This window comes from Aeromonas sp. Y318-1 (assembly GCF_027706125.1).
Taxonomy (GTDB): Bacteria; Pseudomonadota; Gammaproteobacteria; order Enterobacterales; family Aeromonadaceae; genus Aeromonas; species Aeromonas hydrophila.
In genome coordinates this window covers 167,129-223,419 of record NZ_JAPDCM010000008.1, presented here as the reverse complement: position 1 = coordinate 223,419, position 56,291 = coordinate 167,129, and the positions used below count along the sequence as shown (strand labels likewise).

Sequence of the window (56,291 nt, the reverse complement as noted above, 5' to 3'; positions counted from 1 at the left end):
GCTGGTGACCTTGACCGTGATCGCCAGCTGGACCCGGAATTCGCGGCGCTGGCGCGGCAGGAAGAAGAACAGGAACTTCTCCACCCGGACCGACTCTTCGGCCTTGAGCACCTGCACCTCGAGCGGCTCGATGCGCAGCATCACCCGCGGGTTGTCCTTGAGCAGCGTTGGCTGCACCTGGCTGAGGGCGGCGGCGAACGCCTGCTGGCGAGTCGGTCCCTTGCCGTTGACCATGACCTGGGTGGTGAAGTCCTCTTTCATCAGGCGCGTCCGTGTTTCTTGGCGAAGGCTTCGATCAGCTTCTGACCCAGCTCTTCCTTGTCCATGAAGCCGAAGCCCAGCACCACGCAGCCTTCGTTGATGGCGGTCACGCCCTCTTCGATGGAGCGCATGCCGTAGCGGCACTTGTAGCCGTACTTGGTCTGCGCCGTGATGGCACCGGCGCCGCCGCTGCCGCAGAAGGAGATGCCGAGATCCGCCTGCTCCTTGTTCATCACGTCACCGAGCTTCATGTCGGCGGCCATGCCGGGGATGATGGTCACGCTGGCACCGGCGGTTTCCGCGCCTGCCCCCACTTTCTGGCCCTTGCCGAGTCGATCACCGATCACGAGTTTGATGGCTGTCATTTAGCTTTCTCCTTTCACTGAGCTGAGTTCGTTTTCTTTGGCAACTTCGAAATGGACGGACAGCAGATGGGCCTCTTCATAGGCCAGCTTGTCCAGCCAGGCGATGACCTGTTCGGCCAGGCGCAGGGAGAGGGGGGAGATCTCCTCGAACAGGCTGAGATCCACCTCCGGCAGCGATTCACCGCTGTAGGAGCGCCACACCATGGCTTTGACATGGGAGGCCAGCATCTGCCGCTGTACCTCGTTGGGGCGGATGCCCTGCTCGCCGAGCAGGGTGTGGATGCGCGCCAGCGTGTGGTCGGTCTGGCGCAGCAACGCCGGGCTGTCCGGGGTCAGGTTCTGGTCATGGGTCTCTGTATGCAAGGTCTGCTCTCCAAGGCTGGCAGAAGGGATAGCGCTACCCTAAGCCGGCAGTAGAGGAGAGAGGAGGCACTGTTTTTCCGATTCGAAGCGGAAATTCCCGCACGCCTGGGCTGAAAACGGTGATTTTTGTGGGGTGGAGGGGCAAAGGGCTGCTATCGGGGCCGACTTTGTGTGATCGAGGACGCACTTGGTCCGTCGAGCCGGGCCGACAAGGCTTGCTGGAAACTGTGAGTCGCCTCACGGATGGGGGCGTGCGGGGGAAGCAAACAGGGGCGGTTGACCGCCCCCGTCGAAGAGAATTGGCGGGATATCAGCTGGCGGTGGCGGCACTTGCGCTGGCCCGGTTCTGGTAGCGAAGATCCTCTTCGATGGTGACCTCCACCTCCAGCGGCTTGCCGTCACGGATCACCGAGATGGTGAGCTTGGTGCCCGGCCGGCTCTCGACGATCTTGTCCATGGCGGTACGCACGCCGCTGATGGCTTCGCCGTTGATCTTGAGCAGCACGTCGCCCCGTTTCAGCCCGCCTCTGGTGGCCGGGCCGTTGGGATCCAGGCTCTCCACCACCAGGCCGCGCAGATCGCCCAGGTTCATCATGCGGGCGACGATGGGGTTGATCTCGACGCTGGAGATGCCGAGGTAGCCGCGGATCACCCGGCCGTTGGCGATCAGCTCATCCATGATGCGCTTGGCCAGCTTGTAGGGGATGGCGAAGCTGATGCCGTAGCTCTCCTGATTGCCGTTGAGGTGGTAGGCGGCGGTGTTGATGCCTACCAGATCGCCGCGGGCATTGACCAGGGCGCCCCCCGAGTTGCCCTCGTTGATGGCGGCGTCGGTCTGCAGCAGATCCTGCCGGCCGTTGCTGTCCGGGCCCATGCTGGAGAGGCCGATGCGGCCGGTAGCGCTGATGATACCCTGAGTGATGGTCTGGCCGACGTTGTAGGGGTTGCCGATGGCGAGCACCACGTCGCCCACGTCGGGCAGGCGCTCCGGATCCTGCGGGATCACCGGCAGATTGTCCGACTCGATGTAGAGCACCGCCAGATCGGTCAGCTGATCGGAGCCGACCAGCTCGGCGCTGAATACCCGCCCATCCTGCAGCGCGACGATGATCTGGTCCGCATCGGCGATGACGTGATAGTTGGTCAGCACGTGGCCACGCTGGCTCATGATGACGCCGGAGCCGAGCCCTTGCGGCCTGAGTTCGGCCTGATTGCCCTGGTTGCGGGCGAAGCTGCGGGTATAGATGTTGACGACCGCCGGCCCGGCGCGGTGGGCGGCGTAGGAAAAACTCAGTTCACGGGCATTGGTGATGAGGCCGGGCAGCTGGGCCCCGCCACGGAAATTGGGAAACAGCAGCAACAGAAGAGCCGCCACGGTGAGACCGAAGCCGACAGACTTGCCCAAGTAACTGACTAGAGGGGGGATTTTCATGTCATTCTCATCCGTACATACAGCGCGCAGAGAATAACACTATCGGTGGATAAAAATCACCCGCGGCGAGGGCCGCGGGTGAGAGGCAGTTAACGGATCACCAGATAGAGGGAGGATTCCCCGCGCTGGATGTTCAGCGCCAGCACATCCGGCTTGTTCTTCAACGCCTTGCTCAGCTCTTCCAGCGAGTTGATGCGCAGGCGGTTGACCCCGATGATGATGTCACCCTTCTGCAGGCCGGAGGCGGCGGCAGGTGAGCGCGGATCGATGTCGGCCACGGCCACGCCGGTCACCGGTTCGGCGGTGGTGCTCAGCTTGGCCCCTTCCAGGGCCGGGTGCAGGGCACTGGCCAGGATCTCGCTGTCATCCGCCTTCTTCAGCGTGACCTTGACGGTCTGCTCCTTGCCATCACGGATGAGGCCAAGGGCGACCTGCTTGTCAGCCCCCATGGTGGCGATCTTGGCGCGCAGTTCACCAAACGAGCGGATGGCCTTGCCATCGATGCTGATGATGATGTCGCCTGCCTTGATGCCCGCCTTGGCGGCGGCGGAGTCAGGCATCACCTGGTTGACGAAGGCGCCATCCTTCTTGTTGTAGCCGAAGGTCTTGGCGATTTCGGAGGTGAGCTCGGTGCCGGTGATGCCCAGCTGGCCGCGGCGCACTTCCCCGTATTTCACGATCTGTTCGGACAGGTCGCGCACCATGTTGGACGGAATGGCGAAGCCGATGCCGATGTTGCCGCCGTTCGGGCCCAGGATGGCGGTGTTGATGCCGATCAGCTCGCCGCGCAGGTTGAGCAGGGCGCCACCTGAGTTGCCGGAGTTGATGGCGGCATCGGTCTGGATGAAGTTTTCCAGATTTTCGATGTTGAGGCCGCTGCGGCCGAGCGCACTGACGATGCCGGAGGTGACGGTCTGGCCGAGGCCGAACGGGTTGCCGATGGCCAGCGCATAGTCACCGACCCGCAGTTCGTCGGAGTCGGCAAACTTGATCTGCACCAGATCCTCGGCCTTGATTTGCAGCAGCGCGATGTCGGACTGCTTGTCCTCGCCGATCTTCTTGGCGGCGTATTCACGGCCATCCTTCAGGTTGACCTTGATCTCGTCCGCCTCGTGCACCACGTGGGCGTTGGTGATCACGTAGCCCTTCTTGGCATCGATGATGACCCCGGAGCCCAGCGCCTGGAAGGGCTGCTCGCTCACCTGTTCGTCGGGCATGTTGGGACCGAAGAAGAAACGGAACTGTTCCGGCAGACGCTGGCGGGTGATCTTCTTGCCGGAGACTGAAATGTTGACCACGGCAGGGGTGACCTGCTCGAGCACCGGCGCCAGGCTCGGCATCTCCTGATTGTTCGCCAGCAGAGAGGGCAGTGCAGCCTGTACAGGGGCCGCAGACATGGCGATACCGACACTGAGGGCTAACACACTGAGCACAGAAAGAGGTTTACGCATATGAAAAACAGCTCCCAGAAAAAGTTGCAATGCAATCGTCAAGGTCTGACCACGCTACCGCGCAATTAGTTCCGCAGGGAACTAACTGGACTGCTTGAGCAGACCGGAGGCCCCTGCATAGTCACGGGGTGGTACGCCCGGTTCTTCATTGGCCGGGACATCGCTGCTCTCGTCGAGCAGGGTTTCACGGAACAGCGGCTCCTGAGCCTTGGCCAGGAACTTGCTCTGCTCCGCCATATGGCGATAAAGGGTCTGGTACTGCTCGGCCAGCTGCTCCATCAGGGCGGCGCTGTCGGCGAAGTGGGTATTGATCTGGCCCTGGTAGCTTTCCAGTTCCTTGTGAGCCTTCTTCAGTTCTTGTTCCAGACGGCCAGCATCCCGGCTGCGCACTGTGAAGCGGCCGATGATGACACCGATAATCAAGGCGGCGACAGCCAGCAGGATCCCGTTTAACAGACTCATAGATGCTCCTTGTTACAGCTAAATCAATGTGGGTTGATGCGGCCAAAGCGGCCGCTACGCCTTGATGGCACTATACCGTGCACCCCGAGAGCGTGATACCATTTTGTCCTTCATTCAGGGACTTGAAGGCAATCGACAGGATGACCCCGCAGCAAAAGTATCAGCAGGATTTGCAGCGCCCCGGCTTCGTGGCCGACCCCGCCCAGGCGATGGCAGTGGCCCGTCTGGAGCGACTCTATCAGGATTTGTGCCAAACCCCGACTCCGACCAGATCCCGCGGCCTGCTGGGCTGGCTGCAAAAGCCGAAACCCCGCACGCCCATCCTGGGTCTATATATGTGGGGCGGAGTGGGCAGAGGCAAGACCTGGCTGATGGATACTTTTTTCGACAGCCTGCCGGGAGAGCGCAAGCTGCGCATTCACTTCCACCGTTTCATGCACCGGGTGCACGATGAGCTCAAGGGGCTGACCGGTCAGGCCGATCCGCTCAAGCTGATCGCCAGCAAGCTGGCCGGCGAGACCGACGTCATCTGCTTCGACGAGTTTTTCGTCTCCGACATCACCGACGCCATGCTGTTGGGGACTCTGTTCCAGGAGTTGTTCGGCCATGGAGTGGTACTGGTGGCGACCTCGAACATACCACCGCAGGATTTGTATCGAAATGGTCTGCAGCGGGCCCGTTTTCTACCGGCGATCGCGCTCATCGAGCGCCATTGCGAGATACTTAACGTGGACGGCGGCACCGACTATCGCTTGCGCACGCTGGAGCAGGCGGAGATTTATCACTTCCCGCTGGATCAGCAGGCAAAATCCAATCTGGATCGTTATTTTCGGCAGTTAACCGGGCTGGAAGAGGCCCGGGCGGGCAGTGTCGAGATCAATCACCGTCAACTGGCGTCGTTGGGGATGGGAGAAGGTGTGCTCTATATGGAGTTTGAGCAACTTTGCTGTACTCCCCGCTCACAGGGCGATTACATCGAACTGGCCCGGCTGTTTCACACCGTCCTGCTGGCCAATGTGCAGCCAATGGGGGCGGGCACGGATGACGCGGCGCGGCGCTTCATCGCCATGGTGGATGAGTTCTATGAGCGGCACGTCAAGCTGATCATATCGGCGGCGGGACCCATGCAGGAACTCTATGGCAACGGGCTGCTGAATTTCGAGTTCAAACGTTGTCTTTCACGGCTTCAGGAAATGCAATCGCACGAATACCTTGCCAGAGTGCACCTTCCTTAGTCACAATACCGCGCCTGCCAGTCGGATGGGCATCTGCGGCAGGTAGGGCCGGGCGACATTTGCTAGCTTCATGGCAGTGAAATTAGCAGGTGATATTTAAGGCAACTTCACTTATAATCGCCCGGCCCACGTTACAGCTGTCGATAAGACAGCAACACTTTAAGCTTTACTTGTATTCGAAGGGGTACAGGTAGGCCATCGTTTGTTGTTTGTGGGAGAGCCCCCATAAGCAATTGGGTCTGTAACAGGTAATTGGGTTTAACTTAATGAAAACTTTCGTTGCCAAGCCAGAAACCGTAAAACGTGACTGGTACATTGTGGACGCAGAAGGTAAAACTCTGGGTCGTATCGCAACCGAGATCGCTGCTCGTCTGCGTGGTAAGCACAAAGCTGAGTACACTCCGCACGTTGACACCGGTGATTACATCATCGTTGTAAACGCTGAGAAGGTACACGTAACCGGTAAGAAATTTACCGACAAAATGTACCATGCTCACTCCGGTTTCCCGGGTGGTATCAAGTCCATCAGCTTCGACAAGCTGATTCAGCGTAAACCGGAAATGGTAATCGAAGCTGCCGTCAAAGGCATGCTGCCGAAGGGTCCGCTGGGCCGTGCCATGTTCCGTAAGCTGAAAGTTTACGCAGGCGCCGAGCACGCTCATGCTGCTCAGCAACCTCAAGTACTGGATATCTAACGGGAACTGGCAACAATGGCAGAAAATCAATACTACGGTACCGGCCGTCGCAAAAGCTCCACTGCTCGCGTATTTATCAAAGCGGGTAGCGGTAAAATCGTAATCAACCAGCGCTCCCTGGAGCAGTACTTCGGCCGTCCGACTGCCCGCATGGTAGTTCGTCAGCCGCTGGAACTGGTTGAGATGACCGAGAAACTGGACCTGTACATCACCGTTAACGGTGGTGGCATCTCCGGTCAAGCTGGTGCGATCCGCCACGGTATCACTCGTGCTCTGATGCAGTACGATGAAACCCTGCGTTCCGAACTGCGTAAAGCAGGCTTTGTTACTCGCGATGCCCGTAAGGTTGAGCGTAAGAAAGTCGGTCTGCACAAAGCTCGTAAGCGTCCGCAGTACTCCAAGCGTTAATTCGCTTTTGGTACGCACTCTCGCGAGTGTCAAAAAAGCCTGGCCATGTGCCAGGCTTTTTTTATTGGTAATATTACCAACGGCATTGCTAACACCACGTCACAAAAGACAAAAAATTGTGTATTTATTGTTTTTGACCTTCGCTTCTCTTTCTTGTCAAGTTGTTATCTTTTCTTTAAAATTCCCTCGGTTTTTCTGTGACAATTGTAACTCCGCTTCCGCCGCTGTTGTCACGGAAGAAAGGGGAACAGGGACACAATAAGAATGTGCGGAGTCCACATGGGAGAGTTTTTGGATGAGCAATGCGCCAGTTGATACCGGTCGCCGCAGATTTCTTACCTGGTCAACGGTCGCCGTTGGTGGGGTAGGAGCTGCTTTTACCGCAGTGCCGTTTATTAAGTCATGGAACCCGAGTGCCAAAGCCAAAGCGGCGGGTGCTCCGGTAGAAGTGGATATCAGTAAGTTGGAACCAGGCCAGCTCATCCGTGTTGAGTGGCGAGGCAAGCCGGTCTGGGTGGTGAAACGCACCAAGCAGACGCTGGATGCCCTGGCCGCGCACGACGACAAGTTGCGCGATCCGGCTTCCGACGAGCCCCAGCAACCCGACTATGCCCATAACGGTTACAGATCCATCAAGCCGGAGATCTTCGTGGCCGTCGGTATCTGCACTCATCTGGGCTGCTCCCCCTCCTATCTGCCGGACAGCTTTGGCGAGCAGGTGCAGGGCGTGACCTCAGGCTTCTTCTGCCCCTGTCATGGCTCCAAGTTCGACATGGCTGGTCGAGTGTTCCAGGGGGTGCCAGCACCCTTGAACCTGGTCATTCCGCCGTACAAATATCTTAGCGACACCACCATCCTGGTTGGTGCCGATGGCAAGGAGGCCTGACCATGTTTGCCAAACTGATGGGCTGGATTGACTACCGCTTTCCGCTCACTGCCATGTACAACGACCACATGGCCAAGTACCCGGCGCCCAAGAACCTGAACTTCTGGTACTTCTTTGGCTCGCTCGCCATGCTGGTGCTGGTCAACCAGATCATCACGGGTATCTGGCTGACCATGAACTACAACCCCTCCGCCGAAGGTGCATTCGCCTCCGTGGAGTACATCATGCGGGATGTGGACTACGGCTGGTTGCTGCGCTACATGCACTCCACCGGTGCATCCGCCTTCTTCATCGTGGTCTATCTGCACATGTTCCGCGGCATGATCTACGGCTCCTACCAGAAGCCGCGCGAGCTGCTGTGGATCTTCGGCATGCTGATCTTCCTCTGCCTGATGGCGGAAGCCTTCATGGGCTATCTGCTGCCGTGGGGTCAGATGTCGTTCTGGGGTGCCCAGGTCATCATCTCGCTGTTTGGCGCCATTCCGGTCATCGGTGACGATCTGACCCTGTGGATCCGCGGTGACTACGTCATCTCAGGCGCTACCCTGAACCGCTTCTTTGCACTGCACGTCATCGCCCTGCCGCTGGTACTGGTGATGCTGGTGGCCATGCACATTTTGGCGTTGCACGAAGTGGGCTCCAACAACCCGGACGGCATTGACATCAAGAAGCACAAGGACGAGAACGGCTGGCCGCTGGATGCGGTGGCATTCCACCCCTACTTCACCGTCAAGGACATGATCGGGGTCGCAGGCTTCCTGTTCCTGTTCTGCGCCATCATCTTCTTCAAGCCGGACATGTGGGGTTATTTCCTCGAGAAGCCGAACTTTGAAGTAGCCAATGGTCTGAAGACCCCGGCCCACATTGCGCCTGTCTGGTACTTCACTCCCTTTTACGCCATCTTGCGGGCGGTGCCTGACAAGCTGCTGGGCGTCATCATGATGGGGCTCTCCATCGTGGTGCTGTTCCTGCTGCCCTGGCTGGATCGCTGCAAGGTACGTTCGGTGCGCTATCGCAGTACCCTGCACAAGCTGAACATCGCCCAGTTCGTGGTCTGCTTCATCATTCTCGGGGTGCTCGGCGTCTTGCCATCGACTCCGACCCTGACGCTGATCGCCCAGATCTGTACCCTGGGTTATTTCGGGTTCTTCGTCCTGTTGTTCTTCTACAGCAAGAATGAAAGCACCAAGCCGCTGCCGGAGAGGGTGACATTTAAATGAAAAGAATAATTTTTGCAGTGCTGACCCTGCTGCCGTCGCTGGTGTTTGCCAACACCGGGGCAGTGCACCTGGACAAGGCCAACTATGACCTGAACGACAAGGCGTCGTTGCAGCGTGGTGCGGCCACCTTCATGAACTACTGCTTTGGCTGTCACAGCACCCAGTACCAGCGTTACAACCGGGTGGCGGCAGACATCGGTATTCCGGAAGATCTGATGGCGGCCAATCTGATCGTCAATGGTGCCAAGATCGGCGATCTGATGGAAAACTCGGTGCCGGACAAGGATGCGGCCAAATGGTTTGGCGCCCCGCCCCCCGATCTGACGCTGGTTGCCCGGGTACGTGGTGCCGACTGGATTTACACCTACCTGCGTTCTTTCTACGTGGATGAGACCCGTCCGTTTGGCGTGAACAACGTGGTGTTCCCGTCCGTGGGCATGCCGCACGTGCTGGAACCGCTGCAGGGCACTCCGCGTGCCGAGTTCGCGACCCACACAGTCGACGGAGTGGAAGTTCAGCAGGTTGTCAGTGTCAAATCTGACGGCAACGGTGAAATGAATAACGAAGAGTATGATCAGACGGTACTGGATCTGGTAAACTTCTTGGTCTACTCGGCTGAACCGGTACAACAGGAGCGCGAACGCATGGGCTTCTGGGTACTTGGCTTCATCGTGATCTTCTTCATCTTCACTGTGCTGTTGAAGAAGGAATTCTGGCGCGACGTTCACTAAGCGACCAGATCCGGGTAATATAATGCACGGCAATGAAGACCAAGAGGCTTCATTGCCGTTTCTGCTTTTTAATGACGGGAGGGTTCAATGGCTGTAGCTGCCAATAAGCGTTCGGTAATGACGCTGTTTTCCGGTGCCAACGATATGTTCAGCCATCAGGTGCGCATTGTCCTGGCGGAGAAGGGTGTTAGCGTAGATATCTGCCAGGTTGACCCAAGCAACCTGCCGGATGAGCTGGCCGAGCTGAACCCCTACAACACCGTACCGACTCTGGTCGATCGCGAGCTGGCGTTGTACACCTCACGCATCATCATGGAATATCTGGACGAGCGCTTCCCGCACCCGCCCCTGATGCCGGTCTACCCTGTGGCCCGCGGCAACAGCCGTCTGATGATGCATCGTATCGAGCTGGACTGGTATTCTCTGGCCGACAAGATCATGGCGGGTACCGACGTGGATGCGGCACGTGCCGAACTGCGGGACAACCTGCTGGCCATCGCGCCGATTTTCGGTGAAATGCCCTATTTCATGAGCGAAGAGTTTGGCCTGGTCGACTGCTACATGGCCCCGCTGCTGTGGCGTCTGCCGAGTCTCGGCATCGACTTCACCGGTCGTGGCGCCAAAGAGCTGAAGGCCTACATGGTTCGCCTGTTCGAGCGCGAGTCTTTCCAGGCTTCCCTGACTGAAGCCGAGCGCGAGATCCGTGCCGGCGTATGAGCATGGAACCGACAATGACACCCAGTCGCCCGTACCTGCTGCGGGCGTTCTTCGACTGGTTGCTGGACAATGACCTGACCCCGCATCTGGTGGTCAACGTCAACATCCCTCATGTGATGGTGCCGATGCAGTTTGTCCAGGATGGACAGATAGTGCTGAATATCGCACCCCGTGCGGTAGGGCAGTTCCACATGGACAATGAAGCCATCAGCTTCAGCGCCCGTTTTGGTGGTGTCTCCCAGCAGGTTTACATCCCGATGGCGGCCGTATTGGCCATCCATGCCCGGGAAAATGGCGTGGGTACCCTGTTCCCGCCCGAGCCGGGTTATGACCTCTGGCTGGAGCAGGCCGAGGCGCCAGTGGAACCCGAGCCGGAACCGCCGCGCCCGAGCGGTCGTCCGATCCTGAAGGTCATCAAATAAAAAACGCAGCCAGCTGGCTGCGTTTTTTTATGCCGAGAGTCGGCGGATAGACTAGTTCTGGGCGAACTCGAAGGCCTTGATCACGCGCTTGACGCCGCTGACGTGGCGGGCGATCTCGACGGCGTGATCCCCTTCCTGGCGGGTCACCAGGCCAATCAGGAATACTTCGCCATTCTCGGTGACCACCTTGACCTTGGCACTGTCAAAATTCTTGGCGCCCAGCATGTCTGCCCGCACCTTGGAGGTGATCCAGGAGTCGTTGCTGCGAACTCCTATGCTGACCGGCTGGCCGAGGCGCAATTCGTTGTAGACGTGGCGCACACCCTCGATGCGGGCCACTATCTTGCCAGCTTCGAGCTTGTAAGCGTCAGAAGGTGTCTGGCCGACCAGCAGCACGCGGCCGTTGTTGCTGTAGACGCTGATCTTGCTGGCCGCGCTCAGCGGCTTGTTGTCAGCCAGCAGGTTGGCCGCTTTCAGCTCGATAGCCTGATCATCCCACTGGGCGCCCAAGGTGCGGCGATCGCCGGAGGCTTTGGCGGTGCCAGCGGCACCGCCTACCACTACGGCTGCGCAGCCTTGCAGCAGCAGGGTGCCGGCCAGCAGGCCGAGCAGGAGCATTTGCTTGTTCATGGTTTCAATCTTCCTGTTGCGGGAAAAGAGTCTGGTCGATGAGATCACACAGGCAGTGCAGGGTCAACAGGTTCACTTCCAGAATGCGGGGTCGACGAGCCGACGGCACCCGGATCTCCACGTCGTTGGGGCCGAGCAGACCGGCGATCTCGCCGCCGTCACCGCCACCCAGCACCACTATGGTCATGTCGCGGGAGAGGGCTGCCTCGGCGGCCTTGATCAGGCTGCGGCTATTGCCCGTGGTGGTGATGACTACCAGGATATCGCCGGGCTGACCGAGCGCCCGGATCTGCTTGGCATACACCTCTTCAAAACCGTGATCGGTGGCGATGGCGCTGATGGTGGCCATGTCAGGGGTCAGCGCCATGCCGGGCAGGGAAGGGCGCTCGGTTTCGTAGCAGTTGACCAATTCCGAGATGAACAGCTGGGCCAGCGCTGCGGAAGGACCGTTGCCGCATGCCATCACCTTGTGGCCATTGAGCAGGCAGATGGTCAGCATCTGGGCTGCGGTATGGATGGCATCCGGCAGCGCCTCGGCGGCGGCTATCTTGGTCTGGATGCTCTCGGTGTAGTTTTCTTTGATGCGGTCAGTCATGGGGTCCTCTTAAAATGCGTTCTGGATCCAGTCTGGCTGGTCGCCCTCGAACGCGATCACATCGAATCGGCAGGCCTGGCTGGCCTCGTTGATGGCATGTTGCTTGAAATAGTGGCGCGCTGCCAGCACGATCTTGTGCTGCTTGCGACGGGTGACTGAAGCGGCGGCGCCGCCATGGCTGGTCTGGGCGCGGTAGCGGACCTCAACAAACACCAGGGTCTCCCCCTGGCGCATGATGAGATCGATCTCGCCGCCCCGGCAGCGGTAGTTGCGGCTCACGGGTTGCAGGCCGCGGGCCTGCAACCAATGTTCCGCTAGCTGTTCAAAGTGCTGTCCCTTGCTCGGTGCTGACGGGAACAGGTTCTGCCACTGCTGGTGCATCCGTGCCAATAGACCCTTCATGGGGGGCTCCCTCGAGCTGAGGCATGGCACTGTCGCTGACCAGCTTGCCGTTCTGGTAGGTGGCCCAGTCTAGTACCCGCACTATGTTGCCGCTGGCATCCACGCTCAGCTGGCCGCTCATGCCCGGCTGCTGCATGGCATTGACCTTGCGCATCTGCTGCAGGTTTTCTGCCAGCGCCACGGCATCGTAGCCCAGCGCGAACAGACGCAGCAGGTCACCCTGGGTTTGCGGCCAGAGCAGGGCGATCTGTTCGCGCTGCTTCTCGTAACCGCCCAGCAGCAGCGGCATATCGGAGATATGCATGCCGTTGAGCTCGGAAGCCACTTCGGTGGTGGCGCTGTCATAGCTGCGCGAGCTGCTGTAGATCGGCAGGCTGCCCATCGGATTGACCGAGATGTCCACATACGGCTTGATCATCCGGGTCTCGAGGCTGTTGGCGACCACATAGACCACGTCGATGCTGCGCGGCGCCGTGTCAGCAAGCTGCACCACTTCGCCGGCCCGGGCGGTGGAGCGACCGCTCAGGGCGTTCTTGACCATGCCCTGCACTTCGTTGCGAGCGCCGAAGGTGGCGACGACCGGCTTGTCCTGGCTCACGGTGACCCAGGCCTGTTCGAACGCCTTGATGCTGCCATAACCGATCCGGCCCTGGGCTGCGATCAGCAGCGGCTTGCGATAGCCCTGACCATAGAGGTACTGGGCGGCCTGCGCTGCATCGGCGGCGGCGGAGAGGGAGAAGTAGAAGGTGTTGTCATTGACGATCGGCTTGTCCAGCTCGTTGAGAGCCAGCACCGGCACGGTCGGATTTGACTTGAGCAGCTCCTCGACCCGGTCTTTGAGCAGCGGGCCGATGATCATGTTGGCCCCTTCCTGAATCGCCTGTTTGTAGAGCTCGCCCATCGACTTGGTCTGGGTGTCGTAGAAGTTCAGGGTGAACTGGCCCTGATTCTCCTTGTAAGACATCAGCATGCCGTTGCGGATGGCGGCGCCCTGCGGTTCCAGATTGCCGGAGAGCGGCAGGAACACTGCGATCTGCTGCAGGGTATTGATGTTGCTGGCCGCCAGATCGCCCAGACCCGCCGGCATGTCTTTCTGGGCCGGGTGGTTCGGGAAGGCCTGCTTCCAGCCAGCGAGCTGGCGCGCCAGCTGATTGGGCTGGGCGCCGAACTCGTTCACCAGCGCCGCCAGTCGCAACCAGCCGGTAGTCACGTCGGGGGCTGGCGCCTCTTCCAGTGCCTGCAGGGTGGAGGGGGTCATGCTTTTGAGCAGTGACCAGATTTGCTGGTGATTGGTCGCCAGCTCATTCTGCGCCAGATAGGGCTCCAGCAGGATCAGCGACTTGGCGGCACCGAACTTGTTGTTGATGTCCAGTTGCAGCACCACCCGCTGGCGATACCAGTCCTTCTGGGTATCGGCATCCAGCACCACCTCGGGCTTGCCCTCCAGCAGGATCAGCGCTTGGTTGGCGTTGCCCTGGGTGAGCAGCAGGTGAGCCTGCAACAGTTGCAGCTGGGCCTTTTGCTCGGCGCTCTGGCCCTGCTTCTGCAGTTGCTGGAACAGGGCCGCGGCCGGCTTGGCCTGGCCGAGCGCCAGATAGCTGCGCGCCGCCATCACCTGCCAGGTGAAGGCTTCGGCTGGTTTGGCCGGATCTACCTGTGCCAGATACCACTGGGCATTCTTGGTCAGATCCGAGAAGGCCGACGGCATGCCGGATTGTCCGGTTGATTGATTGGGCTCCGACGCACAGGCGGCAAGAAGTACTGCCGCGAGTAGGATGCCGAAGAGTCGTGATACACTTAGCTGCTTTGTAACCCGGTTCAAGTTCATTCCCCGACCAGTGTTGAAATTCTCCATAGTGTAAACGGGCCAATATGGCGACACAATTGTCGGGACACTCGGAGCTCCCATGAGTGACATCCCAACCCTGTACATAGTCCCCACCCCGATCGGCAATCTGGCTGACATTACCCAGCGTGCATTGGACATTTTACGCAGTGTCGATCTGGTGGCTGCCGAGGATACCCGCCATACCGGCATCCTGCTCAGCCACTATCAAATCTCGGTGCCCACCTTCGCCCTGCACGATCACAACGAACAGCAGAAGGCTGACGTGCTGATCGGCCGGATAAAAGAGGGCAAGAGCGTGGCCCTTGTCTCCGATGCCGGTACGCCACTCATCAGCGACCCCGGTTATCACCTGGTCACCCGTTGTCGCGAAGCCGGGGTCAAGGTAGTGCCGCTGCCCGGCCCCTGTGCTGCCATCACGGCGCTGTCAGCGGCCGGGTTGCCCACCGACCGGTTTGCCTTCGAAGGATTTCTGCCGGCAAAAGCCAAGGGCCGTGACGACCGTTTGCAGGCAGTGATCGAAGACACTCGCTCACTGGTGTTCTACGAATCCCCGCGTCGGGTGCAGGACACGGTGGAAGCGATCGCCCGCATTCTCGGCGAACGCCAGGTGGTGGTGTGCCGCGAGCTGACCAAGACCTTCGAGTCGATCCACGGTCTGCCCGCCTCCGAGATGCTGGTCTGGCTGGGTGAGGACGAAAATCGCTGCCGCGGCGAGATCGTGCTGGTGGTTGCGGGCGCCAATAAAACGGAAGAGGAACTGCCGGCCGAGGCGATCCGCACCCTGGGACTGCTGGTGGCCGAACTGCCGCTCAAGAAAGCAGCGGCGCTCACCGCCGAGATCCACGGGGTGAAGAAGAACGCGCTCTACAAGTACGGCCTTGAACATTACTGAGACAGGCAAATGCAGGCCGGAGGCCAGCCTTGGCGTTGTCTGGCCTGGCCCCGAGTGCGATTAACTCGGTCAAAACTCAATTGCAGGTTTACCCGAGGTGCCGGACAAGGCTATAATCCGCGCCCGGAGTTGGCTGGGCAATCGCTGCTTCGTCGTTGTGTCCCTCGGGACAGACGGGCGGAGGGGAGGAAAGTCCGGGCTTCATAGGGCAGGGTGCCAGGTAACGCCTGGGGGGCGTGAGCCTACGACCAGTGCAACAGAGAGCAAACCGCCGATGGCCCGCAAGGGATCAGGTAAGGGTGAAAGGGTGCGGTAAGAGCGCACCGCGCGACTGGCAACAGTTCGTGGCACGGTAAACTCCACCCGAAGCAAGACCAAATAGGCCCCTATTGGCGCGGCCCGCGTTGGGGGCGGGTAGGTTGCTTGAGCCAGCGAGCGATTGCTGGCCTAGAGGAATGATTGCTACCCGGGGCAACCCGGTACAGAACCCGGCTTACAGGCCGACTCCGACCTATTCCTGAAGAGCCTTGCGATTTATCGCGAGGCTCTTTTTTATTGGCGAGAAAAATAGCGGCTTGTATCGAAAGATATATGCGTTGACGGATAGTGAGATGGTCGGCTCTATGCATATAGATCAGTTGGTTATGGTTTTTTCATACACAATGCCTGAGCTATGTGGGGGCCTGTGAATCTGAGCGGATCATTCCGCTGCTTATTCGTTCACCCTGCTGAGCTTTTAATTCTTCGCAATTAATCGGATTGCCGTAAACACAAATAACTTGTGGAAAATCAACTCATTTAATCCTCGCTGCTGAAACGCTGCGTCAATATGTTCCCCATGCCCGAGATCCTCGCTTGAAAAGCCCTCAGCACGTCCTTAAACTTCAAGGTGGGGAAAAGTGGATCAAAGTGGTTTTTATCGGGCGGTTTGCCCCCTTTAACTCATTTTCAGGGACTGCAATTTGTTGCGTGGTGCGCATGCCATCAGCCTCGACAGCAAGGGGCGATTGGCGATTCCGACCAAGTACCGTGATTGGCTGCGCGACGAAAGCGAGGGCCAGCTGGTCTGCACCATCGATATTGCCCATCCCTGCCTGCTGCTTTACCCCCTGAACGAATGGGAAGAGATCGAGCGCAAGCTCAAGACGCTCTCCAGTATGAATCCCCTTGAGCGCCGCCTGCAGCGGCTGTTGCTCGGGCATGCGACCGAATGCGAGCTGGACGGCAATGGCCGTCTGCTGCTCAGCCAGCCACTGCGCAGCCACGCCGGGCTGGACAAGAAGATCATGCTGGTGGGCCAGCTCAACAAGTTTGAGCTGTGGGATGAAGCCCGCTGGCAACAACAGGTCAATGACGACATTCAGGGCCTGCCCGAAGACGACTGGGCAAGCTCGCCACGACTACAGGATTTCTCTTTATAAATGACCCAAGCCGCTGAACACATCACAGTGCTGCTGCACGAAGCCGTTGAAGGGCTGGCCATCAAGCCGGACGGCATCTACGTCGACGGTACGTTTGGCCGGGGTGGTCACTCTCGTCTCATTCTCCAGCAGCTTGGCCCCAACGGCCGGCTGATCGCCATCGATCGGGATCCCCAGGCCATTGCCGAAGCGGCCAAGATCCAGGATCCCCGTTTCGAAATCGTGCACGGCCCCTTCTCCGGCATTGCCTCCTATCTGGATGAACGCGGCCTGCTGGGCAAGGTAGACGGTTTCCTGCTGGATCTGGGGGTCTCTTCTCCCCAGCTGGACGATGCCGAGCGCGGTTTCAGCTTCATGAAGGACGGTCCGCTCGACATGCGGATGGACCCCACCTCCGGTCAGAGCGCCGCCGAATGGCTGGCTCGCGCCGATGTGGACGACATTGCCTGGGTGCTGAAGACCTTCGGCGAGGAGCGTTTCGCCAAGAAGATCGCCCGCGCCATCGTGCACGATCGGGTGACCGAGCCCTATGTCCGCACCCGTCAACTGGCGGAGATGATTGCCCGGGTCAATCCGAGCAAGGAGAAGGGCAAGCACGCCGCTACCCGCAGCTTCCAGGCCATCCGCATCTACATCAACAGCGAGCTGGACGAGATCGAGACCGCGCTCAACGGCGCCCTGCAAGTGCTGGCTCCGGAAGGTCGTCTCTCCGTCATCAGCTTCCATTCGCTGGAAGATCGGCTGGTGAAGCATTTCATCCGTAAGCACGAGAAAGGCCCGGAAGTGCCGCACGGCATTCCGTTGACCGAGGCCCAGCTGGCCGGCGGTCGAAAATTGAAATCGGTCGGCAAGGCGCTCAAGCCTTCCGAACACGAAGTCAGCGAAAACAGCCGATCCCGCAGCTCGGTGCTGCGGGTCGCCCAGCGGTTGGCGGAGTAAGCCATGAGCGAGGTGCGCGTTCATCTGGCCAGGGAGATCCTCGGTGATCTCTGGCGGCACAAGCTACAGGTGGTGCTGGCCATCGCCGTGCTGATCACCGCCTTTGCGGTGATCCTGGTGACCAACATGACCCGCGGTCTGACGGCCAAGCAGAACGACCTGATGGCGGAGGAGGATCGCCTCAACATCGAATGGCGGCACCTGTTGCTGGAGCAGGGCACGCTGGCCGAGCACTCCCGGGTGGCGAGTCTGGCCATGGACAAGTTGCAGATGGCTCGCCCGCTGGTGACCACCGAGAAGGTAATTACACAACCATGAAACGCAAGGCTTCCGCCAAGGCCCAACCCAAGGTCAAAGCTCCGTCACTCTATCCGTGGCGCTTTCGCACGCTGGTGTTCTTCATCGGCATTGCGTTTGCCGGCTTGATCCTGCGACTGGCCTGGATCCAGGTGATCGACCCGGATCGGCTGCGTCAGGAAGGGGACATGCGTTCGCTGCGTACCACCGCCACTCAGGCGGTGCGCGGCATGATCACCGATCGCAACGGCGAACAGCTGGCGGTGTCGGTGCCTGTTGAGGCCGTCTGGGCCGATCCCAAGACGGTGCACGAATCCGGCGCCATCCATAACGAGCGGGCCTGGCTGGCCCTGTCCGCCGTGCTCAAGCTCGACATCAATACCCTCAAGCACCGCATCTCCAACCCGAGCAAGCGCTTCGTCTACCTGCAGCGTCAGGTGACGCCGGCGGTGGCGGAATACATCAAGGGCCTCAAGCTGGGTGGCATCTATCTGCGCCCCGAGGCGCGCCGTTTCTACCCGACCGGCGAGATCAGCGCCCACCTGGTGGGGGTAACCAATATCGACGGCAGCGGCATCGAGGGGATCGAGCGCAGCTACAACGAGTGGCTGACGGCAACCCCTGGCGAGATGCGGGTGCGCAAGGACAGGCAGGGCCGGGTCATCGAGCGGCTTGGTCTGGTCAAAGAGGGCAAGAACGCCAACGACCTGCAGCTGAGCATCGATCAACGGGTGCAGGCGCTGGCCTACCGGGCGCTCAAGCGTGCCACCGACGAGAACAAGGCGACCTCCGGCTCCATGGTGATGCTGGACGTCAAGACCGGCGAAGTGCTCGCCATGGTCAACACCCCCTCCTACAACCCCAACAACCGCGGTCAGTACCAGAGTTTCCGGGTGCGCAACCGGGTGGTGACCGATACCTATGAGCCGGGTTCCACCGTCAAGCCGCTGATCCTGCTCAGCGCCCTGCAAGCCGGCGTTACCAGCTGGAAGGACACCATTCCGGGTGGCCCTTTGTTCATTGGGGCCAAGCAGATCCGCGACGTGAGTATCCACAAGGCGACCAACCTGTACGACATCCTGCGCTACTCCTCCAACATCGGCATGTCGCGCATCGCGCTGCGGATGCCGGCGCAGGAGATGATCAACACCCTCAGCATGGTGGGCTTCGGGATGGACACCGGCAGCGGCCTGATGGGTGAGAGCAGCGGCATGCTGCCCCAGCGCCGGCGCTGGTCTGATATCGAGCGGGCCACCCTGTCGTTCGGCTATGGCCTGCGGGTCACCCCGCTGCAGCTGGCCTCCGCTTATGCCACCCTGGCCAACAAGGGCAAGCGGGTGCCGCTCTCCATCGTCAAGGTGACCGAGCCACCCAAGGGGGAGCAGGTCATCGATCACAACAACGCCACCGCCATGCTGCAGGCGCTGGAGTACGTGGTCAGCAACGCCATTCCGAAAGCGCAGATCCCCGGTTACCGGGTTGGTGGCAAGAGTGGTACCGCCAAGGTCGCGGTCGCGGGTGGCTACGGCAAGGACTACATGGCCTGGTTCGCCGGCTTCGCCCCGGCCAGCAATCCCCGTTTCGTCATGGTAGTGGTGATCAACGAGCCCAAGGGCGACGCCTACTACGGTGGCGCCGTGGCGACGCCGCCGTTTGCCGAGGCCATGGGCGGGGTGCTGCAGCTCTTCAATATTCGTCCTGACGCGGTGCCGCCTGCGGTGCCCACCAAACTTGCCCGTAGGGAGGCTTCCAATGTTGTCCCGCGCACTTGATAAACTGATGCGCCCCTTTGGCATTACTGCCCCGGCGCTCGCGCTTACCGACATCCAGCTGGACAGTCGGCGGGTCGGGCCCGGTTGTCTCTTCGTGGCGATTCGCGGGCATCAGGTGGATGGCAGACGGTTTATCGAACAGGCGGTGGCTCAGGGAGCGACCGCCGTACTGTTTGAAGAGGACGGTGAATTCGTGGCACCGGCGCTGAGCGTGCCTTGTCTCGGGATCCCGAGTCTGCCAGCCAGGCTCTCCGAGCTGGCTGGCTATTTCTACGACCAGCCGGCCAGCAAGCTGGATCTGGTGGGCATCACCGGCACCAACGGCAAGAGCACCACGGCGCTGCTGGTGGCCAACTGGCGTACCCTGCTGGGTGGCAAGGCCGGGGTGATGGGCACCATCGGCAACGGTCTGTTCGGCGAGCTGGTGGAAGCGGAAAACACCACTGGCAGCGCGGTGCAGGTGCAGGCCAATCTGGCCGCTCTGCAAGCGCAGGGGGCGGATCTGGTGGCGATGGAGGTTTCCAGCCACGGCCTGGTACAGCATCGCGTCGCGGCCCTGCCGTTTGCTGCCGCCGTGTTCACCAACCTGAGCCGGGATCATCTGGACTATCACGGCACCATGGAGGCCTACGGCGCCGCCAAGGAAGAGCTGCTGAAACTGGTGGACGAACCCTGCGCCGTGCTCAATGCCGACGACCGGTTGGGCCGCCAGTGGCTGGCTGCCTATCCGGCCGCCGTGGCGTTCAGCGTGCACGGCCCGGTGGCCGGTCACCCGGGGCGACAGCTGACGGCGCAGGATCCCCATTTCCACCAGCAAGGTTTTCGCACGCAGATTAACTCCAGCTGGGGGAATGGTGTATTATCCGCCCCCTTGCTCGGGCGCTTCAACGTCAGCAATGTGCTGGCCGCGATGGGCGCCATGCTGGTGCTCGGTTATGACTTCGACGAGTTGCTGGCCAGCGCGCCGCAACTGCAGCCGGTAACCGGCCGCATGGAGTGCTTCGGTGGCGGCAAGGCGCCGCTCGCCGTGGTCGATTATGCCCACACGCCGGATGCGCTGGAGAAGGCCTTGCAGGCCCTGCGGGTGCACTGTGAAGGACGGCTCTGGTGCCTGGTGGGTTGTGGTGGCGATAGGGATCGCGGCAAGCGTCCCATGATGGCGGCCATGGCAGAGCTGCATGCGGATCGCGTGATCCTGACCGATGACAATCCCCGTACCGAGGAGCCGGCCCGGATCATGGCCGACATGGTGGCGGGTCTTCGCGATCCCGGCGCCGTGCAGATCGAGCACGACAGGACCAAGGCAATCCAGCTGGCACTGAGCCAGGCGAGCAAACAGGACATCATCCTGGTGGCCGGTAAGGGTCATGAGGATTATCAGATCATTGGAACCGACAAGCGGCACTACAGCGACCGGGAAACCGTTGCGGCCGCCTTGCACACATTATTGGAGTCATTCGCATGATGACCCTCAGGCTTGCCGAGCTGGCGCAGGTACTCGATGCCCGTCTGATTGGTGAAGATGGAGCGATCACGGCTGTGAGCACCGACACCCGTACCCTGGGCGCAGGCGCGCTGTTTGTTGCGCTGCGCGGCGAGCGTTTCGATGCCCACGATTTCTGCGAGCAGGCCGTGGCCGCCGGGGCATCGGCCCTGCTGGTCGAGTGTGAACTGCCGTTGGCGATCCCCCAGCTGGTGGTGACCGACAGTCTCAAGGGACTGGGTCGCCTCGGTCGGCTGGTGCGCGAGCGGATCAACCCGAAAGTGCTGGCCATCACCGGCAGTTGCGGCAAGACCACGGTGAAGGAGATGGCGACCGCCATCCTGCGTCAGGAAGGGGGCGTGCTGGCCACCGCCGGCAACTTCAACAACGAGGTGGGGGTGCCGCTGACCCTGCTGCGCCTCGAGCCGCAACACAGGTTTGCGGTGATGGAGCTGGGGGCCAACCACCCGGGCGAGATCGCCTGGACGACCTCGTTGGCCAAACCCGATGCCGCCATCATCAACAACGTGGCGGCCGCGCATCTGGAGGGCTTCGGCTCGCTGGAAGGGGTATTCCACGCCAAGAGCGAAATCTTCGAGGGGCTGGGCGAGGGCGGTACTGCCATCGTCAATGCCGACAACGAATTCTGGCCGAAGTGGCAGGCGCGCGGGATCCACTGTGCCTTCTCCATCGAGGATCAGCGTCAGCCGTTCCACGCCAGCAACGTGGTGATCAACCAGCAGGGTTGTGCCGAGTTCGTCATGGTGACCCCGCAGGGTGAAGTGAGCCTGACCCTGGCCATCCCGGGCCGTCACAACGTGGCGAACGCCCTGGCCGCCGCCGCCGGCACGCTGGCGCTCGGCGCTTCGCTCGCCTCGGTCAAGGCCGGGCTCGAGCAGATGGCACCGGTCAAGGGCCGTTTCTGCGTTCAGCGCTGGGGTGGTCTCACCCTGGTGGACGACACCTACAACGCCAGCGTGGAGTCCGTGCTGGCGGGCATCGATGCCCTGACCGCCATGGGCGGCTACAAGGTGCTGGTGTTCGGTGACATGAAGGAGTTGGGTGAGGAGTCCGCCGAGCAGCACGCCCGGGTCGGACGCCACGCCAGCGAGCGCGGCCTCGATGCCGTGCTGACCGTAGGGGAACAGAGTCGCCACACCGCAGATGCCGCGGCTGGCCGACATTTCGATAACAAGGCGTCGTTGTTTGAAGTGCTTGCGCAAATGATAAATACACATCAAGAAATCGCGATCCTGGTCAAGGGGGCCCGCGGCTCCCGCATGGAAGATATCGTCGAGATGGTCAAAGACCGTCAGGAGTCAGCCACATGCTAGTCTGGCTGGCGGAACTGCTCACCCCGCACTTCACCTTCTTCAACGTCTTCTCCTACCTGACGTTTCGCGCCATCCTGTCGATCATCACCGGCCTGGTGGTGGCGCTCTGGATGGGGCCGCGCCTCATCCGCCGATTGCAGATCCTCAAATTCGGCCAGGTGATCCGCAATGACGGACCCGAGTCGCACCTGAGCAAGAAAGGCACCCCGACCATGGGCGGCCTGATGATCATCGCCGCCATCTTCATCTCGGTGCTGCTCTGGTGTCGCCTCGACAACCCCTACGTCTGGCTGGTGCTGTTTGTGCTGGGTGCCTATGGCGCCATCGGCTTCGCCGATGACTACCTCAAGGTGGTGCGCAAGAACACCGACGGCCTGATCGCCCGCTGGAAGTACTTCTGGCAATCCGCCGTTGCGCTGGGGGTGGCCGTGTTCCTTTATGCCACCGCCACTCACGACGGTCAGACCCAGCTGGTGGTGCCCTTCCTCAAGGATGTGATGCCGCAACTCGGGCTGATGTTCATCGTATTGACCTACTTCGTCATCGTCGGCACCTCCAACGCGGTCAATCTCACGGATGGCCTGGATGGTCTGGCCATCATGCCGACCGTGATGGTGGCGGGGGGCTTCGCCTTCATCGCCTGGGCCACCGGCAACGTCAATTTCGCCAACTACCTGCATATTCCCTATGTGCCCTATACCTCCGAGCTGGTGATCGTCTGTACCGCCATCGTCGGGGCGGGTCTGGGTTTCCTCTGGTTCAACACCTACCCGGCCCAGGTGTTCATGGGAGACGTGGGCTCCCTGGCGCTGGGCGGCGCACTCGGCACCATCGCCGTGCTGGTGCGTCAGGAGTTTCTGCTGGTGATCATGGGCGGCGTCTTCGTGATGGAGACCGTCTCGGTGATCCTGCAGGTGGGGTCCTACAAGCTGCGCGGCGTGCGCATCTTCCGCATGGCACCGATCCATCACCACTATGAGAAGAAGGGCTGGCCGGAGCCGCGCGTCATCGTGCGCTTCTGGATCATCACTCTCATGCTGGTGCTGCTGGGTCTCGCCACCCTGAAGGTGAGGTAAGCCATGGTCATCATCATCGGACTCGGCAAAACCGGACTCTCCTGCGTCGACTATTTCCTCGGCCGTGGCGTGACGCCGCTGGTGATGGACACCCGCGCCAACCCGCCCGGCAGGGATCAACTGCCTGCCGAGGTGGAACTCATCCACGGGCTGGATGGCGAGCTGCTCAAGCAGGCGCACATGATAGTGGCGAGCCCGGGCATTGCCCTGGCAACGCCCGAACTGCAAGCGGCCGCCGAGTTCGGGGTGCGCATCGTCGGCGACATCGAGCTGTTCGTGCGCGAGACCCAGGTGCCGGTGATCGCCATCACCGGCTCCAACGGCAAAAGCACGGTCACCACCCTGGTGGGCGAGATGATCGCCGAGGCCGGCCTCAAGGTCGGGGTGGGTGGCAACATCGGCACGCCGGCGCTGGAACTGCTCAAGCAGCCGATGGATCTCTGCGTGCTGGAGCTCTCCAGCTTCCAGCTGGAGACCACCCACAGCCTGCGCGCCGCCGCCTCCGTGGTATTGAACCTTAGTGAGGATCATATGGATCGCTATCAGGGCATGGCCGACTATCGCGCCGCCAAGATGGAGATCCATCAACATTCCCAGCACATCCTGATCAATCGCGACGATGCCCAGACCCTGCCCGACGTGGGCCAGGTGTGGCAGAGCTTCGGCCTTGACTGCAACGGCTATGGTCGCTGCGAGCTGGATGGCCGTCACTGGCTGACCCTGCACGGCGAGCCGTTGCTGGCGGTGGACGAGATGAAGATCGTCGGCGCCCACAACCAGGCCAACGCGCTGGCCGCCATGGCCCTGTGCGATGCGGTCGGCATCCCGCGCGAGCCTCAGTTGCGAGTGCTGCGCCGTTTCGAGGGCCTGCCCCACCGTGCCCGCTTCGTGCGGGAGGTGAACGGGGTGCGCTGGATCAACGACTCCAAGGCCACCAACGTGGGGGCGACCCTGGCTGCCGTGGCCGGGGTGCGCGAGTCGGTGAAGGGCCGTCTGCTGCTGCTGGCCGGTGGCCAGGGCAAGGGCCAGGATTTCGGCCCGGTGCAGGCGCTGCTCGGCAGCCAGATCGATCACATGTACTGTTTCGGCCAGGATGCCGAGGTGCTGCTGGCGCTGGGTGAGCAGACCGAGCGGGTGGTGGATCTGGATGCCGCGGTCGCCAAGGCGGCTGCCGATGCCAGACCCGGCGACTGGGTGCTGCTGGCGCCGGCCTGCGCCAGCCTGGACCAATTCAAGTCTTTCGAAGCGCGCGGTGATCGTTTCACCGAGCTGGTACAGAAGTTATGAACGCCCTTCGCGCAGTCGCAGGCTTCTTGCAGCGCTGGCTGTTGCCGGCGCGCCCTGCCGGTCTCTATGACCGGCAGCTGGTCGTGCTGGCACTGGCGCTGATGGCGGTGGGTCTGGTGATCGTGGCCTCCGCCTCGATCCCGGAGGGGATCGCCATCAACAACGATCCCTTCATGTTCGTGAAGCGTCACGGCCTGTTTCTGCTGATGGCGCTCGGCATCTCCTGGTTTGTGCTGCAGGTGCCGATGGCGCGCTGGCAGCACTACAACGGCCCCATGCTGCTGCTGGCCATCGTCATGCTGGTGCTGGTGCTGCTGGTGGGCCGCAGCGTCAACGGCTCGGTGCGCTGGTTGCCGCTTGGCCCGTTCAACCTGCAGCCGGCCGAGTTCGGCAAGCTGGCACTGTTCGTCTATCTGGCGGGCTACCTGGTGCGCCGCCAGAGCGAGGTGCGCGAGCGTTTCATCGGTTTCATGAAGCCGATGGCGGTGCTGTTCGTGGTGGCCATCCTGCTGCTGGCCCAGCCCGATCTGGGCTCGGTGGTGGTGATGTTCGTCACCTCGCTCGGCATGCTGTTCTTGGCCGGTGCCCGCTTGGTGCAGTTCATCGGTCTCATCCTGGTGGGGGTGAGCGCCGTGGTGACCCTGATCATCGCCGAACCGTACCGGATGCGGCGGGTGACTTCTTTCCTCGATCCCTGGGCCGATCCGTTCGGTAGCGGCTACCAGCTGACCCAGTCGCTGATGGCCTTCGGCCGTGGCAGCTGGTTTGGCGAGGGGCTTGGCAACTCCATCCAGAAGATGGAGTACCTGCCGGAGGCGCACACCGACTTCGTGTTCGCCATCCTGGGTGAAGAGCTGGGCTATGTGGGCGTGCTGGGCGCGCTGTTTCTCATCTTTGCGCTGGCAATCAAGGCGCTCAAGCTGGGGCACCAGGCGCTGGTGGCCGAGCGACTGTATGAAGGCTATCTGGCCATCGGCATCGGCATCTGGTTCAGCTTCCAGACCTTCGTCAACGTGGGGGCAGCCAGCGGCATGATGCCGACCAAGGGGCTGACCCTGCCGTTGGTCAGTTATGGTGGTTCGAGCCTCATCATCATGATGGTGGCGGTGAGCATGTTGATTCGTATCGATTTCGAGTTGCGCCAGGCCAGTGCCCAGGCGCGCGTGCGGGAGGTTTAGTGAGCAAGACGCTGTTGGTGATGGCAGGCGGTACCGGGGGCCATGTGTTCCCTGGTTTGGCCGTGGCTGATCGCCTCAAGGCCCAGGGCTGGACCATTCACTGGCTCGGCACCGCCGACCGGATGGAGGCCGAGCTGGTGCCTGCCCATGGTTACCCCATCTCCTTCATCGATATTCAGGGGGTGCGTGGCAACGGCATCAAGCGTCTGCTGGTGGCGCCCTATCGCATCGTCAAATCCGTGCTGCAGGCGCGCCGGGTGCTCAAGACCATTCGCCCTGACGTGGTGCTCGGCATGGGCGGCTTTGCCTCCGGCCCGGGTGGCGTGGCGGCCTGGCTGTCCGGTATCCCGCTGCTGCTGCACGAGCAGAATGCTGCCGCAGGCCTGACCAACAAGTTGCTGGCTCGCCTCGCCAAGCGGGTGCTGATGGCATTTCCGGGCGCCTTTGCGCCGAGCCGTCGCACCGCCGTGGTGGGCAACCCGGTACGCCCCGAAGTGGTGGCGCTGCCGGATCCCCAGTTGCGCAGCGGGGCCGAGCCACTGCGGCTGCTGATCGTCGGTGGCAGCCTGGGGGCCCGGGTGCTCAACGAGCAGGTGCCGCCAGCGGTGGCGGCGGCCGGTGTGCCCATCGAGGTGCGTCACCAGTGTGGCAAGGGCAATCGCGATGCGGTGGCCGAAGCCTACGCCAAGCAGGGCGTTGCGGCTGAAGTGAGCGAATTTATCAAGGACATGGCCGGTGCCTACGCCTGGGCCGATCTGGTGGTGTGCCGGGCGGGGGCGCTGACCGTCTCCGAAGTGGCTGCCGCCGGGGTCGCCGCCATTTTTGTACCGCTGCCCCACGCGGTGGATGATCACCAGACCCGCAACGCCCTGACCCTGGTCGACGGCGGTGCGGCTGAATTCCTGCCCCAATCCGAGCTGACGACGGCCTCCCTGGCCGCCCGTCTCTCCTGGCTTGCCGGGCGCAGGGAAACCCTATTGAACATGGCCCAGGCCGCCCGTCGCGTGGCCATTACCGATGCCGCCGAGCGGGTTGCCGACGAGTGCAAACGCCTGGCGACCGGGCAGATTGAGAGAGAACTATGACCAAGGTTGAACTGGCAAAACTGCGTACCGTTATCCCTGAAATGCGCCGCGTGCGTCGCATCCACTTCATCGGCATCGGTGGTGCCGGGATGGGCGGTATCGCCGAAGTGCTTGCCAATGAAGGGTATCAGGTAACCGGCTCGGATCTGGCCCGCAATGCGGTGACCGAGCGACTCGAGTCCCTTGGCGCCCATATCTTCGTCGGCCACAGTGCCGAGCACGTGAACGAGGCGAGCGTGGTGGTGGTCTCCACCGCCATCAAGCAGGACAACCCCGAGCTGCTGGCCGCCCGCGAGCTGCGCATCCCCGTGGTGCGCCGCGCCGAGATGCTGGCCGAGCTGATGCGCTTCCGCCACGGCATCGCCATCGCCGGCACCCATGGCAAGACCACCACCACCAGTCTGGTGGCGAGCATCTATGCCGAAGCGGACCGGGATCCGACCTTCGTCATCGGCGGTTTGCTCAACAGCGCCGGCACCAATGCCCGCCTGGGCAGCAGCCGCTATCTGATTGCCGAGGCGGACGAGAGCGATGCCTCCTTCCTGCATCTGCAGCCGATGGTCTCCATCGTGACCAACATCGAAGCGGATCACATGGATACCTATGGTGGCGACTTCTCCAGGCTGAAGGCCACCTTCATCGACTTCCTGCACAACCTGCCGTTCTACGGGCTGGCCGTGGTGTGCGTGGATGATCCGGTGATCCGCGGCATGCTGCCGGAGATCGCCCGTCCCACCATCACCTACGGCCTGAGTGATGATGCCGACGTGCAGGTGCTGGACTTCGTGCAGACCAGCAACCGCAGTCGCTTCCGGGTGCGCCGCAAAGATGCCGGCGAGCTGGAGGTGACCCTCAATCTGCCCGGCATCCACAATGCGCTCAATGCCGCCGCGGCGATTGCGGTCGCCACCGAGGACGGGATCGGCGATGATGCCATCATCCGGGCGCTGGCCAAGTTTGAAGGGGTGGGTCGCCGCTTCCAGCAATATGGCGAGTTCGAGACCGGTCGCGGCAAGGCCATGCTGGTGGACGACTACGGTCACCACCCGAGCGAGGTCAAGGTCACCATCAATGCAGCTCGCGCCGGCTGGCCCGAGAAGCGGTTGGTGATGGTGTTCCAGCCGCACCGCTACACCCGCACCCGCGATCTCTACGAAGACTTCGCGGATGTGCTCTCCAAGGTGGACGTGCTGGTGATGCTGGAGGTTTATGCCGCCGGTGAAGAGCCGATTCCGGGCGCCGATGGCCGCGCCCTGTGCCGCTCCATCCGCTCCCGCGGCAGCCTGGAGCCCATCTTTGTCGCGACGCCGGACGATGTGCCGGCGGTGCTGGCCGGGCTGGTGGGTGAGGGCGACCTGGTGCTGACCCAGGGGGCAGGGAACGTCGGCGCACTGGCTCGCCGTCTTGGCGAGATGAAATTGAGCATAGAGAGCATGAAATCCGGCGCCTGAGGGCCCAATGAGTATTTTGACCGCCAAGCCGGGGCCTATATAATGGCGAACCGGTCTGCAAAGGGCCGGCATGGCGCGTTAAACGGGGATCGATCGGGTGGAGGCAAGGGCACAAGGGCGCACCAAGGGGGGCTTCATCGCCGGGGTGGGATTTTTCATCCTGGTCATGTGGGGCCTCTACCAGACCGCGCTGGATGTTAAAGATTGGCTGACGGATGCCAATCGGTTGCCCATGAGCGAGCTGTTGCTGCAGGGGCAACACCAGTATTTGCAAACCGATGAACTGCGCAGCGCCGTGCTGGATGGCGCCGAGTTGCGCAACTTCTTCGAGTTGGATGTGAACGAATTGCAGGCGCGGTTGAACGCCTTGCCTTGGGTGGCCCAGGTCTCGGTACGCAAGAAGTGGCCCAACAAGATCAAGGTCTACCTCACCGAACAGGCGGTTGCGGCCCGCTGGAATGGCAACCGCTTCGTCAACACCAAGGGTGAGGTGTTCAGTGCGCCGGACAGGGTGAAGACCCCTCTGATGCAGCTGTCCGGGCCAGAAGATCAGGCCGTCAAGGTGCTGGAGGCCAGCCGTCAATACGAGGCGCAGCTGGCGGCCAGAGGGTACAAGCTGCTGGGGGTGAATCTGACCCCCCGCCATGCCTGGGAACTGACCCTGGATGGCAACATTCAGCTGTTTTTGGGGCGCTCGGATATCGCGCTTCGACTGCAGCGGTTTATCGATGCCTTTCCGGTCATCGAACCTCGTGAGCGGGTTGCTTATGTGGATCTTCGATACGACACCGGAATGGCAGTTGGCTGGAAGAAGAACGAAGAGAAAGTGAATGACCAAAACCGCAGATAGAAATCTGATTGTCGGGCTGGATATCGGCACAACCAAGGTGGCGGTTCTGGTTGGCGAAGTGCTGCCAGACGGTGAGCTCAATGTCATCGGCATGGGCAGTCACGCCTCTCGCGGCATGGACAAGGGCGGGGTCAACGATCTTGATTCCGTGGTCAAGTCCCTGCGTCGCGCGGTGGAAGAGGCTGAAATGATGGCCGACTGCCAGATCAGCTCCGTCTATCTGGGGTTGTCCGGCAAGCATATCGACTGTCGCAATGAAACCGGCATGGTGCCCATCTCCGACGAAGAGGTGACTCAGGAAGACGTGGACAACGTCATCCACACCGCCAAGTCGGTACGGTTGTCCGATGAGCTCCGGGTGCTGCACGTGTTGCCCCAGGAGTTCGCCATCGACTACCAGGAAGGGATCAAGAACCCGGTCGGCCTCTCCGGCGTGCGGATGGCGGCCAAGGTGCACCTGATCACCTGCCACAACGACATGGCTCGCAACATCGAGAAATGTGTGGAGAAGGTGGGTCTGCGGGTGGATCAGCTGATCTTCTCCGCGCTGGCGTCCAGCTACGCCGTGCTGACCGAAGACGAGAAAGAGCTGGGTGTCTGCGTGGTGGACATCGGTGGCGGCACCATGGACATGTCGCTGTTTACCGGCGGCGCCCTGCGTCACACCAAGGTGATCCCGTACGCCGGCAGCACGGTGACCAGCGACATCGCCTATGCCTTCGGCACCCCGCCGCTGGATGCGGAGGCGATCAAGGTGCGCTATGGCTGCGCCCTCGGCCGGCTGGTCAGCAAGGAAGACAATATTGAAGTACCCAGTGTCGGCGGTCGTCCGGCGCGCAGCCTGCAGCGGCAGACACTGGCTGAAGTGATTGAGCCCCGTTACACCGAGTTGCTCTCCATGGTGAATGATGAGCTGGTGCGGGTACAAAGCGAATTGAAAGCGCAGGGGGTCAAGCATCAGCTTGCAGCCGGTGTGGTCTTGACCGGCGGCGCTGCCCAGATCGAAGGCATTGTGGAGTGCGCAGAGCAGATCTTCCAGAGCCAGGTCCGGGTAGGGGAGCCCATGAATATCCGGGGATTGAGTGATTATGTGCAGGCGCCTGTGTACTCGACCGCGGTCGGGTTGCTGCAGTATGGCCGCACCCATCAATCCACCGGCAGTAGCAAGGAATATGCCGCCAAGGCAAGCGTAGGTGGGCTGGTCAAACGGGTCAGCAACTGGTTGCGTGGCGAGTTCTAAAAGATTTTGCTGAGTCAGGCAAATAAAGCGGAGAGACAACATGTTTGAATTTATGGATAGCCACACTGACGAAGCCGTCATTAAAGTGATTGGTGTGGGTGGCGGCGGCGGCAACGCGGTCGAGCACATGGTTCGTCAAAACATCGAAGGCGTTGAATTCATTACCGTCAACACCGACGCCCAGGCTCTGCGTAACTCCAGCGCCAACACAACCCTGCAGATCGGCGGTGGCATCACCAAGGGTCTGGGTGCTGGAGCCAATCCGGAAGTGGGTCGTGATGCGGCCATGGAAGATCGGGAAGCGCTGCGCGAGCTGCTGACTGGCTCCGACATGGTGTTCATTGCCGCCGGCATGGGCGGTGGTACCGGTACCGGTGCTGCACCGATCGTGGCCGAAGTGGCCCGCGAGATGGGTATTCTGACAGTTGCTGTCGTAACCAAGCCGTTCTCCTTTGAAGGGAAGAAGCGGATGGGCTTCGCTGCGCACGGCATCGAAGAGCTGTCCAAGAACGTCGACTCCCTGATCACCATCCCCAACGACAAGTTGCTGAAGGTGCTGGGCCGCGGCATCTCCCTGCTGGACGCCTTCAAGGCTGCCAACGACGTACTGCTTGGCGCGGTACAGGGCATTGCCGAGCTGATCACCCGTCCGGGCTTGATCAACGTCGACTTCGCGGACGTGCGTACCGTGATGCGTGAAATGGGTACCGCCATGATGGGTACCGGTTCCGCCTCTGGTGATGACCGCGCCGAAGAAGCGGCCGAGAAAGCCATCTCCAGCCCGCTGCTGGAAGACGTGGATCTGGCCGGTGCCCGTGGCATCCTGGTCAACATCACCGCCGGCATGGACATGACCATCGAAGAGTTCGAAACCGTGGGTAACGCGGTCAAGGCCTTCGCCTCCGAGAACGCTACCGTGGTGGTGGGTACCGTAATCGACCCGGAAATGCACGACGAACTGCGCGTGACCGTGGTTGCCACCGGTATCGGTGCCGAGCGCAAGCCCGACATCACGCTGGTGAAGAACAACATGGTACAAGAGCGTCCGGCCCGTCAGCCCCTGATCAGCGAAGCCCTGCAGTCTCGCGTGATGGAAGAGGCCCCGGCCAAGGTGGTCAACGCCGAGCCGCAAGCTCGTCGCGAACCGGATTATCTCGATATTCCTGCGTTCCTGCGCAAGCAAGCTGACTAAGCCTCTAATGACGCTGGTTTGTTTGTTGCTTAAGGAATGTGCTAAGATGGCCCGGCAACGACCATCTGGTCAGGAATTTGAGCTGTTAAGCGGATACGCCCATGATTAGACAAAGAACCTTGAAAACGAGTGTCCAGGCCACCGGTGTCGGCCTGCATTCGGGCCGGAAAGTCACAATGACGTTCCGTCCGGCGCCTGTTAACACAGGGATCGTTTACTTGCGTACCGATCTGAATCCTGTGGTTGAGCTGCCAGCCAATGCCGATCAGGTGCGTGATACCGTGCTTTGTACCGCTCTGGTCAATGAAGCCGGTGTCCGAGTCTCTACCATTGAGCACCTCTCTGCCGCGCTGGCCGGGATGGGCATCGACAACCTCTATGTCGAGGTTGATGCGCCCGAGATCCCGGTGATGGACGGCAGTGCGCACCCCTTTATCTACCTGCTGCAAGAAGTCGGTATCCGTGAACAGAATGCACCCAAGCAGTTTGTGCGGATCAAGCAGAGCATCCGGGTTGAAGACGGTGACAAGTGGGCGGAATTCCACCCCTATCGCAACGGCTTCAAAATGGATCTCGAGATCGACTTCCAGCATCCGGTATTTGAAGGACGCAATCAGCGTTGCGTGCTGGACTTCTCTGGTGCCTCTTTCGTGAAAGAGATCAGCCGTGCTCGTACGTTCGGTTTCATGCGTGACATCGAGTACCTGCGTTCCCAGAACCTGGCGCTGGGCGGAAGCCTGGAAAACGCCGTGGTGCTGGATGACTACCGGGTACTGAACGAAGATGGTCTGCGCTATGAAGATGAATTCGTCAAACACAAGATGTTGGATGCGATCGGTGACCTTTACATGTGTAACCGCAGCATCATCGGCGAATTCCGTGCCTACAAGACCGGCCATGCCCTGAACAACAAGCTGCTGCGTGCCTTGCTGGCCAAGCAGGAGGCCTGGGAACTGGTGACCTTCGAGGGTGAGGGCGACAAAGCGCCCATCGCTTACTACGATAACGGTCTGGTTCTGGCCTGATAGCTGTGCAACGGAACGTCGGTCCTCTCTCCGCACCGACGTTCCGTCATTTGTTTACTCCATTCTGTAATACCGATTATCTCCCGGTTTTATTTCCCGTGCGGGCCAATGGCCACACCTGACCGAGCAGACTGATTTCTATGAGCATTACCCTGATCCTCAATGGCAAGCAGCGACGCAAGTTGCACTTACCGAAACAACGTCTGGCCTGGGTCGGCGGTATCTTCTTCACTGTATTGGCCCTGAGTGGTGGCTGGCTCTGGCAGAGCTGGCATCAAAAAATGGAGGCGCTGGAAGTCGCGCTGGCCATGGCCGAACAGCAAAAATCCACGCAAGGGGCAGATGAAGCCCGCGAACAGCTTGCCATGCTGGCCGCCCAGGTGGGCACCATGCAGGGGCAGCTGGGTCGTCTCAACGCGCTCGGCGAGCGGCTGACCGAAAAGGCCGACCTTGATCCCGAAGAGTTCAATTTCAAGGAGCTGCCCCCCATGGGCGGCCCCTCCTATGATGCGGATCTGGAAGTCAGCCTCAACGAGCTGCAGGACTCCATGAAGCATCTCAGCCAGCAGCTCAGCAGTCGTGAAGAGCAGCTGTCGGTACTTGAATCTTTCATCATGAATCACCATATAACCGATGCCGGCTTTATTTCCGGAACACCGGTCAAGCAGGAGCGGGTTTGGGTCTCCTCTGGCTTCGGTGGCCGGGTCGATCCGTTCAACGGTCGCGCCAAGATGCACAAAGGGGTGGATTTCCGTGGCAAGCCCGGCACCCCCATTCTGGCGACGGGCCCGGGCGTAGTGAGCTGGGCGGGCCGTCATCCGGAATTTGGCAACATGGTGGAGATCAACCACGGCAATGGTTTGGTGACCCGCTATGCCCACAACTCCAAGTTGCTGGTCGAAGTGGGCACCCTGGTCGATGAGGGCCAGAAAATTGCCTTGATGGGACGCACCGGTCGCGCGACCGGGGTCCATTTGCATTACGAAGTGTTGAAAGATGGTCGTCAGGTGGACCCCGCGCGTTTTCTCAATGCCAGACGGGGTTAGGTTTTTTTCTCCAGGTTCCAGTGACGGAACACTTATATAACCAGAAATAGTTGGTACCCATGATTAGCACACTGCTTACCAAGATTATCGGCAGCCGGAACGACAGAACGCTCAAGGCTCTGCGCAAAATTGTAAAACAGATCAATGCGATGGAGCCTCAGTTCGAAGCTCTGTCCGATGCACAGCTGCAGGCCAAGACGGCCGAGTATCGTCAGCGTCTGGAGCAGGGTGAGACCTTGGAGCAGTTGCTGCCGGAGGCCTTTGCCACCGTGCGTGAAGCCTCTCGCCGGGTGTTCGGCATGCGTCACTTCGACGTTCAGCTGATCGGTGGCATGGTGCTGAACTCCAACCGCATCGCCGAGATGAAGACAGGTGAAGGTAAGACCCTCACCGCGACCCTGCCGGCCTACCTGAATGCCCTGAGCGGTCGCGGTGTGCACGTGGTGACCGTGAACGACTATCTGGCCAAGCGTGACGCCGAGGCGAACCGCCCGCTGTTTGCCTTCCTCGGCATGACAGTCGACTGCAACGTGCCCGGCATGGACGCGTCCCAGAAGCGTGACGCCTACGCCGCCGACATCACTTACGGTACCAACAACGAATTCGGTTTCGACTACCTGCGCGACAACATGGCGTTCTCGCCCGAGCAGCGCGTGCAGCGTCCGCTCAACTACGCGCTGGTGGATGAGGTGGACTCGGTGCTCATCGATGAAGCCCGTACCCCGCTCATCATCTCCGGCCCGGCAGAAGACAGCTCCGAGCTCTATATCCGCGTCAACAAGCTGATCCCGCTGCTGGTTAAGCAGGACAAGGAAGACTCCGAAGAGTACACCGGCGACGGCCACTACACGGTGGACGAGAAGAACCGCCAAGCATTGCTGACCGAGAACGGCCAGATCTTCGTAGAAGAGCTGCTCAAGAAAGAGGGGCTGCTGGCCGAGGACGATTCCCTGTTCTCCGCCACCAACATCAGCCTGCTGCACCACGTCAACGCCGGCCTGCGTGCTCACACCCTGTTTGAACGCAACGTCGACTACATCGTCCAGAAGGACGAGATCGTCATCGTCGACGAGCACACCGGCCGTACCATGCCGGGCCGTCGCTGGTCCGATGGTCTGCATCAGGCGGTCGAGGCGAAGGAAGGGGTCAAGATCCAGAACGAGAACCAGACCCTGGCCTCCATCACCTTCCAGAACTACTTCCGTCTGTACGACAAGCTGGCGGGCATGACCGGTACTGCTGATACCGAGGCTTTTGAATTCCAGCAGATTTATGGCCTGGATACCGTGGTTATCCCGACCAACAAGCCGATGGTGCGCAAAGACATGGGCGATCTGGTCTACCTGACCGCCAACGAGAAATATGCCGCCATCATCGAAGACATTCGCGGTTGCGTCGAGCGCGGCCAGCCGGTGCTGGTCGGTACCGTCTCCATCGAGAACTCCGAGCTGCTCTCCGGCATCCTGACCAAGGAAAACATCCCGCACAAGGTGCTGAACGCCAAGTTCCACGCCATGGAGGCGGAGATCGTCGCCCAGGCCGGTCAGACCGGCGCCGTCACCATCGCCACCAACATGGCCGGTCGTGGTACCGACATCGTGCTCGGCGGCAACTGGCAAGCGGAAATCGCTCAGCTGGAGAACCCGACCGAGGCACAAATCGCCGAGCTGAAAGCGTCCTGGCAGGTGCGTCACGATTCGGTACTGGCCGCTGGTGGTCTGCACATCATAGGTACCGAGCGCCACGAATCCCGTCGTATTGACAACCAGCTGCGCGGCCGTTCCGGTCGTCAGGGCGACCCGGGTTCCTCCCGTTTCTACCTCTCCATGGAAGATACCCTGATGCGGATCTTCGCCTCCGATCGCGTCACCGGCATGATGAAGAAGCTGGGGATGGAAGAGGGCGAGGCCATCGAGCACCCGTGGGTGACCAAGGCCATCGAAAATGCCCAGCGCAAGGTGGAAGGTCGCAACTTCGACATCCGCAAGAGCTTGCTGGAGTTTGATGACGTTGCCAACGATCAGCGCAAGGTGGTCTACGAGCAGCGCAACGAGCTGCTGGACACCAGCGACATCTCCGAGACCATCCACGTCATCCGTGACGATGTCTATGGTGCCATCATCGACGAGTACATCCCGCCGCAGTCCCTGGAAGAGATGTGGGACGTGCCGGGTCTGGAAGCCCGCCTGAAGTCCGACTTCGCGCTGGATCTGCCGTTGCAGCAGTGGCTGGCGGAAGACGACAAGCTCTATGAAGAGAAGCTGCGCGAGCGCATCCTGGATGAAGCCACCAAACTCTATGCCCACAAGGAAGAGCTGGTCGGCAAGGAGGTGCTGCGCAACTTCGAGAAGGCGGTGATGCTGCAAACCCTGGACGGCCTGTGGAAAGAGCACCTGGCGGCCATGGATCACCTGCGTCAGGGCATCCATCTGCGCGGTTACGCCCAGAAGAACCCCAAGCAGGAGTACAAGCGCGAGTCCTTCGATCTGTTCACCCAGATGCTGGAAACCCTCAAGCGCGACGTGGTCAGCATCCTGAGCCGGGTACAGGTTCAGGAGCGCGATGTGGAGGCGATGGAAGAGCAGCAGCGCCAGCAGGCCGAAGCCGCTCCCCGCACCTACACCCATGCTGCGGCCGACAACCAGCTGGCTGACGACGAGGCCCAGGCCGAAGCGGCGCCGGTTACCTTCGTGCGGGACGAGCAGAAGGTGGGACGCAATGACCCCTGCCCATGCGGTTCAGGCAAAAAATACAAGCACTGTCACGGTCAGTTGACCTGATAGCGCAATGACGATGATGCACCGCCTCCGGGCGGTGCATTCATTTCCGGCAGGTAAAGAGGGAGAGCCGTGCGATGAGCAAGATGCCGACAGGATGGGATACCACTGCCCACAACAGCTGGCTGGCGGGCCAGCGCCAGGTTGCCATCCAGCAACTGCTGGCCCGGCTCAACGGCAGCGCGGCCAAGCCGGTAGCCTTGCAACTGCAGTTTGCCTATTACCTCTTTCTGTGCGACGACCGCGGCTTCCGCGGCGCAGGTGCTGGAGATGGCCCACAAGGCCGAATCCGGCAATGACGAGGTGCTGCGCAACCTCTGCGCTTGCTTGTCGCGGGCCGGTCAGTACGAGCTGGCAGTGGCACGCTTGCAGACCCTGCTGCAGCGCGCCCCCGATGATTTCCACGCGCTGGACGCCCTCTGCGCCTCGTTGGCCAAGCTGGATCGCCACGATGAGGCTGCCCTGGCGGGAACCCGCTCATTGGCCCTCAAGGCCCGGTCGGCGGGCAAGGCGCCACCATCCTGGTCATTGCCTGCGGCAGAACCGGCCGTCTGGTGGGCCGATGGCAGTCGCAAGCCGGATGTCATCGCTTTTTCCCTGTGGGGCAGCGAGCCTCGCTATCTGCGGGGGGCCATCGACAACGTGCTGGCGGCGGCCTATCTCTACCCGGGCTGGCGGGTGCGTTTCTACGTGGATGAGAGCGTGCCTGCCGAGTTGCTCGCTGCGCTGCGCGAACTGGGGGCTGAGCTCTTGTTGCAGCCTGCCGGTCAGCCTTTGCGTCAGCGTCTGTGCTGGCGCTTCCAGGTGGCCAATGATCCATTGGTGGGGCGCTTCCTGGTGCGGGATGTGGATTCGGTGCCGGGCGTGCGCGAGCGACTGGCGGTACAGGAGTGGCTTGCATCGACGCGCTGGTTTCATATCATGCGCGACTGGTGGAGTCATACCGATCTGGTGCTGGCGGGGATGTGGGGCGGGGTGGCCGGCGTATTGCCGCCGTTGGCGCCCCTGCTCGAAGGCTATCAGCCCGACGTGATGGAGGCGCCGAACATCGACCAATGGTTTTTGCGCGACCGGCTCTGGGGTTATCTCTCGCAGAGCTGTCTGGTGCACGATCGCTGCTTCACGCCGCCCGGTGCCATTCCCTGGCCGCAGCCCGCCCCTGGCGGGAGCGAACATGTGGGGCAGGATATCTTTACGGCACAAAGGGAGCCGCAGGCCCGTCGGCTGGCGCCCTGGATTGCCCGTTTGCCGTGTTTACGTTGAGGACAATGATGGAACAGAAGAAACGGATCTGGGTGGCGGTCGGCGTCATCGAGAACGAACGGGGCGATATCTTCATCGCCAAGCGCTCCGCCGATCGCCATCAGGGGGATCGCTGGGAGTTTCCAGGCGGCAAGGTGGAAGCCGGGGAGGATCTGCTTACTGCGCTGGATCGCGAACTGTGGGAAGAGATCGGGATCCGGGTGCAGGATTGCGCCCCCTTCATGGAACTGCATCACGACTACCCGGACAAGCAGGTGCTGCTGGATATCTGGAAGGTGACCCGCTTCAGCGGCGAGCCGTTCGGCAAGGAGGGGCAGGAGTGTCGCTGGGTGCCGCTGGCCTCGCTGCACGAGTACCATTTCCCCGACGCCAATGGCCCGATCGTGACGCGCCTGCAGGCATCGCTGGCTGCACAGGGCTGATGTGAGCCGCAGTGCGTACCAAAATAAAAAGGGCCATATCGGGCCCTTTTTGCTTGCTGGCTTACTGCCACTGCTCCCCTTCTTCGGGGTAGGGCAGCAGCTCCGGGTCTATTTCCCCCGGGATCCGCTTCTCCTCGTCGGCCCACTCGCCGAGATCGATCAGCTGGCAGCGCTTGCTGCAGAACGGGCGAAACGGGCTTTGCGGGCCCCATTCCAGCTCGGTTTGGCAGGTCGGGCACTTTACTTTGGTCACCATGAATACTCCTCAGCAGCAGGCAAGCTGGAAGGGGACATCACCGATCTGCTGCTCCGTGGTGGGCAGGAAACGCAGGGCGAACCGGTTCTTGTGGCCGCTCAGGGTGGGGTAGCACTGCTGGGTGCCGGTCAGACGGATGCGGATCAGCTCGGCGCTCTCGGCGGTATCCTGGAAGAAGCCGTTGACGGCAACCTGCTCACTGAAGTTGCCGGACTCACGCCACAGCCGCAGCAGCAGGGAGATGGCGTTCATCAACAGGTTGATGTCGCTCAGCCACAGCTGCATCTGCTGATGACGGGCGATGGCCGGGGTAGCGAGCCAGTGGTGCAGTTGCGGCACGTCGAAGGCGCACAACCCGCCCGGAATGGAGAAGCGCTGGCGAATGGAGCCGAGCAGCCGATCCTCTTTGAGACGGGCACCGGGACGCGGGGCACTCAGCAGGTCGCGGGAGAGCTGGGCGCTCTCCTGCTGCATCTGGCTGATCTGCTCCAAGTCGACATCGGGCAGGCTGGCCCAGTGGCTCAGGCGCTGGCCGAGGCGCTCCAGATCCTTGATCAGGTCGGCGCGCAGGTCGCCGCGTTCCAGCAACTCCTGCAGGTCGAACAGACCCTTGAAAAAGGCGATATGTGCCCAGGACTGGTCGCTCTCCAGATTGTCGCGGATCTGGGAAAACAGGGACTCCAGACGAAGATAGGTCCGGCTTTTTTCATTGAGGGGAAAATCGTAAATCATGCCTAATCCTGGCCAGCCATAAACCGGCCTAGTGTACTCACAGTTGGCGGGCTTGTTGAGAGGCAAATGCCAGATATGTCTCGTGCAGCGCTAAAATTCGGCTCTTTATTGCCTCGGGCGTGCCATTCTGGTTGTCCAGCACATCGTCGGCTGCCGCCAGCCGCTCGGCCCGGCTCGCCTGGGCGGCCAGGATGGCTTGGGCCTGCTCGTGGCTCACGCCGTCCCGGCGGCAGGTACGCTCAATCTGGGTCGCCTCGTCCACGTCGATCACCAGTACCCGATTGGCCAGGGCAGTGAGCCGGTTTTCCACCAGCAAGGGCACTACCAGCAAGCAATAGGGGGAGCGAGCGGCCGCACACTGGCGCTGCATCTCGGTGCGAATGAGGGGGTGGAGCAGGGCGTTGAGCCAGCCCTTGGCCTGTGGGTCAGTGAAAACCCGCTCACGCAGCCGACGGCGATCGAGCTGGCCATCAGGGGTGATGACTTCTGAGCCAAAATGGTCGGCGATGGCGGCGAGGGCCGGGGTACCGGGCTCCACGACCTCGCGGGCGATGACGTCCGCATCCACAACTTCGATGCCGAGCTCTGCAAATTGATTGGCAACCGTGGTCTTGCCGCTGCCAATTCCGCCGGTGATTGCGACTACATACATGGGTCAGTGCTGCCTTGGTCAGAGAAACGTCGTGAGGTACCAGCGGGTGATGGTATCGCCCCATAGCAGCGCGATCCAGCCGGCGATGGCCAGATAGGGGCCGAAGGGGATGGGTTTGTTCTGATGATGGTTGCGCAGCAGAATGAGACCAATCCCGATGAAAGCGCCAACCAGCGACGAGAGCAGCAGTACGATGGGCAGTGCCTGCCAGCCGAGCCAGGCGCCTAGCGCCGCCAGCAGCTTGAAGTCGCCATAGCCCATCCCTTCCTTGCCGGTCAGCAGCTTGAAGGCCCAGTAGAGGCTCCAGAGCACCAGATAGCCGGCCATGGCGCCGATCACCGCATCGGCCAGCGGTGCAAATCCCCCTGCCAAATTGAACAGCAGGCCGCCCCACAGCAGTGGCAGGGTCAGCTGGTCTGGCAGCAGCATCTTGTCCAGATCGATGAAAGTGAGCGCCACCAGCACCCAGGTGAGCAGCAGGGCGGCCAGCAAGCCCCAGCCCGGTGGGTATGTTGCGGCGACAATCAGCGAGAGCAGGGCCGTCAGCAGCTCCACCAGAGGATAACGGGCCGAGATGGGGGCCTGGCATTCACGGCAGCGCCCCTTGAGCCAGAGCCAGCTGAGCAGGGGGATGTTCTCCATGGCCGTGATGGCGTGGCCGCAATGGGGACAGGCAGAACGCGGCACCATCAGGTTGTAGCGCTCTTCCTGTTGCGGCTGTGTTTCCGGATTGAAATAGCCCAGATATTCGGCCTGCCACTCCCGCTCCAGCATGATGGGCAGGCGATGGATCACCACGTTGAGAAAACTGCCGATCATCAGAGAAAAGAGGAATACCAGCGAGAAATAGAGCCAGGGCAGGCTGTGAAAAACGTCAGTGATCAGCAACATTGAGTCTCGGATTGATGGGGGATCAGTGGATCACCGATCCCAGTTTGAAGATGGGCAGATACATGGCGACCACCATGCCGCCGACCAGAACCCCCAGCACCACCATGATGAGAGGCTCCAGCAGGCTGGTGAGGCCGTCGACCAGATCGTCCACCTCCTGCTCGAAGATGGTGGCGACCTTGGAGAGCATATCATCGATGGCGCCAGACTCCTCGCCGATCATCACCATCTGGATCACCATGTCCGGGAACAGATCGACGGTGCGCATGGCCACATTGATCTGCATACCGGCCACCACCTCGTTGCGAATGGCCATGACGGCAGTGCGGTAGACATAGTTACCGGAGGCTCCTGCCGCAGAGACCAAGGCATCCACTAGTGGAATACCGGCGGAGAAGGTGGTGGAGAGGGTGCGGGCGAAACGGGCCATAGCGGCCTTGTGCAATATCATGCCGACCACGGGGATGGTCAGTATGAACTTGTCGGTGTTGTCCTTGACCTTCTGGGAGGCGCGCCAGGCGCGCACGTAGAGAAAGATAGCGAGCGCTATGCCGCCAAAGATCACATACCACCAGTTCTGCATGAAACGGGAGATGCCGATGACGAACTGAGTGAAGATGGGCAGCTCGGCACCGAAGCTCTTGAAGATGTCCTCGAACTGGGGAATGACAAACAGCAGCAGGATGGAGGTAACGACAATGGCCACCAGGATGACCATGGTGGGGTAGAACATGGCTTTCTTGATCTTGGACTTGAGGGCTTCCGATTTCTCGCGATAGGTGGCGATGCGATCGTAGATGGTCTCCAGGGCGCCGGACTGCTCGCCAGCCTCCACCAGATCGCAGTAGAGATCGTCAAAGTGACGGGGGTGGCGGCGCAGTGCCTCGGACATAGGGGTGCCGGTCTCCACATCGGCGGCAATCTGCCCCATGAGCTCGCGCATGGCTGCCTTCTCGTGGCTGCGAGCGATGATTTGCAAGCTCTGGACCAGAGGTACGCCGGCTGACAGCATGGTGGTGATCTGGCGGGAGACGACGGCGATGTCCATCGGCTTGATCTTGGCGCCGCCCTTGGAGAAGAGCCCCTGGCTCTTCTTGCTCACCTTGGTGACGTTGACACCTTGCTTGCGCAGCTCTGCTTTGACCGTGTTGATGCTGTCGGCCTGCAATTCGCCGGAGACCTTCTGGCCCTTGCGATTCACCCCGCTCCAGCGAAAGGCGAAGACTTTCTTGGGGGCATTCTGTTTCTGGGTTAGCGTTGCCATCACTGCGTCCTGCAATGGGGCCAGGGTTGCTCGTCATGAGGAGAAGCAGCCTCGGCCTGATGGAAATCGCCAGGGCCGGCGGCACCTGGATGAATCGGCTGAGCGATAGACTCTGTCAGTTGGTTGTTACCCGGTTTATCTCCGCCAGACTGGTTACCCCCAGGCGGGCCTTCTCAAGGCCAGAGGTACGCAAGGTACGCATGCCTTCCTTCTGGGCGATGGCGGCAATTTGCAGAGAGTTGGCCCCCTGCATGATCAATTTTGCGATGTTTTCAGACATTAGCATGATTTCGTAGATGCCGACCCGGCCCTTGTACCCCCCCGAGCACTCTTTGCAGCCAACTGGTTTGAACAGCCGCAAACCAGCCGCCAGCTGCTGCTGGGTAAAACCCAGCTCAAGCAGCTCAGCCTCTGGCACCACTTCGGGGGCTTTGCAGTGATCGCACAGTTTGCGCGCCAGCCGCTGAGCCATGATCAGGGTGACCGAGGAGGCGATATTGAAGGCGGGGACTCCCATGTTCATCATCCGGGTCAGCGTTTCCGCCGCTGAGTTGGTGTGCAGGGTGGAGAGCACCAGGTGGCCGGTCTGGGCGGCCTTGATGGCAATTTCTGCGGTCTCCAGATCTCGGATTTCACCTACCATGACTACGTCGGGGTCTTGGCGCAAGAACGAACGCAGGGCGCTGGCGAAGGTCAGCCCTGCCTTGGGATTGACCTGCACCTGATTGACGCCGGGCAGGTTGATCTCCACCGGATCTTCAGCTGTGGAGATATTGACCTCGGTGGTATTGAGAATATTGAGACCGGTATAGAGTGAAACCGTCTTGCCCGAACCAGTAGGGCCGGTCACCAGAATCATGCCCTGTGGCTTGGAGAGGGCACGCAGATATTGCGCCTTCTGGCGATCGTCGAAACCGAGCTGCTCGATATTGAGGCGTGCGGCGGAGGAGTCGAGCAGGCGGATAACGATCTTTTCACCCCACATGGTGGGCAGGGTATTGACCCGCATATCCATCGACTTGTTGCGCGACAACTTCAGCTTGATGCGGCCATCCTGGGGCAGTCGCCGCTCGGCGATGTCGAGCCGTGCCATCACCTTGAGGCGGGCCGAGAAGCGGTTGGCCAGGTTGACCGGTGGGGTCGCTATCTCATGTAGAATACCGTCTATCCGAAAGCGGATGCGGTATTTGGTCTCATAGGGCTCGAAGTGAAGGTCAGAGGCACCGCGCTTGATGGCATCCATCATGATTTTGTTGATGTATTTGACGATGGGGGCGTCATCGTCAGCTGTATTGACGCTCTCGTCGAGTCGCGACCCCTCATCCGACACCTCCAGTTCGGAAATCTCGGATTCGTCGATGTCCTCCATGCCGAGGGCATCCTGATCGTTCTCCATCAGTTTGCCGATGGCGGCTGTCAGCTTGTTCTCCTCGACCAGCAGCGCCTCGGTATGCAACCCGAAGCTGAAGCCAAAATCCTCCAGTGCCGAGACATTGGTGGGATCTGACATGGCGATATAGAGGGTGTGTCCCTGGGTGTAGATGGGCAGGACGTGATGTTTTTCAATCAGCTTCTGATTGAGGTATTTCTGTGGGATCTCGCCCAAGTCGAAGGCGGCAAGATCCAGCAGAGGTACCCCATACTCCAGCTCACAGAAGTCAGCCAATGCCTTGCTGTCGAGGATTTCGTTTTCGATCAGGAAGGTCACAAAGGGTTTACGCTGCGCCTTGGCTTGGCTCAGATAGCGCTGTGAGTCGGACTCACTGAGCAGGGAAGAGGCGGCCAAGCTTAACGCCAGGCCGCTATTGGGGCTAGATGTCATGTGTCAACAGAGGCTATTCGCAAAACAAGTTCCTGTATTACGAGTCCATGTGACTTGTTTGGTTGTCGCGTCAACAGTGCCAACGAGAACGAAGGTTGGTGCCGCCGCGGGTGAACCGACTTGTTTAAAATCGCTTCCTGCGGTTGCGGTAATAGACACACCAGTGGCTGCAGTTGCTGTTGCACCAACAGATGCGATAGCTGTGCTGCCAGATTTGAATGCTCCAGTACCTGCTGTAGCTGCTTGTGTAGCACAGCCTGTATTGGCTGTGGCATCAAATGTACCCGGGGTTGACTGAACGCAGATTTCATAGGCAGTTTTGGCGGGACCGGTTACAGCAATCACTTCTGAGAATTTAGCTTTTTCAGTATAAGTCTGATAAGCCGGCAGTGCTACTGCCGCCAGAATGGCGACGATCGCGACCACGATCATCAATTCGATAAGGGTAAAGCCTGATTGTTTCTTCATTTCAAATATCCTTTTTGTCCTTGGTTCCTGGGAAGTGCCGGTGGAAAACTATCCACACGTCAGTATCTTATCCGAGCTGTTTGACTTGGCAACAGAGGCCGGGGTCTTTGTTAACAATCTTTCTGTCATTTGCGAAAATTTTGATATAAATCATGGATAAAGAGTCCCTATCGACTCTTTTTTACTGGCGGGGATGGGTCCATCTCACACTCCTTTGTCGAGGGATCCTGCCTTAAAGAAAAGGCGCCCGTGGCGCCTTTTGCAAGTCCTTCATCTTGTTATATGTCAGCGACAAGATGGGGGCATGATGATGCCTCTTCGGCTAGATGAATCGCATCGAGAGATCCAGAGCGCGTACATGCTTGGTCAGTGCACCAACCGAGATAAAATCGACTCCAGTTGCGGCATAGTCCGCCAGGGTATCCAGCGTGACATTGCCAGATACCTCCAGCTTGGCCCGGCCCTGATTGAGGGTAACCGCTTCGCGCATCATGGGAATGTCGAAGTTATCCAGCATCACTATGTCGGCGCCGGCAGCCAAGGCCTGCGCCAGCTCGACCAGGGATTCGACTTCCACCTCTACTGGTTTACCCGGGTTGAGACGGCGTGCTTCGCTGATTGCTTCAGCGATGCCGCCACAGGCGAGAATATGGTTTTCCTTGATGAGGTAAGCGTCGAACAGGCCGATCCTGTGGTTCTTGCCGCCGCCGCAGGTGACTGCGTACTTCTGGGCGCTGCGAAGGCCGGGCAGGGTTTTGCGGGTATCGAGCAGCCGACAATCGGTATCTGCCAGCTCGGCCACGTAGCGAGCGGTAAGAGAGGCCACTCCGGAGAGGGTCTGCACGAAGTTGAGGGCATTGCGCTCACCGGTCAGCAACACGCGTGCCGGGCCATGCAGGCGAAACAGTTCCTGATTGGGGGAGAGCACTTCGCCATCTTGTACCAGCCATTCAACTCTGACTTCGCCACCAAGCTGGACAAACACCTCATCGACCCAGGGCTGGCCGCAAAATACGCCAGCCTCGCGGGTGATGACCCTGGCGCTGGCGAGGCGATCCGCCGGGATCAGCTGGGCCGTGATGTCGGCGCTGGCATCCGGTTGATCCAACGGGGTGAGGGCATCGCCCAAGTCTTCGAGTAGTGCGGCGCGCACGGCGCGGCGGATGTCCTGTTGTAGCATGCCTTTTATTCCTGCAAAGGTCTGAGCAGCAACTGCCGCTCCTTTTGAACCAGCTCCAGCCGGCCGAGGGCGTTCATGCCTACCAGGACCTCGTCGCCAGCCGCTGCCGGATTGATGAAAATGGCCAGATCGTACAAGGTCAGTGGTCCCATCGCCAGCGTTTCGATGGTGCCGTTGCCGACCCGGATAAAGCCGGCTGCCGTATTCACCTGACTGCTGCCGCGGGCGGTCAGGCCAAGCCGCTCGGCAACCTGTTGTGGCACGGTAATGCGGGTCGCACCGGTATCGAGCAGCAGTTGCACCGGCTGACCGTTGATGGCACCCTCCAGACGATAGTGGCCGCTGGCATCGGCCTTGAGCAGCAGGTCGCCGCTGGCGGTCACCGACGGTTGTTCGCGGGCATGAAAATAGAGGGTCAGCAATCCCATCAGGGAGAGCCAGGCCAGCAACCAGAAGCGGCGTGCCATCGGGTGCATATCCTTTCCTGAGTCGAGCGGAAGATGGCCCAGCCTACCACAGTTGCCCGTTGTCATGAGGCGACTGCGATGAGCCTGAGAGGTGGATCGCCTTGTTGCCCGCCCAGTGTTGCCAGATGTGCCATCCCATTGCAGAGCGAGTAGACAATGACTCAGCCAAAAATAGTATTTTCCATTGATTCAGACGGTTGGTGTGAGCAAGCCCGCAAGGTGCCGTCACCGCACCACAACGAGCGGGCCACCCCGAGCGATATCTCCCTGCTGGTGGTGCATGGCATCAGCCTGCCGCCTGGCCAGTTTGGCGGCCCCTTCATCGATGATCTTTTCCTTGGGCGGCTCGATCCCGATGCTCACCCCTATTTTGCCGGTATCCATCAGCTGCGGGTCTCGGCGCACTGCTTAATCCGGCGCGACGGTGAGCTGGTGCAATATGTGCCGTTTGGTGACAGAGCCTGGCATGCGGGGGTATCGAGCTGGCAGGGACGCGAGGCATGCAACGACTTTTCCATCGGGATCGAGCTGGAAGGGACCGATGAGCAGCCCTACACGGATGCACAATACGAGGCACTGGTCGGGCTCAGCCGAACCTTATCCAACTATTATCCCGCCATTACGGCGGATCGCATCGTTGGCCACTGCGACATAGCGCCGGGGCGCAAGACGGATCCGGGTGACAGTTTCGAATGGCCGCGCTACCGTCAGGCACTCAACTTTAAGTAATTATTCTAAAAATAAGTTTGTGTTTTTAAAACAATGGCTTGCCTTTATGGCAGGCCATTTTTGCTGGCTGTTGATCAAATGTTGCCTGTGAGCGATGTCAAAAATATTGGTCTGACCAATTTCTATGAGCTAAATCATAAATCCCTCTCTTTACCTCTTAAGTGGCAAGGTTGATTCTTGATTCAGATCATCTTTTGGGTGGACTTTTCCCATGCCCTCTGCTAATTTTCGCCCCATTCATGAAATTGGTAATACCAATTTAACAAAGCAGCCTCATGCCCTATCTCAAGATTACTCAACCCAAGTTGGCCGACGCCATTGTCGCCGAGCTGGAACAGATGATTCTGGAAGGCAGTTTGCAGCCGGGCCAGAAGTTGCCGCCCGAGCGGGAACTGGCCATCCAGTTTCAGGTGTCGCGCCCCTCGCTGCGCGAAGCCATCCAGCGCCTCGAGGCAAGAGGACTCTTGTATCGTCGTCAGGGCGGCGGCACTTACGTACAAAACGCCTTGAGCAAAGGGATCGCCGATCCCCTGTTCGAGCTGCTCAGCACCCACCCGGAAGCCCAGTATGACCTGCTGGAGTTTCGCCACGCACTGGAAGGCATCTGCGCCTACTATGCTGCGTTACGGGGTACAGACGCCGATTTCGAGCGCATCCGTCAGGTGCAGTCCGCCATCGAGGAGGCCGGCCAGCAAGGCTCGCTGGTCAGCGAATCCGCTGCTGTCACCCAGTTCTATCTGGCGGTGGCCGAGGCGTCCCACAACGTGGTGCTGCTGCATCTGCTGCGGGCCATGGGCCCCATGCTTGAGCAGAACATTTTACGCAATAACGAAATTCTGAATCGCCGTCCGGGAGTGGTCGCCAAGATCCGTCGCCATCGCGCGCATCTGATCGAGGCTATCCTGTCGGGGGCTCCGGAGCGGGCCAGGGCAGCTTGTCATGAGCACCTGGCCTTTATCGAGGACACCTTGTTGGATATGCAGAGGGAAGACAGCCGGATCCAGCGATCCATGCGTCGGATCCGTCAGCAGGAAAACTAATCCCACAAGGCTTTATTGTCGAATGCTTGCGCCCTTCGCCGTGCAATGCCGTGCAATCACAACAAAATAGGAACCAGCCATGTCTGATATCCTGAAGAACGATGTGGACCCGATAGAAACGCTGGAGTGGCTTGCCTCTCTGGAATCCCTGCTGCGTGAAGAGGGTCCCCAACGCGCTCAGTTCATCCTTGAACAGTTGGCCGAGAAAGCCCGCGCAAGCGGTGTGGACGTGGCTGCCAAGGCAAACCGCGATTACATCAACACCATCCCGTCCAGCGAAGAGCCGGACTACCCGGGCGACCTGGAGATGGAGCGCCGCATTCGCGCCATCATCCGCTGGAACGCCATGATGATCGTGCTGCGCGCCTCCAAGAAAGACCTGGACCTGGGTGGTCACATGTCTTCCTTCGCTTCTTCCGCGACCATCTACGAAGTCTGCTACAACCACTTCTTCCGCGCTCGCAGCGAGAAGGACGGTGGCGATCTGGTCTACTTCCAGGGTCACATCTCCCCGGGCATTTATGCTCGTGCCTTCGCTGAAGGTCGTCTGACCGAAGAGCAGCTGGACAACTTCCGTCAGGAAGTGGATGGCAAGGGTATCCCTTCCTACCCGCACCCGAAACTGATGCCGGACTTCTGGCAGTTCCCGACCGTCTCCATGGGTCTGGGCCCCATCGCCGCCATCTATCAGGCCCGCTTCCTGAAGTACCTGACCGACCGTGGCATCAAGGATTGCTCCGAGCAGACCGTTTACGCCTTCCTGGGTGACGGCGAGATGGACGAGCCGGAAGCCAAGGGCGCCCTGACCGTTGCCGTGCGTGAAAAGCTCGACAACCTGGTGTTTGTGGTCAACTGCAACCTGCAGCGTCTGGATGGTCCGGTTGTCGGCAACGGCAAGGTCATCAACGAGCTGGAAGGTCTGTTCTCCGGCGCTGGTTGGGACGTGACCAAGGTGATCTGGGGTCGCAAGTGGGATGAGCTGCTGAAGAAAGACACTTCCGGCAAGCTGATCCAGCTGATGAACGAGACCGTGGACGGTGACTACCAGACCATGAAGTCCCGTGATGGCGGCTACGTGCGCGAGCACTTCTTCAACCGTTACCCGGAAACCGCTGCGCTGGTCAAAGACATGACCGACGAGGAGATCTTCGCCCTGAACCGCGGTGGTCACGATCCTCGCAAACTGTTCGCCGCCTTCTCCAAGGCTGCGGCGACCAAGGGCAAGCCGACCGTGATCCTGGCCAAGACCATCAAGGGTTACGGCATGGGTGAAGCGGCCGAAGGCAAGAACATCGCTCACCAGGTCAAGAAGATGGATCTGGGCTCCGTGCGTCACCTGCGCGATCGTTTCAACCTGCCGGTCACCGACGAGCAGCTGGAAACCCTGCCGTACCTGAAGATCGAAGAGGGTACCGAAGAGCACAAGTACCTGCACGCCCGCCGTGCGGCGCTGAAGGGCTATGTACCGACCCGTCTGCGCGAGAGCACCACCAAGCTGGAAATCCCGGCGCTGGATGCTTTCGGTCCGCTGCTGGGTGAACAGGCGCGCGAAATCTCCACCACCATGGCGTTCGTGCGTTCCCTGAACGTGATGCTGAAAGACAAGTCCATCGGCAAGCGCATCGTCCCGATCCTGGCTGACGAAGCCCGTACCTTCGGTATGGAAGGTCTGTTCCGCCAGATCGGTATCTACAGCCCGCACGGTCAGCAGTACACCCCGCAAGACCGCGACATCGTCTCCTACTACAAGGAAGACAAGCAGGGTCAGGTTCTGCAAGACGGCATCAACGAGCTGGGCGCCATGTCCTCCTGGCTGGCTGCTGCGACCTCTTACAGCACCAACGATTGCCCGATGATCCCGTTCTACATCTACTACTCCATGTTCGGCTTCCAGCGGATCGGCGACATGGCGTGGGCAGCCGGTGACCAGCAAGCCCGTGGCTTCCTGCTGGGTGCGACCTCCGGTCGTACTACCCTGAACGGCGAAGGTCTGCAGCACGAAGATGGTCACAGCCACATCCTGGCCAACACCATCCCGAACTGCGTCTCCTACGACCCGTCCTACGCCTATGAAGTAGCGGTGATCGTACAGGACGGTCTGCGTCGCATGTACGGTGAGAAGCCGGAGAACGTCTTCTACTACATCACCACCCTGAACGAGAACTACGCCATGCCGGCCATGCCGGAAGGCGCCGAGGAAGGCATCCGCAAGGGTATCTACAAGCTGGAAACCGTGGCCGGCACCAAGGCCAAGGTACAGCTGCTGGGTTGTGGCTCCATCCTGGGTCACGTGCGCACCGCCGCCCAGATCCTGGCCAGCGAGTACGGCATCGGCTCCGATGTGTTCAGCGTCACCTCCTTCAACGAGCTGGCTCGTGACGGTCAGGACGCGGATCGCTGGAACATGCTGCACCCGAACGCCGATGCTCGCGTACCGTACATCGCTCAGGTACTGGGTTCTGAAGCCACCATCGCCGCGACCGACTACATGAAGTCCTTCGCCGATCAGGTGCGTGCCTTCGTACCGACCGAGAACTACCGCGTGCTGGGTACCGACGGTTACGGCCGTTCCGACAGCCGTGCCAACCTGCGTCGTCACTTCGAAGTGAACGAATTCTACGTGGTGGTTGCTGCCCTGACCGAACTGGCCAAGCGCGGCGAGGTAGACAAGCAGGTTGTGGCTGACGCCATCGCCAAGTACGGCATCGATGCCGACAAGGTCAACCCGCTGTACGCGTAAGAGGATCAAGCGTCGTGCCGGGACTCGCTGCCCGGCACGACCTTGCAAAGGTTAACGCGAGAGACGCGTGACAGCAGTCGGTCACGCGGATGCACGCAAGAGGATAAAGCACAATGTCCAAACAGATTATGGTGCCGGATATCGGCGCCGATGAAGTTGAAGTCACCGAGATCATGGTGGCCGTGGGTGACAAGGTCGAACTCGATCAGTCCATCATCGCGGTAGAAGGCGACAAGGCCTCCATGGAAGTACCGGCCCCGTCTGCCGGTATCGTCAAAGAGATCCTGATCAAGGTGGGTGACAAGGTTGCCACCGGTTCCCAGATCATGGTCTTCGAAGCCGAAGGTGCTGCCGCACCTGCGCCGGTTCAGGCCGCTGCACCGGTTGCCGCCGCACCGGCCGCCGCTCCTGCTGCTGCCGCTCGCAAAGACGTGCACGTGCCGGACATCGGTGACGACGAAGTGGACGTGACCGAGATCATGGTTGCCGTGGGCGACATGGTTGAAGCCGACCAGTCCATCATCGCCGTGGAAGGTGACAAGGCCTCCATGGAAGTGCCGGCACCGTTCGCGGGCCGTGTGGTCGAGATCAAGGTCGCCGCCGGTGCCAAGGTCTCTACCGGTTCCCTGGTGATGGTCTTTGAAGTGGCTGGCGCCGCCCCTGCCGTTGCTGCTGCACCGGCCCAGGCTGCCGCTCCCGTGGCTGCTGCCCCGGTTGCCGCCGCGGCCAAAGAGGTCAATGTACCGGATATCGGTGGCGACGAAGTCGAAGTCACCGAGATCATGGTCGCCGTGGGTGACAAGGTTGAAGCCGACCAGTCCCTGATCGCCGTGGAAGGTGACAAGGCCTCCATGGAAGTGCCTGCGCCGTTCGCCGGCGTGGTCAAAGAGATCAAGGTGAAGGCGGGTGACAAGGTCTCCACCGGTTCCCTGATCATGGTATTCGAAGTGGCTGGTGCTGCTCCAGCTGCCCCGGTTGCTCAGGCTGCCGCCCCGGTCGCTGCTGCCCCTGTCGCCGCTGCTCCAGCTCCGGTTGCCCAGGCTGCTGCTGCCTCCGACTTCGTTGCCAACGATGCCTACGTACACGCCTCTCCGGCTGTGCGCCGTCTGGCGCGTGAGTTCGGTGTCAACCTGGCCAAGGTGAAAGCCTCCGGTCGCAAGGGCCGCATCGTCAAAGAAGACGTGCAAGCCTATGTGAAGGATGCGGTCAAGCGCGCCGAGTCCGCTCCGGCTGCAGGTACCGGCACTGGCAACGGTAACGGCATGAGTGTGCTGGCGTGGCCGAAGGTCGATTTCAGCAAGTTCGGTGATGTGGAAGAGGTCGATCTGACCCGCATCCAGAAGATCTCCGGTCCGAACCTGCACCGCAACTGGGTCATGATCCCCCATGTCACCCAGTTCGACGAAGCCGATACCACCGAGCTGGAAGCGTTCCGCAAAGAGCAGAACGCGATGCTCGAGAAGCAGAAGGCAGACGTGAAGATCACCCCGCTGGTGTTCATCCTGAAAGCTGCCGCCAAGGCGCTGGAAGCTCACCCGCGCTTCTGCAGCTCCCTGTCCGAAGATGGCAGCAAGCTGATCATGAAGAAGTACATCCATATCGGTGTGGCGGTGGATACCCCCAACGGTCTGGTTGTGCCTGTGGTGCGTGACGTCAACAAGAAGGGCATCATGGAGTTGTCTCGCGATCTGGCCGAGATCTCCAAGAAGGCCCGTGCCGGCAAGCTGACCGCTGCCGACATGCAGGGCGGTTGCTTCACCATCTCCAGCCTGGGTGGCATCGGCGGTACCAGCTTTACCCCGATCGTCAACGCGCCGGAAGTGGCCATCCTCGGTGTCTCCAAGTCCGAGATGAAGCCGAAGTGGAACGGCAAAGAGTTCGCGCCGCGCCTGATGCTGCCGCTGGCCCTGAGCTACGACCACCGCGTCATCGATGGTGCCGATGGAGCTCGCTTCATCACCACCATGAACGGCGTGCTGTCCGACATTCGTCGACTGGTCCTGTAAGTGAGAGGGCGGGCCCAGAGCCTGCCCTTTTTACTTCTCATTTCGTTAACAGGATTGTAAACTTGCCCCGTTTTTTTCACGGCTGCAGCCGCCTCGTTCTGGTTTAAGACTGCGCTGTCCGGGGATATAAGAACGACAAAGAGGTCATGATGAGTAAAGAAATCAAAACCCAGGTCGTAGTACTGGGTGCTGGCCCTGCCGGTTATTCCGCTGCCTTCCGTGCGGCTGACTTGGGTCTGGATACCATTATCGTCGAGCGTTACTCCACCCTGGGTGGCGTCTGCCTGAACGTGGGTTGCATCCCGTCCAAGGCGCTGCTGCACGTCGCCAAAGTCATTGAAGAAGCCAAGGCGCTGGCCGAGCACGGCATCGTCTTCGGTGCCCCGCAGACCGACATCGACAAGATCCGTCTGTGGAAAGAGAAAGTCATCAACCAGCTGACCGGCGGTCTGGCTGGCATGGCCAAGATGCGTAAAGTACAGGTTGTTAACGGCTTCGGTAAATTTACCGGCCCGAACACGCTCGAAGTGACCGGGGAAGACGGCAAGACCACCGTTACCTTCGACAACGCCATCATCGCTGCCGGTTCCCGTCCGGTGAAGCTGCCGTTCATCCCGCACGATGATCCGCGCGTATGGGACTCTACCGATGCGCTGGAGCTGACTACCGTTCCTGGCAAGTTGCTGGTTATCGGTGGCGGCATCATCGGCCTGGAGATGGGTACCGTGTACTCCTCCCTGGGTTCCGAGATCGACGTGGTGGAATTTGCCGACCAGCTGGTACCGGCTGCCGACAAAGACATCGTCAAGATCTACACCAAGCGCGTGGCCAAGAAATTCAACATCATGCTGGAGACCAAGGTCACCGCAGTTGAAGCCCGTGAAGACGGCCTGTACGTCTCCTACGAAGGCAAGCACGCCCCGGCCGAGCCGGTGCGTTACGACAACGTGCTGGTTGCCGTAGGTCGTGTGCCGAACGGCAAGATGCTGGATGCCGAGAAGGCCGGCGTTGCCGTGACCGAGCGCGGTTTCATCGAGGTGGACAAGCAACTGCGTACCAACGTGGCGCACATCCACGCCATCGGTGACATCGTGGGTCAGCCGATGCTGGCGCACAAAGGTGTTCACGAAGGTCACGTTGCCGCCGAAGTCATCGCCGGCAAGAAGCACTACTTCGACCCGAAAGTGATCCCGTCCATCGCCTACACCGAGCCAGAGATGGCCTGGGTTGGTCTGACCGAGAAGGAAGCCAAGCAACAAGGGCTGAACTTCGAAGTGGCCACCTTCCCGTGGGCGGCTTCCGGTCGCGCCATCGCGTCCGACTGCTCCGACGGCATGACCAAGCTGATCTTCGACAAGGAGAGCGGCCGCGTCATCGGTGGTGCCATCGTGGGTACCAACGGTGGTGAACTGCTGGGTGAAATCGGTCTGGCCATCGAGATGGGTGCCGACGCCGAAGACATCGCGCTGACCATCCACGCTCACCCGACTCTGCACGAGTCCGTGGGCCTGGCAGCCGAAGTGTTCGAAGGCTCCATCACCGATCTGCCGAACGCCAAGGCCAAGAAGAAGAAGTAATTCACTTCTGCCTGTAAAAAAGCCGCTCAATCGAGCGGCTTTTTTGTTTTTGTATATAGCTGAGATTTGTTCGGAGCTGGTTGCTATGCTAGTGACTTCTATGTCACTTGCTGGAGTCAACCATGCAAACACCGGCTATCCCTGACAATGAAAGATTGCGCCTCGACGCATTGCGCCGGATCTCCATTCTCGACAGCTCCGCCGAAGAGCGTTTCGATCGGATTACCAGGATGGCGCGCAGCATGTTTGATGTGCCCATCTCGTTGGTGTCGCTGGTGGATGAAAACCGGCAGTGGTTCAAGTCCTGTTGTGGTTTGCCGGTGCAGGAGACACCGCGCGACGTCTCTTTCTGCGGGCATGCCATTCTCGGTGATGGTCTGTTCGTGGTGGAGGATACCAGGCAGGATCTGCGCTTTGCCGATAATCCGCTGGTATCCGGTGAACCCCATATCCGCTTCTATGCCGGCTGCCCGTTACAGATTGGCGAAGGTTACAAGCTGGGCACTCTGTGCATCATTGACCGCAAGCCGCGACTGCTGGATTCGCGCCAACAGGGCTTGCTGACGGATCTGGCCGGCATGGTGGAGCGCGAGCTGGCCGCGATCCAGCTGGCTACGCTTGATGACCTTACCGGTATCACCAATCGGCGCGGCTTCATGCTGCTGGCGCAAAAATGTCTGCAACTGGCTCACCGGCAGGAGCGGGAGGCTACCCTGCTGTTCATCGATCTCAACCGTTTCAAGGAGATCAACGACCAGCTTGGGCACGATGTGGGTGACGATGCCTTGCAACAGATGGCCGGTCTGATGTGCCGGGTTTTTCGGGAGGCGGATATTTTTGCCCGGCTGGGGGGCGATGAATTTGCGGTGCTGCTGCTGGGTTCAGGGCCTCTTGAGATAACAAGGGTATTGGCCCGTTTTGCCGAGGCTCTGGCTGTCTTTAATCAGGAGAGCGGCAAACCCTATCAGCTGGCCTGCTCGATCGGTGTCGGACACTATGACGGACGCTCGCCACCAGCGCTGGAACAACTGCTGCAGCAGGCGGACCAGAAGATGTATGACTGTAAAAAAGGGCGCTAGCAGCGCCCTTTCTTGGCTTGTCCCGGCGGACAGAAGGTACCGTAACCCCCTCGATCCCCGTCGCTGACCCGGATCCGGGTATCGTCCACGCTCACGTCGGCACCGTGTACCCGCACCGGCCCGCTGCTGCAGGCGCTGAGCAGACCGCTCAGCAAGATCATCACTACCAGCTTGCCCATAACTCCTCCTCTCATTTTCCTGATTATGGGGCATTTTCAGAAGCCGGTGGAGGCGGCGCAAAAGCGCCTGCGTCACGGCTTGCCGTGGTTGCGACAGAGGGCGCCGCAGCGCCCTCTGTCGGGTGATGAAGTGGGAGTCAAAAGTTACAGCCGGAAGTTGCCGACCAGCTTGTCCAGCTCACCGGAGAGGTGCTGCAGGCTGCGGCTCGACTCGGTCAGCTGGTGGGCGATGTCGGCGGTCTCCATGGTGAGCTGGTTGATGTCTTCCACGTTGCGGTTGATCTCGCCCACCACGCTGGACTGCTCCTCGGTGGCGGTGGCGACCTGGATGTTCATGTCGCTGATCTGGGTAATGTGGGCGGTGATCTGGCCGAGTGCGCCGTTGGCCGCATCGGCCTGGGTAACCACTTCCAGGCTCTGGTTGCGGCCCTGGGTCATGGCGTTGACCGCGCGGGCGCTCTGCTCCTGCAGCCGGTTGATCATGCCCTGGATCTCGGCGGTGGAGGCGGCGGAGCGACTGGCGAGGTTGCGCACCTCGTCGGCCACCACTGCGAAGCCGCGGCCCTGCTCGCCGGCACGGGCGGCCTCGATGGCGGCGTTGAGCGCCAGCAGGTTGGTCTGCTCCGAGATGCTGCGAATGGTGTCGAGGATGCTGCCGATGGAGTCGGTCTGGGTCGCCAGCGACTCGATCACCCCGGCGACCTGCGCAATCTCGTCGGAGAGACCGACGATGCCGTGGCGCGCCTGGGCGACCACGCCGGCCCCCGCATCCGCCTGCTCATTGGCCTGTCTCGCCACCTCTGCGGCGAGGGAGGCATTGCCGGCGATTTCGCTTACAGTGGCCCCCATCTCATGGATGGCGGTGGCCACCTGCACGGTGCGATCCCGCTGGGCGGTGCAGTTGTGCTGGGTGAGCTGGGCCTTGGCGGCCACCTCGTCGGCGGTGGCGGCCAGTTGATGGGAGTTGCGGGCTACCTGCTCGATGGCGCTGTGGATCTTGCTGACGAAGTGATTGAAGCTCACCGTGATCTCCGCCAGCTCGTCATTGCCCTTCA

54 protein-coding genes, 1 other RNA gene and 1 pseudogene (2 of these 56 running past the window's edge) are annotated in these 56,291 nt (G+C 60.6%); 35 read left to right on the top strand and 21 right to left on the bottom strand.

Annotated features, from left to right (window positions below):
• The 6 genes from OKB87_RS13935 to OKB87_RS13910 all read right to left on the bottom strand — a co-directional run.
• Window positions 1-261, bottom strand: partial view of a DUF4312 family protein gene (locus tag OKB87_RS13935; RefSeq protein WP_044800958.1) — the 5' portion only. The gene continues 36 nt to the left of window position 1, outside the view; 261 of the gene's 297 nt are visible here — the first part of the coding sequence; the start codon lies at window positions 259-261; its stop codon lies beyond the left edge, outside the window.
• Entirely contained in the window at window positions 261-626 is a 366-nt protein-coding gene (locus tag OKB87_RS13930) for a glycine-rich SFCGS family protein (RefSeq protein ID WP_011707603.1), read from the bottom strand. Before OKB87_RS13930 ends, OKB87_RS13935 begins: the two co-directional genes overlap by 1 nt.
• A complete protein-coding gene (locus OKB87_RS13925) occupies window positions 627-989 on the bottom strand; it encodes a transcriptional regulator (protein ID WP_270827767.1) in 363 nt (120 codons plus the stop codon).
• A 310-nt stretch (window positions 990-1,299) separates the two neighbouring features.
• Window positions 1,300-2,421 carry an outer membrane-stress sensor serine endopeptidase DegS gene (degS, locus tag OKB87_RS13920; RefSeq protein ID WP_011707601.1) on the bottom strand — a complete coding sequence of 374 codons (1,122 nt, stop codon included), beginning with the start codon at window positions 2,419-2,421 and terminating at the stop codon, window positions 1,300-1,302.
• Between the two features lie 89 nt (window positions 2,422-2,510).
• Window positions 2,511-3,872: a Do family serine endopeptidase gene (locus OKB87_RS13915; protein WP_011707600.1), complete on the bottom strand. Its 1,362-nt coding sequence runs from the start codon at window positions 3,870-3,872 to the stop codon at window positions 2,511-2,513.
• Window positions 3,873-3,953: 81 nt separating this feature from the next.
• Window positions 3,954-4,334, bottom strand: coding sequence for a YhcB family protein (locus OKB87_RS13910; RefSeq protein ID WP_011707599.1), 381 nt, complete (start codon window positions 4,332-4,334; stop codon window positions 3,954-3,956).
• 140 nt (window positions 4,335-4,474) lie between these two features.
• Here OKB87_RS13910 and zapE point away from each other — a divergent pair, with 140 nt between their 5' ends.
• The 8 genes from zapE to OKB87_RS13870 all read left to right on the top strand — a co-directional run bounded on the left by zapE (window position 4,475) and on the right by OKB87_RS13870 (window position 10,648).
• A complete protein-coding gene (zapE, locus tag OKB87_RS13905) occupies window positions 4,475-5,569 on the top strand; it encodes a cell division protein ZapE (RefSeq protein WP_270827766.1) in 1,095 nt (364 codons plus the stop codon).
• 266 nt (window positions 5,570-5,835) lie between these two features.
• Entirely contained in the window at window positions 5,836-6,264 is a 429-nt protein-coding gene (gene rplM, locus OKB87_RS13900; protein ID WP_005336289.1) for a 50S ribosomal protein L13, read from the top strand.
• Between the two features lie 15 nt (window positions 6,265-6,279).
• The gene (rpsI, locus tag OKB87_RS13895) at window positions 6,280-6,672 is read left to right on the top strand and encodes a 30S ribosomal protein S9 (protein ID WP_005336286.1); all 393 of its coding nucleotides are present in this window, start codon (window positions 6,280-6,282) and stop codon (window positions 6,670-6,672) included.
• 295 nt (window positions 6,673-6,967) lie between these two features.
• A complete protein-coding gene (gene petA / locus OKB87_RS13890; RefSeq protein WP_011707597.1) occupies window positions 6,968-7,558 on the top strand; it encodes a ubiquinol-cytochrome c reductase iron-sulfur subunit in 591 nt (196 codons plus the stop codon).
• A 2-nt stretch (window positions 7,559-7,560) separates the two neighbouring features.
• Window positions 7,561-8,778: a cytochrome b gene (locus OKB87_RS13885; protein WP_011707596.1), complete on the top strand. Its 1,218-nt coding sequence runs from the start codon at window positions 7,561-7,563 to the stop codon at window positions 8,776-8,778.
• Window positions 8,775-9,509 (top strand): cytochrome c1, encoded by a 735-nt coding sequence (locus OKB87_RS13880; protein ID WP_011707595.1) that lies wholly within the window; start codon window positions 8,775-8,777, stop codon window positions 9,507-9,509. Before OKB87_RS13885 ends, OKB87_RS13880 begins: the two co-directional genes overlap by 4 nt.
• An 87-nt stretch (window positions 9,510-9,596) precedes the next feature.
• A complete protein-coding gene (gene sspA, locus OKB87_RS13875) occupies window positions 9,597-10,226 on the top strand; it encodes a stringent starvation protein SspA (RefSeq protein ID WP_011707594.1) in 630 nt (209 codons plus the stop codon).
• Window positions 10,223-10,648, top strand: coding sequence for a ClpXP protease specificity-enhancing factor (locus tag OKB87_RS13870; protein ID WP_167824813.1), 426 nt, complete (start codon window positions 10,223-10,225; stop codon window positions 10,646-10,648). Before sspA ends, OKB87_RS13870 begins: the two co-directional genes overlap by 4 nt.
• Window positions 10,649-10,699: 51 nt before the next feature.
• Here the strand turns inward: OKB87_RS13870 and dolP are convergent, their stop codons facing one another.
• From dolP to OKB87_RS13850, 4 genes are read right to left on the bottom strand one after another with little or no spacing between them, the layout of a single operon-like run.
• Window positions 10,700-11,278: a division/outer membrane stress-associated lipid-binding lipoprotein gene (gene dolP, locus OKB87_RS13865; protein ID WP_024945441.1), complete on the bottom strand. Its 579-nt coding sequence runs from the start codon at window positions 11,276-11,278 to the stop codon at window positions 10,700-10,702.
• Window positions 11,279-11,282: 4 nt separating this feature from the next.
• Window positions 11,283-11,873 (bottom strand): D-sedoheptulose-7-phosphate isomerase, encoded by a 591-nt coding sequence (locus OKB87_RS13860; RefSeq protein WP_005305871.1) that lies wholly within the window; start codon window positions 11,871-11,873, stop codon window positions 11,283-11,285.
• Between the two features lie 9 nt (window positions 11,874-11,882).
• Window positions 11,883-12,275: a YraN family protein gene (locus tag OKB87_RS13855; protein WP_135318865.1), complete on the bottom strand. Its 393-nt coding sequence runs from the start codon at window positions 12,273-12,275 to the stop codon at window positions 11,883-11,885.
• A complete protein-coding gene (locus tag OKB87_RS13850) occupies window positions 12,196-13,983 on the bottom strand; it encodes a penicillin-binding protein activator (protein WP_270827765.1) in 1,788 nt (595 codons plus the stop codon). The genes OKB87_RS13855 and OKB87_RS13850 overlap by 80 nt, the downstream gene beginning before the upstream one ends.
• Window positions 13,984-14,182: 199 nt before the next feature.
• Here OKB87_RS13850 and rsmI point away from each other — a divergent pair, with 199 nt between their 5' ends.
• From rsmI to mutT, 21 genes and pseudogenes are all read left to right on the top strand, one after another.
• Complete coding sequence (gene rsmI, locus OKB87_RS13845) at window positions 14,183-15,016, top strand: 16S rRNA (cytidine(1402)-2'-O)-methyltransferase (RefSeq protein WP_016352184.1); 834 nt, start codon at window positions 14,183-14,185, stop codon at window positions 15,014-15,016.
• A 125-nt stretch (window positions 15,017-15,141) separates the two neighbouring features.
• Window positions 15,142-15,528: RNase P RNA component class A (gene rnpB / locus OKB87_RS13840), an RNA gene on the top strand.
• A 450-nt stretch (window positions 15,529-15,978) separates the two neighbouring features.
• Window positions 15,979-16,437, top strand: a complete 459-nt coding sequence (gene mraZ, locus OKB87_RS13835) for a division/cell wall cluster transcriptional repressor MraZ (protein WP_005305730.1) — start codon at window positions 15,979-15,981, stop codon at window positions 16,435-16,437.
• Complete coding sequence (rsmH, locus tag OKB87_RS13830; protein ID WP_017409427.1) at window positions 16,438-17,376, top strand: 16S rRNA (cytosine(1402)-N(4))-methyltransferase RsmH; 939 nt, start codon at window positions 16,438-16,440, stop codon at window positions 17,374-17,376. It begins immediately after the preceding gene.
• A gap of 3 nt (window positions 17,377-17,379) precedes the next feature.
• The gene (ftsL, locus tag OKB87_RS13825; RefSeq protein ID WP_005305726.1) at window positions 17,380-17,694 is read left to right on the top strand and encodes a cell division protein FtsL; all 315 of its coding nucleotides are present in this window, start codon (window positions 17,380-17,382) and stop codon (window positions 17,692-17,694) included.
• A complete protein-coding gene (locus OKB87_RS13820) occupies window positions 17,691-19,445 on the top strand; it encodes a penicillin-binding transpeptidase domain-containing protein (protein WP_270827764.1) in 1,755 nt (584 codons plus the stop codon). Before ftsL ends, OKB87_RS13820 begins: the two co-directional genes overlap by 4 nt.
• Complete coding sequence (gene murE, locus OKB87_RS13815; protein WP_270827763.1) at window positions 19,426-20,910, top strand: UDP-N-acetylmuramoyl-L-alanyl-D-glutamate--2,6-diaminopimelate ligase; 1,485 nt, start codon at window positions 19,426-19,428, stop codon at window positions 20,908-20,910. Before OKB87_RS13820 ends, murE begins: the two co-directional genes overlap by 20 nt.
• Entirely contained in the window at window positions 20,907-22,262 is a 1,356-nt protein-coding gene (locus OKB87_RS13810; protein WP_270827762.1) for a UDP-N-acetylmuramoyl-tripeptide--D-alanyl-D-alanine ligase, read from the top strand. The genes murE and OKB87_RS13810 overlap by 4 nt, the downstream gene beginning before the upstream one ends.
• Complete coding sequence (gene mraY / locus OKB87_RS13805) at window positions 22,256-23,338, top strand: phospho-N-acetylmuramoyl-pentapeptide-transferase (RefSeq protein ID WP_011707583.1); 1,083 nt, start codon at window positions 22,256-22,258, stop codon at window positions 23,336-23,338. Before OKB87_RS13810 ends, mraY begins: the two co-directional genes overlap by 7 nt.
• Before the next feature lie 3 nt (window positions 23,339-23,341).
• Window positions 23,342-24,625, top strand: a complete 1,284-nt coding sequence (murD, locus tag OKB87_RS13800; RefSeq protein ID WP_270827761.1) for a UDP-N-acetylmuramoyl-L-alanine--D-glutamate ligase — start codon at window positions 23,342-23,344, stop codon at window positions 24,623-24,625.
• Window positions 24,622-25,803, top strand: a complete 1,182-nt coding sequence (ftsW, locus tag OKB87_RS13795; RefSeq protein ID WP_016352178.1) for a cell division protein FtsW — start codon at window positions 24,622-24,624, stop codon at window positions 25,801-25,803. The genes murD and ftsW overlap by 4 nt, the downstream gene beginning before the upstream one ends.
• Window positions 25,803-26,888, top strand: a complete 1,086-nt coding sequence (gene murG, locus OKB87_RS13790; RefSeq protein ID WP_011707580.1) for an undecaprenyldiphospho-muramoylpentapeptide beta-N-acetylglucosaminyltransferase — start codon at window positions 25,803-25,805, stop codon at window positions 26,886-26,888. The genes ftsW and murG overlap by 1 nt, the downstream gene beginning before the upstream one ends.
• Window positions 26,885-28,339: a UDP-N-acetylmuramate--L-alanine ligase gene (gene murC / locus OKB87_RS13785; RefSeq protein WP_016352177.1), complete on the top strand. Its 1,455-nt coding sequence runs from the start codon at window positions 26,885-26,887 to the stop codon at window positions 28,337-28,339. The genes murG and murC overlap by 4 nt, the downstream gene beginning before the upstream one ends.
• A gap of 97 nt (window positions 28,340-28,436) precedes the next feature.
• On the top strand, window positions 28,437-29,189 hold the full coding sequence (locus OKB87_RS13780; protein WP_017409434.1) for a cell division protein FtsQ/DivIB: 753 nt from the start codon (window positions 28,437-28,439) through the stop codon (window positions 29,187-29,189).
• On the top strand, window positions 29,170-30,429 hold the full coding sequence (gene ftsA, locus OKB87_RS13775) for a cell division protein FtsA (protein WP_005305690.1): 1,260 nt from the start codon (window positions 29,170-29,172) through the stop codon (window positions 30,427-30,429). The genes OKB87_RS13780 and ftsA overlap by 20 nt, the downstream gene beginning before the upstream one ends.
• A 40-nt stretch (window positions 30,430-30,469) precedes the next feature.
• Window positions 30,470-31,621 carry a cell division protein FtsZ gene (gene ftsZ, locus OKB87_RS13770; RefSeq protein ID WP_005305686.1) on the top strand — a complete coding sequence of 384 codons (1,152 nt, stop codon included), beginning with the start codon at window positions 30,470-30,472 and terminating at the stop codon, window positions 31,619-31,621.
• Window positions 31,622-31,722: 101 nt separating this feature from the next.
• A complete protein-coding gene (gene lpxC, locus OKB87_RS13765) occupies window positions 31,723-32,646 on the top strand; it encodes a UDP-3-O-acyl-N-acetylglucosamine deacetylase (RefSeq protein ID WP_011707578.1) in 924 nt (307 codons plus the stop codon).
• Window positions 32,647-32,786: 140 nt separating this feature from the next.
• Window positions 32,787-33,692, top strand: coding sequence for a M23 family metallopeptidase (locus OKB87_RS13760; protein WP_016352175.1), 906 nt, complete (start codon window positions 32,787-32,789; stop codon window positions 33,690-33,692).
• A 59-nt stretch (window positions 33,693-33,751) separates the two neighbouring features.
• Window positions 33,752-36,472 (top strand): preprotein translocase subunit SecA, encoded by a 2,721-nt coding sequence (secA, locus tag OKB87_RS13755; protein WP_270827760.1) that lies wholly within the window; start codon window positions 33,752-33,754, stop codon window positions 36,470-36,472.
• Between the two features lie 74 nt (window positions 36,473-36,546).
• Window positions 36,547-37,732: pseudogene (locus tag OKB87_RS13745) on the top strand (tetratricopeptide repeat protein).
• 8 nt (window positions 37,733-37,740) lie between these two features.
• Window positions 37,741-38,154, top strand: coding sequence for an 8-oxo-dGTP diphosphatase MutT (gene mutT / locus OKB87_RS13740; protein WP_016352173.1), 414 nt, complete (start codon window positions 37,741-37,743; stop codon window positions 38,152-38,154).
• Window positions 38,155-38,215: 61 nt separating this feature from the next.
• Here the strand turns inward: mutT and yacG are convergent, their stop codons facing one another.
• From yacG to OKB87_RS13695, 9 genes are all read right to left on the bottom strand, one after another.
• The gene (gene yacG / locus OKB87_RS13735; protein WP_005305661.1) at window positions 38,216-38,410 is read right to left on the bottom strand and encodes a DNA gyrase inhibitor YacG; all 195 of its coding nucleotides are present in this window, start codon (window positions 38,408-38,410) and stop codon (window positions 38,216-38,218) included.
• A gap of 9 nt (window positions 38,411-38,419) precedes the next feature.
• Window positions 38,420-39,142, bottom strand: a complete 723-nt coding sequence (gene zapD, locus OKB87_RS13730) for a cell division protein ZapD (RefSeq protein ID WP_270827757.1) — start codon at window positions 39,140-39,142, stop codon at window positions 38,420-38,422.
• 37 nt (window positions 39,143-39,179) lie between these two features.
• Window positions 39,180-39,794, bottom strand: coding sequence for a dephospho-CoA kinase (gene coaE / locus OKB87_RS13725; protein WP_270827756.1), 615 nt, complete (start codon window positions 39,792-39,794; stop codon window positions 39,180-39,182).
• Window positions 39,795-39,812: 18 nt separating this feature from the next.
• Window positions 39,813-40,685, bottom strand: a complete 873-nt coding sequence (locus tag OKB87_RS13720; RefSeq protein WP_270827755.1) for a prepilin peptidase — start codon at window positions 40,683-40,685, stop codon at window positions 39,813-39,815.
• 22 nt (window positions 40,686-40,707) lie between these two features.
• On the bottom strand, window positions 40,708-41,949 hold the full coding sequence (locus tag OKB87_RS13715) for a type II secretion system F family protein (protein ID WP_011707570.1): 1,242 nt from the start codon (window positions 41,947-41,949) through the stop codon (window positions 40,708-40,710).
• Between the two features lie 115 nt (window positions 41,950-42,064).
• Entirely contained in the window at window positions 42,065-43,771 is a 1,707-nt protein-coding gene (tapB, locus tag OKB87_RS13710; RefSeq protein WP_270827754.1) for a PilB family type IVa pilus assembly ATPase TapB, read from the bottom strand.
• A 3-nt stretch (window positions 43,772-43,774) separates the two neighbouring features.
• Window positions 43,775-44,239, bottom strand: coding sequence for a pilin (locus OKB87_RS13705; protein WP_045788906.1), 465 nt, complete (start codon window positions 44,237-44,239; stop codon window positions 43,775-43,777).
• 322 nt (window positions 44,240-44,561) lie between these two features.
• On the bottom strand, window positions 44,562-45,419 hold the full coding sequence (gene nadC, locus OKB87_RS13700) for a carboxylating nicotinate-nucleotide diphosphorylase (RefSeq protein ID WP_270827752.1): 858 nt from the start codon (window positions 45,417-45,419) through the stop codon (window positions 44,562-44,564).
• 5 nt (window positions 45,420-45,424) lie between these two features.
• The gene (locus OKB87_RS13695; protein WP_024944772.1) at window positions 45,425-45,895 is read right to left on the bottom strand and encodes a retropepsin-like aspartic protease family protein; all 471 of its coding nucleotides are present in this window, start codon (window positions 45,893-45,895) and stop codon (window positions 45,425-45,427) included.
• Window positions 45,896-46,042: 147 nt separating this feature from the next.
• Here OKB87_RS13695 and ampD point away from each other — a divergent pair, with 147 nt between their 5' ends.
• The 6 genes from ampD to OKB87_RS13665 all read left to right on the top strand — a co-directional run bounded on the left by ampD (window position 46,043) and on the right by OKB87_RS13665 (window position 55,057).
• The gene (gene ampD / locus OKB87_RS13690; RefSeq protein ID WP_270827751.1) at window positions 46,043-46,615 is read left to right on the top strand and encodes a 1,6-anhydro-N-acetylmuramyl-L-alanine amidase AmpD; all 573 of its coding nucleotides are present in this window, start codon (window positions 46,043-46,045) and stop codon (window positions 46,613-46,615) included.
• 275 nt (window positions 46,616-46,890) lie between these two features.
• Window positions 46,891-47,655 (top strand): pyruvate dehydrogenase complex transcriptional repressor PdhR, encoded by a 765-nt coding sequence (pdhR, locus tag OKB87_RS13685; protein WP_011707564.1) that lies wholly within the window; start codon window positions 46,891-46,893, stop codon window positions 47,653-47,655.
• A 79-nt stretch (window positions 47,656-47,734) separates the two neighbouring features.
• Window positions 47,735-50,395, top strand: a complete 2,661-nt coding sequence (gene aceE, locus OKB87_RS13680; protein ID WP_011707563.1) for a pyruvate dehydrogenase (acetyl-transferring), homodimeric type — start codon at window positions 47,735-47,737, stop codon at window positions 50,393-50,395.
• A 113-nt stretch (window positions 50,396-50,508) separates the two neighbouring features.
• On the top strand, window positions 50,509-52,401 hold the full coding sequence (gene aceF / locus OKB87_RS13675) for a pyruvate dehydrogenase complex dihydrolipoyllysine-residue acetyltransferase (RefSeq protein ID WP_270827750.1): 1,893 nt from the start codon (window positions 50,509-50,511) through the stop codon (window positions 52,399-52,401).
• Window positions 52,402-52,550: 149 nt separating this feature from the next.
• Entirely contained in the window at window positions 52,551-53,978 is a 1,428-nt protein-coding gene (gene lpdA, locus OKB87_RS13670) for a dihydrolipoyl dehydrogenase (RefSeq protein ID WP_011707561.1), read from the top strand.
• Window positions 53,979-54,100: 122 nt separating this feature from the next.
• Window positions 54,101-55,057: a GGDEF domain-containing protein gene (locus tag OKB87_RS13665; RefSeq protein WP_045525666.1), complete on the top strand. Its 957-nt coding sequence runs from the start codon at window positions 54,101-54,103 to the stop codon at window positions 55,055-55,057.
• On the opposite strand, the gene OKB87_RS13660 is transcribed toward OKB87_RS13665, so the two are convergent.
• On the bottom strand, window positions 55,054-55,236 hold the full coding sequence (locus OKB87_RS13660; RefSeq protein WP_011707560.1) for a hypothetical protein: 183 nt from the start codon (window positions 55,234-55,236) through the stop codon (window positions 55,054-55,056). The genes OKB87_RS13665 and OKB87_RS13660 overlap by 4 nt on opposite strands.
• A 144-nt stretch (window positions 55,237-55,380) precedes the next feature.
• A protein-coding gene (locus OKB87_RS13655) for a methyl-accepting chemotaxis protein (protein ID WP_270827749.1) crosses the window boundary here: on the bottom strand, window positions 55,381-56,291 show its 3' portion. Its footprint extends 736 nt past the window's final position; only the last 911 of its 1,647 coding nucleotides appear in the window; its start codon lies beyond the right edge, outside the window; it ends in the stop codon at window positions 55,381-55,383.

Excerpts from the sequence above, each read along its gene's own strand:
- nadC (WP_270827752.1), bottom strand. The coding sequence starts at position 45,419 with ATGCTACAACAGGACATCCGCCGCGCCGTGCGCGCCGCACTACTCGAA.
- zapD (WP_270827757.1), bottom strand. The coding sequence starts at position 39,142 with ATGATTTACGATTTTCCCCTCAATGAAAAAAGCCGGACCTATCTTCGT.
- OKB87_RS13760 (WP_016352175.1), top strand. The coding sequence starts at position 32,787 with ATGAGCATTACCCTGATCCTCAATGGCAAGCAGCGACGCAAGTTGCAC.
- OKB87_RS13695 (WP_024944772.1), bottom strand. The coding sequence starts at position 45,895 with ATGCACCCGATGGCACGCCGCTTCTGGTTGCTGGCCTGGCTCTCCCTG.
- OKB87_RS13715 (WP_011707570.1), bottom strand. The coding sequence starts at position 41,949 with ATGGCAACGCTAACCCAGAAACAGAATGCCCCCAAGAAAGTCTTCGCC.
- rpsI (WP_005336286.1), top strand. The coding sequence starts at position 6,280 with ATGGCAGAAAATCAATACTACGGTACCGGCCGTCGCAAAAGCTCCACT.
- OKB87_RS13870 (WP_167824813.1), top strand. The coding sequence starts at position 10,223 with ATGAGCATGGAACCGACAATGACACCCAGTCGCCCGTACCTGCTGCGG.
- OKB87_RS13930 (WP_011707603.1), bottom strand. The coding sequence starts at position 626 with ATGACAGCCATCAAACTCGTGATCGGTGATCGACTCGGCAAGGGCCAG.
- OKB87_RS13810 (WP_270827762.1), top strand. The coding sequence starts at position 20,907 with ATGATGACCCTCAGGCTTGCCGAGCTGGCGCAGGTACTCGATGCCCGT.
- mraY (WP_011707583.1), top strand. The coding sequence starts at position 22,256 with ATGCTAGTCTGGCTGGCGGAACTGCTCACCCCGCACTTCACCTTCTTC.
- ampD (WP_270827751.1), top strand. The coding sequence starts at position 46,043 with ATGACTCAGCCAAAAATAGTATTTTCCATTGATTCAGACGGTTGGTGT.
- OKB87_RS13885 (WP_011707596.1), top strand. The coding sequence starts at position 7,561 with ATGTTTGCCAAACTGATGGGCTGGATTGACTACCGCTTTCCGCTCACT.
- OKB87_RS13665 (WP_045525666.1), top strand. The coding sequence starts at position 54,101 with ATGCAAACACCGGCTATCCCTGACAATGAAAGATTGCGCCTCGACGCA.
- rsmI (WP_016352184.1), top strand. The coding sequence starts at position 14,183 with ATGAGTGACATCCCAACCCTGTACATAGTCCCCACCCCGATCGGCAAT.
- murD (WP_270827761.1), top strand. The coding sequence starts at position 23,342 with ATGGTCATCATCATCGGACTCGGCAAAACCGGACTCTCCTGCGTCGAC.
- aceE (WP_011707563.1), top strand. The coding sequence starts at position 47,735 with ATGTCTGATATCCTGAAGAACGATGTGGACCCGATAGAAACGCTGGAG.
- ftsZ (WP_005305686.1), top strand. The coding sequence starts at position 30,470 with ATGTTTGAATTTATGGATAGCCACACTGACGAAGCCGTCATTAAAGTG.
- pdhR (WP_011707564.1), top strand. The coding sequence starts at position 46,891 with ATGCCCTATCTCAAGATTACTCAACCCAAGTTGGCCGACGCCATTGTC.
- ftsA (WP_005305690.1), top strand. The coding sequence starts at position 29,170 with ATGACCAAAACCGCAGATAGAAATCTGATTGTCGGGCTGGATATCGGC.
- ftsW (WP_016352178.1), top strand. The coding sequence starts at position 24,622 with ATGAACGCCCTTCGCGCAGTCGCAGGCTTCTTGCAGCGCTGGCTGTTG.
- OKB87_RS13915 (WP_011707600.1), bottom strand. The coding sequence starts at position 3,872 with ATGCGTAAACCTCTTTCTGTGCTCAGTGTGTTAGCCCTCAGTGTCGGT.
- sspA (WP_011707594.1), top strand. The coding sequence starts at position 9,597 with ATGGCTGTAGCTGCCAATAAGCGTTCGGTAATGACGCTGTTTTCCGGT.
- OKB87_RS13910 (WP_011707599.1), bottom strand. The coding sequence starts at position 4,334 with ATGAGTCTGTTAAACGGGATCCTGCTGGCTGTCGCCGCCTTGATTATC.
- rplM (WP_005336289.1), top strand. The coding sequence starts at position 5,836 with ATGAAAACTTTCGTTGCCAAGCCAGAAACCGTAAAACGTGACTGGTAC.
- OKB87_RS13880 (WP_011707595.1), top strand. The coding sequence starts at position 8,775 with ATGAAAAGAATAATTTTTGCAGTGCTGACCCTGCTGCCGTCGCTGGTG.
- lpxC (WP_011707578.1), top strand. The coding sequence starts at position 31,723 with ATGATTAGACAAAGAACCTTGAAAACGAGTGTCCAGGCCACCGGTGTC.
- secA (WP_270827760.1), top strand. The coding sequence starts at position 33,752 with ATGATTAGCACACTGCTTACCAAGATTATCGGCAGCCGGAACGACAGA.
- mutT (WP_016352173.1), top strand. The coding sequence starts at position 37,741 with ATGGAACAGAAGAAACGGATCTGGGTGGCGGTCGGCGTCATCGAGAAC.
- degS (WP_011707601.1), bottom strand. The coding sequence starts at position 2,421 with ATGAAAATCCCCCCTCTAGTCAGTTACTTGGGCAAGTCTGTCGGCTTC.
- coaE (WP_270827756.1), bottom strand. The coding sequence starts at position 39,794 with ATGTATGTAGTCGCAATCACCGGCGGAATTGGCAGCGGCAAGACCACG.
- OKB87_RS13850 (WP_270827765.1), bottom strand. The coding sequence starts at position 13,983 with ATGCCGTCGGCCTTCTCGGATCTGACCAAGAATGCCCAGTGGTATCTG.
- murE (WP_270827763.1), top strand. The coding sequence starts at position 19,426 with ATGTTGTCCCGCGCACTTGATAAACTGATGCGCCCCTTTGGCATTACT.
- OKB87_RS13705 (WP_045788906.1), bottom strand. The coding sequence starts at position 44,239 with ATGAAGAAACAATCAGGCTTTACCCTTATCGAATTGATGATCGTGGTC.
- dolP (WP_024945441.1), bottom strand. The coding sequence starts at position 11,278 with ATGAACAAGCAAATGCTCCTGCTCGGCCTGCTGGCCGGCACCCTGCTG.
- yacG (WP_005305661.1), bottom strand. The coding sequence starts at position 38,410 with ATGGTGACCAAAGTAAAGTGCCCGACCTGCCAAACCGAGCTGGAATGG.
- murC (WP_016352177.1), top strand. The coding sequence starts at position 26,885 with ATGACCAAGGTTGAACTGGCAAAACTGCGTACCGTTATCCCTGAAATG.
- OKB87_RS13855 (WP_135318865.1), bottom strand. The coding sequence starts at position 12,275 with ATGAAGGGTCTATTGGCACGGATGCACCAGCAGTGGCAGAACCTGTTC.
- lpdA (WP_011707561.1), top strand. The coding sequence starts at position 52,551 with ATGAGTAAAGAAATCAAAACCCAGGTCGTAGTACTGGGTGCTGGCCCT.
- rsmH (WP_017409427.1), top strand. The coding sequence starts at position 16,438 with ATGACCCAAGCCGCTGAACACATCACAGTGCTGCTGCACGAAGCCGTT.
- aceF (WP_270827750.1), top strand. The coding sequence starts at position 50,509 with ATGTCCAAACAGATTATGGTGCCGGATATCGGCGCCGATGAAGTTGAA.
- petA (WP_011707597.1), top strand. The coding sequence starts at position 6,968 with ATGAGCAATGCGCCAGTTGATACCGGTCGCCGCAGATTTCTTACCTGG.
- OKB87_RS13660 (WP_011707560.1), bottom strand. The coding sequence starts at position 55,236 with ATGGGCAAGCTGGTAGTGATGATCTTGCTGAGCGGTCTGCTCAGCGCC.
- OKB87_RS13820 (WP_270827764.1), top strand. The coding sequence starts at position 17,691 with ATGAAACGCAAGGCTTCCGCCAAGGCCCAACCCAAGGTCAAAGCTCCG.
- OKB87_RS13860 (WP_005305871.1), bottom strand. The coding sequence starts at position 11,873 with ATGACTGACCGCATCAAAGAAAACTACACCGAGAGCATCCAGACCAAG.
- tapB (WP_270827754.1), bottom strand. The coding sequence starts at position 43,771 with ATGACATCTAGCCCCAATAGCGGCCTGGCGTTAAGCTTGGCCGCCTCT.
- OKB87_RS13720 (WP_270827755.1), bottom strand. The coding sequence starts at position 40,685 with ATGTTGCTGATCACTGACGTTTTTCACAGCCTGCCCTGGCTCTATTTC.
- ftsL (WP_005305726.1), top strand. The coding sequence starts at position 17,380 with ATGAGCGAGGTGCGCGTTCATCTGGCCAGGGAGATCCTCGGTGATCTC.
- zapE (WP_270827766.1), top strand. The coding sequence starts at position 4,475 with ATGACCCCGCAGCAAAAGTATCAGCAGGATTTGCAGCGCCCCGGCTTC.